Source organism: Kiloniellales bacterium (assembly GCA_030066685.1).
Lineage (GTDB): Bacteria > Pseudomonadota > Alphaproteobacteria > Kiloniellales > JAKSBE01 > JAKSBE01.
This window is the reverse complement of sequence record JASJBF010000034.1, coordinates 1-56,964: the sequence shown is the minus strand read 5'-3', so window position 1 is coordinate 56,964 and position 56,964 is coordinate 1. Positions and strand designations below refer to the sequence as shown.

Annotated in this window: 52 protein-coding genes and 1 pseudogene (1 of these 53 only partly in view); 33 read left to right on the top strand and 20 right to left on the bottom strand. The window is 69.0% G+C overall.

Annotated features, from left to right (window positions below; translation table 11 throughout):
• The 5 genes from QNJ30_19965 to iolD form a co-directional block, all read right to left on the bottom strand.
• Positions 1-828 carry the 5' portion of an ABC transporter permease gene (locus tag QNJ30_19965; GenBank protein ID MDJ0945751.1) on the bottom strand. It extends 195 nt beyond the left edge of the window, so only the first 828 of its 1,023 coding nucleotides appear in the window; it begins with the start codon at positions 826-828; its stop codon lies off the left edge, out of view.
• Complete coding sequence (locus QNJ30_19960; GenBank protein ID MDJ0945750.1) at positions 825-1,565, bottom strand: ATP-binding cassette domain-containing protein; 741 nt, start codon at positions 1,563-1,565, stop codon at positions 825-827. Before QNJ30_19960 ends, QNJ30_19965 begins: the two co-directional genes overlap by 4 nt.
• Positions 1,566-1,703: 138 nt before the next feature.
• Positions 1,704-2,513: an SDR family oxidoreductase gene (locus QNJ30_19955; GenBank protein MDJ0945749.1), complete on the bottom strand. Its 810-nt coding sequence runs from the start codon at positions 2,511-2,513 to the stop codon at positions 1,704-1,706.
• A 3-nt stretch (positions 2,514-2,516) separates the two neighbouring features.
• Positions 2,517-3,416, bottom strand: a complete 900-nt coding sequence (iolE, locus tag QNJ30_19950) for a myo-inosose-2 dehydratase (protein ID MDJ0945748.1) — start codon at positions 3,414-3,416, stop codon at positions 2,517-2,519.
• Positions 3,417-3,418: 2 nt separating this feature from the next.
• Positions 3,419-5,266 (bottom strand): 3D-(3,5/4)-trihydroxycyclohexane-1,2-dione acylhydrolase (decyclizing), encoded by a 1,848-nt coding sequence (iolD, locus tag QNJ30_19945; GenBank protein ID MDJ0945747.1) that lies wholly within the window; start codon positions 5,264-5,266, stop codon positions 3,419-3,421.
• A 152-nt stretch (positions 5,267-5,418) separates the two neighbouring features.
• On the opposite strand from iolD, the gene iolG reads away from it, so the two are divergent.
• The 16 genes and pseudogenes from iolG to QNJ30_19865 all read left to right on the top strand — a co-directional run bounded on the left by iolG (position 5,419) and on the right by QNJ30_19865 (position 24,497).
• Entirely contained in the window at positions 5,419-6,426 is a 1,008-nt protein-coding gene (gene iolG / locus QNJ30_19940; GenBank protein ID MDJ0945746.1) for an inositol 2-dehydrogenase, read from the top strand.
• A gap of 42 nt (positions 6,427-6,468) precedes the next feature.
• The gene (locus tag QNJ30_19935) at positions 6,469-7,287 is read left to right on the top strand and encodes an aldolase/citrate lyase family protein (protein ID MDJ0945745.1); all 819 of its coding nucleotides are present in this window, start codon (positions 6,469-6,471) and stop codon (positions 7,285-7,287) included.
• A gap of 1 nt (position 7,288) precedes the next feature.
• Entirely contained in the window at positions 7,289-8,257 is a 969-nt protein-coding gene (locus tag QNJ30_19930) for a hydroxyacid dehydrogenase (protein MDJ0945744.1), read from the top strand.
• Positions 8,258-8,433: 176 nt separating this feature from the next.
• On the top strand, positions 8,434-8,754 hold the full coding sequence (locus tag QNJ30_19925) for a DUF1127 domain-containing protein (GenBank protein ID MDJ0945743.1): 321 nt from the start codon (positions 8,434-8,436) through the stop codon (positions 8,752-8,754).
• Between the two features lie 225 nt (positions 8,755-8,979).
• Positions 8,980-12,474, top strand: a complete 3,495-nt coding sequence (locus tag QNJ30_19920) for a PAS domain S-box protein (GenBank protein MDJ0945742.1) — start codon at positions 8,980-8,982, stop codon at positions 12,472-12,474.
• Between the two features lie 98 nt (positions 12,475-12,572).
• Positions 12,573-13,310, top strand: coding sequence for a response regulator (locus QNJ30_19915; GenBank protein ID MDJ0945741.1), 738 nt, complete (start codon positions 12,573-12,575; stop codon positions 13,308-13,310).
• A gap of 205 nt (positions 13,311-13,515) precedes the next feature.
• Positions 13,516-13,794: a type II toxin-antitoxin system RelE/ParE family toxin gene (locus tag QNJ30_19910; GenBank protein ID MDJ0945740.1), complete on the top strand. Its 279-nt coding sequence runs from the start codon at positions 13,516-13,518 to the stop codon at positions 13,792-13,794.
• Positions 13,795-13,802: 8 nt separating this feature from the next.
• The gene (locus QNJ30_19905) at positions 13,803-14,117 is read left to right on the top strand and encodes a HigA family addiction module antitoxin (protein MDJ0945739.1); all 315 of its coding nucleotides are present in this window, start codon (positions 13,803-13,805) and stop codon (positions 14,115-14,117) included.
• Positions 14,118-14,483: 366 nt separating this feature from the next.
• Positions 14,484-15,893, top strand: coding sequence for a type I glutamate--ammonia ligase (gene glnA, locus QNJ30_19900; GenBank protein ID MDJ0945738.1), 1,410 nt, complete (start codon positions 14,484-14,486; stop codon positions 15,891-15,893).
• Between the two features lie 235 nt (positions 15,894-16,128).
• Positions 16,129-17,475, top strand: a complete 1,347-nt coding sequence (locus QNJ30_19895; GenBank protein ID MDJ0945737.1) for an ammonium transporter — start codon at positions 16,129-16,131, stop codon at positions 17,473-17,475.
• A 233-nt stretch (positions 17,476-17,708) separates the two neighbouring features.
• Entirely contained in the window at positions 17,709-19,850 is a 2,142-nt protein-coding gene (gene glsA / locus QNJ30_19890) for a glutaminase A (GenBank protein MDJ0945736.1), read from the top strand.
• A 113-nt stretch (positions 19,851-19,963) separates the two neighbouring features.
• Positions 19,964-21,082: an RIP metalloprotease gene (locus QNJ30_19885; protein MDJ0945735.1), complete on the top strand. Its 1,119-nt coding sequence runs from the start codon at positions 19,964-19,966 to the stop codon at positions 21,080-21,082.
• A 63-nt stretch (positions 21,083-21,145) separates the two neighbouring features.
• Positions 21,146-22,138 carry a hypothetical protein gene (locus QNJ30_19880; GenBank protein ID MDJ0945734.1) on the top strand — a complete coding sequence of 331 codons (993 nt, stop codon included), beginning with the start codon at positions 21,146-21,148 and terminating at the stop codon, positions 22,136-22,138.
• 105 nt (positions 22,139-22,243) lie between these two features.
• Positions 22,244-22,555: pseudogene (rplU, locus tag QNJ30_19875) on the top strand (50S ribosomal protein L21).
• Positions 22,556-22,873: 318 nt separating this feature from the next.
• Entirely contained in the window at positions 22,874-23,131 is a 258-nt protein-coding gene (rpmA, locus tag QNJ30_19870; protein MDJ0945733.1) for a 50S ribosomal protein L27, read from the top strand.
• A gap of 373 nt (positions 23,132-23,504) precedes the next feature.
• Positions 23,505-24,497 carry a hypothetical protein gene (locus tag QNJ30_19865; GenBank protein MDJ0945732.1) on the top strand — a complete coding sequence of 331 codons (993 nt, stop codon included), beginning with the start codon at positions 23,505-23,507 and terminating at the stop codon, positions 24,495-24,497.
• Positions 24,498-24,761: 264 nt separating this feature from the next.
• Here QNJ30_19865 and QNJ30_19860 read toward each other — a convergent pair whose 3' ends face one another.
• Positions 24,762-26,123, bottom strand: coding sequence for an SLC13 family permease (locus tag QNJ30_19860; protein MDJ0945731.1), 1,362 nt, complete (start codon positions 26,121-26,123; stop codon positions 24,762-24,764).
• Between the two features lie 209 nt (positions 26,124-26,332).
• A complete protein-coding gene (locus QNJ30_19855; GenBank protein ID MDJ0945730.1) occupies positions 26,333-27,190 on the bottom strand; it encodes a hypothetical protein in 858 nt (285 codons plus the stop codon).
• A gap of 425 nt (positions 27,191-27,615) precedes the next feature.
• Between QNJ30_19855 and obgE the strand changes: the two genes are divergently transcribed.
• The 12 genes from obgE (at position 27,616) to QNJ30_19795 (ending at position 39,020) form a co-directional block, all read left to right on the top strand.
• Positions 27,616-28,647, top strand: coding sequence for a GTPase ObgE (gene obgE, locus QNJ30_19850; GenBank protein ID MDJ0945729.1), 1,032 nt, complete (start codon positions 27,616-27,618; stop codon positions 28,645-28,647).
• Positions 28,644-29,837 carry a glutamate 5-kinase gene (proB, locus tag QNJ30_19845; GenBank protein ID MDJ0945728.1) on the top strand — a complete coding sequence of 398 codons (1,194 nt, stop codon included), beginning with the start codon at positions 28,644-28,646 and terminating at the stop codon, positions 29,835-29,837. Before obgE ends, proB begins: the two co-directional genes overlap by 4 nt.
• On the top strand, positions 29,834-31,117 hold the full coding sequence (locus tag QNJ30_19840; protein ID MDJ0945727.1) for a glutamate-5-semialdehyde dehydrogenase: 1,284 nt from the start codon (positions 29,834-29,836) through the stop codon (positions 31,115-31,117). Before proB ends, QNJ30_19840 begins: the two co-directional genes overlap by 4 nt.
• A gap of 29 nt (positions 31,118-31,146) precedes the next feature.
• A complete protein-coding gene (locus QNJ30_19835; GenBank protein MDJ0945726.1) occupies positions 31,147-31,554 on the top strand; it encodes a GFA family protein in 408 nt (135 codons plus the stop codon).
• Positions 31,555-31,583: 29 nt separating this feature from the next.
• Positions 31,584-32,252 (top strand): nicotinate-nucleotide adenylyltransferase, encoded by a 669-nt coding sequence (locus QNJ30_19830; GenBank protein MDJ0945725.1) that lies wholly within the window; start codon positions 31,584-31,586, stop codon positions 32,250-32,252.
• A gap of 39 nt (positions 32,253-32,291) precedes the next feature.
• Positions 32,292-32,678 (top strand): ribosome silencing factor, encoded by a 387-nt coding sequence (rsfS, locus tag QNJ30_19825; GenBank protein ID MDJ0945724.1) that lies wholly within the window; start codon positions 32,292-32,294, stop codon positions 32,676-32,678.
• Positions 32,679-32,740: 62 nt separating this feature from the next.
• Positions 32,741-33,199, top strand: coding sequence for a 23S rRNA (pseudouridine(1915)-N(3))-methyltransferase RlmH (gene rlmH / locus QNJ30_19820; GenBank protein ID MDJ0945723.1), 459 nt, complete (start codon positions 32,741-32,743; stop codon positions 33,197-33,199).
• Positions 33,200-33,256: 57 nt separating this feature from the next.
• Positions 33,257-34,819, top strand: a complete 1,563-nt coding sequence (gene gpmI / locus QNJ30_19815) for a 2,3-bisphosphoglycerate-independent phosphoglycerate mutase (GenBank protein MDJ0945722.1) — start codon at positions 33,257-33,259, stop codon at positions 34,817-34,819.
• A gap of 5 nt (positions 34,820-34,824) precedes the next feature.
• Positions 34,825-36,123, top strand: a complete 1,299-nt coding sequence (locus tag QNJ30_19810; GenBank protein ID MDJ0945721.1) for a peptidoglycan DD-metalloendopeptidase family protein — start codon at positions 34,825-34,827, stop codon at positions 36,121-36,123.
• Positions 36,123-37,415 carry a S41 family peptidase gene (locus QNJ30_19805; GenBank protein ID MDJ0945720.1) on the top strand — a complete coding sequence of 431 codons (1,293 nt, stop codon included), beginning with the start codon at positions 36,123-36,125 and terminating at the stop codon, positions 37,413-37,415. The genes QNJ30_19810 and QNJ30_19805 overlap by 1 nt, the downstream gene beginning before the upstream one ends.
• Positions 37,416-37,450: 35 nt before the next feature.
• The gene (locus tag QNJ30_19800) at positions 37,451-38,500 is read left to right on the top strand and encodes a divergent polysaccharide deacetylase family protein (protein ID MDJ0945719.1); all 1,050 of its coding nucleotides are present in this window, start codon (positions 37,451-37,453) and stop codon (positions 38,498-38,500) included.
• Between the two features lie 22 nt (positions 38,501-38,522).
• On the top strand, positions 38,523-39,020 hold the full coding sequence (locus QNJ30_19795; protein ID MDJ0945718.1) for an RNA pyrophosphohydrolase: 498 nt from the start codon (positions 38,523-38,525) through the stop codon (positions 39,018-39,020).
• 199 nt (positions 39,021-39,219) lie between these two features.
• Here QNJ30_19795 and QNJ30_19790 read toward each other — a convergent pair whose 3' ends face one another.
• From QNJ30_19790 to QNJ30_19745, 10 genes are all read right to left on the bottom strand, one after another.
• Positions 39,220-39,438 carry a hypothetical protein gene (locus tag QNJ30_19790; GenBank protein MDJ0945717.1) on the bottom strand — a complete coding sequence of 73 codons (219 nt, stop codon included), beginning with the start codon at positions 39,436-39,438 and terminating at the stop codon, positions 39,220-39,222.
• 4 nt (positions 39,439-39,442) lie between these two features.
• A complete protein-coding gene (locus QNJ30_19785; GenBank protein MDJ0945716.1) occupies positions 39,443-39,826 on the bottom strand; it encodes a hypothetical protein in 384 nt (127 codons plus the stop codon).
• Between the two features lie 38 nt (positions 39,827-39,864).
• Positions 39,865-41,577 (bottom strand): gamma-glutamyltransferase, encoded by a 1,713-nt coding sequence (ggt, locus tag QNJ30_19780; protein MDJ0945715.1) that lies wholly within the window; start codon positions 41,575-41,577, stop codon positions 39,865-39,867.
• 80 nt (positions 41,578-41,657) lie between these two features.
• A complete protein-coding gene (locus QNJ30_19775; protein MDJ0945714.1) occupies positions 41,658-42,479 on the bottom strand; it encodes a ferritin-like domain-containing protein in 822 nt (273 codons plus the stop codon).
• A 142-nt stretch (positions 42,480-42,621) separates the two neighbouring features.
• A complete protein-coding gene (locus tag QNJ30_19770) occupies positions 42,622-43,029 on the bottom strand; it encodes a F0F1 ATP synthase subunit epsilon (protein MDJ0945713.1) in 408 nt (135 codons plus the stop codon).
• A gap of 133 nt (positions 43,030-43,162) precedes the next feature.
• Complete coding sequence (atpD, locus tag QNJ30_19765; GenBank protein ID MDJ0945712.1) at positions 43,163-44,584, bottom strand: F0F1 ATP synthase subunit beta; 1,422 nt, start codon at positions 44,582-44,584, stop codon at positions 43,163-43,165.
• Positions 44,585-44,617: 33 nt separating this feature from the next.
• Positions 44,618-45,520: a F0F1 ATP synthase subunit gamma gene (locus tag QNJ30_19760; protein ID MDJ0945711.1), complete on the bottom strand. Its 903-nt coding sequence runs from the start codon at positions 45,518-45,520 to the stop codon at positions 44,618-44,620.
• A gap of 33 nt (positions 45,521-45,553) precedes the next feature.
• Positions 45,554-47,083 carry a F0F1 ATP synthase subunit alpha gene (gene atpA / locus QNJ30_19755; protein MDJ0945710.1) on the bottom strand — a complete coding sequence of 510 codons (1,530 nt, stop codon included), beginning with the start codon at positions 47,081-47,083 and terminating at the stop codon, positions 45,554-45,556.
• Complete coding sequence (locus tag QNJ30_19750) at positions 47,083-47,643, bottom strand: F0F1 ATP synthase subunit delta (GenBank protein MDJ0945709.1); 561 nt, start codon at positions 47,641-47,643, stop codon at positions 47,083-47,085. The genes atpA and QNJ30_19750 overlap by 1 nt, the downstream gene beginning before the upstream one ends.
• Before the next feature lie 185 nt (positions 47,644-47,828).
• A complete protein-coding gene (locus QNJ30_19745; GenBank protein MDJ0945708.1) occupies positions 47,829-48,305 on the bottom strand; it encodes a VOC family protein in 477 nt (158 codons plus the stop codon).
• A 158-nt stretch (positions 48,306-48,463) separates the two neighbouring features.
• Here QNJ30_19745 and QNJ30_19740 point away from each other — a divergent pair, with 158 nt between their 5' ends.
• Positions 48,464-49,513 (top strand): GntG family PLP-dependent aldolase, encoded by a 1,050-nt coding sequence (locus tag QNJ30_19740; GenBank protein MDJ0945707.1) that lies wholly within the window; start codon positions 48,464-48,466, stop codon positions 49,511-49,513.
• A gap of 128 nt (positions 49,514-49,641) precedes the next feature.
• Here the strand turns inward: QNJ30_19740 and QNJ30_19735 are convergent, their stop codons facing one another.
• The gene (locus QNJ30_19735; protein MDJ0945706.1) at positions 49,642-51,894 is read right to left on the bottom strand and encodes a primosomal protein N'; all 2,253 of its coding nucleotides are present in this window, start codon (positions 51,892-51,894) and stop codon (positions 49,642-49,644) included.
• Positions 51,895-51,995: 101 nt separating this feature from the next.
• Here QNJ30_19735 and fsa point away from each other — a divergent pair, with 101 nt between their 5' ends.
• The 3 genes from fsa to QNJ30_19720 are packed head-to-tail and all read left to right on the top strand — an operon-like array spanning position 51,996 to position 54,353.
• Positions 51,996-52,691 carry a fructose-6-phosphate aldolase gene (gene fsa, locus QNJ30_19730; protein MDJ0945705.1) on the top strand — a complete coding sequence of 232 codons (696 nt, stop codon included), beginning with the start codon at positions 51,996-51,998 and terminating at the stop codon, positions 52,689-52,691.
• Positions 52,654-53,412: a DUF484 family protein gene (locus QNJ30_19725; protein MDJ0945704.1), complete on the top strand. Its 759-nt coding sequence runs from the start codon at positions 52,654-52,656 to the stop codon at positions 53,410-53,412. Before fsa ends, QNJ30_19725 begins: the two co-directional genes overlap by 38 nt.
• Positions 53,391-54,353, top strand: coding sequence for a tyrosine recombinase XerC (locus QNJ30_19720; GenBank protein ID MDJ0945703.1), 963 nt, complete (start codon positions 53,391-53,393; stop codon positions 54,351-54,353). The genes QNJ30_19725 and QNJ30_19720 overlap by 22 nt, the downstream gene beginning before the upstream one ends.
• A 372-nt stretch (positions 54,354-54,725) precedes the next feature.
• On the opposite strand, the gene QNJ30_19715 is transcribed toward QNJ30_19720, so the two are convergent.
• On the bottom strand, positions 54,726-55,163 hold the full coding sequence (locus tag QNJ30_19715; protein ID MDJ0945702.1) for a hypothetical protein: 438 nt from the start codon (positions 55,161-55,163) through the stop codon (positions 54,726-54,728).
• A gap of 140 nt (positions 55,164-55,303) precedes the next feature.
• Positions 55,304-56,368, bottom strand: a complete 1,065-nt coding sequence (locus tag QNJ30_19710; GenBank protein ID MDJ0945701.1) for an SDR family oxidoreductase — start codon at positions 56,366-56,368, stop codon at positions 55,304-55,306.
• Between the two features lie 104 nt (positions 56,369-56,472).
• Here QNJ30_19710 and QNJ30_19705 point away from each other — a divergent pair.
• The coding region (locus QNJ30_19705) for an argininosuccinate synthase (GenBank protein MDJ0945700.1) at positions 56,473-56,964 on the top strand (492 nt) is incomplete at its 3' end.

The window sequence follows — 56,964 nt, the reverse complement described above, 5'->3', positions numbered from 1 at the left end:
GGAAGCGGCGATGACGTTGAGCTCGTAGGTCAATCCCAGGGCGTTGGTGACGGAGCCGAACCAGCCGACCATCAGGAAGGCGGCGAGGCCGGCCGTCATGGAGCAGGTCACGTAGACCGAGACCAGCACCCGCTCCACCGGGATGCCCGACAGCTTCGCGGCTTCCGCGTTGCCGCCGACCGCGAAGACCCAGCGTCCCCAGGTCGAATAGCGAAAGGCCAGAAAGAACACGACCGTCAGGATGATCAGGACCCAGACCGGGTTGGGCACGCCGAAGACGCTTTCGCCGCCGATCCACTCGAAGATCTCCTGATCCGGGCCGAACTGGTAGATCATCTTGTTGTTGGAGATCACCATGGCGATCGACCGGGCGATCGCCAGCATGCCGAGGGTCACGACGAAGGGCGCCAGCCTGAGGTAGGCGATCAGGACGCCGTTGACCAGGCCGACCAGCGCCGCCGTGCCCATGCAGGCGAGAAAGCCCAGGCCGATGCCGTAGCCGGCCTGCATGACCAGGCCCGCGACGATGCCCGTCAGGCCCATCAGCGAACCGACCGAAAGGTCGATGCCCGCCGTGACGATCACGGCGGTCATGCCCAGCGCCATGATGCCGAAGAAGGCAAAGTTGCGGGTCACGTTGAAAAAGTTCCGCTCGGTCAGGAATACGTCCGAGACCAGCGACATAACGAAGCCGATGACGAGGATGGCGATGAAGACCCAGAAGGGCTGGGTGCGGAAGACCATCTGCAGGCCCGTCATCTCCTTCTTGGAGGTGATCTCCCGGTCGATCTCGGCGTGGGAAACGGGATCCTGGTTGAGTGTCGTCATGCCGCCTCGATCGCCCCCGTGATGAGTCCGGTGACCTCCTCGGGCGAGGTCTGGCCAATTGCCTTGTCGGAGACCTTGCGGCCGCGGCGCAGGACCGCGACCCGGTCGCAGACGGCGAAGACATCGGGCATGCGGTGGCTGATCAGCACGACCGCGTGGTTGGTCTCCTTCAACCGGCGGATCAGGTCCAGCACCTCCGCCACCTGGCGGACGCTGATCGCTGCGGTCGGCTCGTCCATCAGCACCAGCTTCGGATCGCTCAGCCGGGTCCTCGCGATGGCCACCGCCTGGCGCTGGCCGCCGGACATCTGCCGGACCTGGTCGCGCGGGCGGGTCTCGGACTTCAGCTCCTTGAAGAGCTCGCCGGCGCGCTTGAACATGGCCGCGTGGTCCAGGTAGCGGAAGGGTCCGAAGCCGCGCTTCTCCTCCCGTCCGAGAAAGACGTTCGCCGCCGCAGTCAGGTTGTCGCAGAGCGCCAGGTCCTGGTAGACGACCTCGATGCCCTTCTGGCGCGCCTCCACGGGCTTGCTGAAGCGCACCTGGTCGCCGTCCAGCCGCATCTCGCCCGAACTCGGCGGGAAGTTGCCGGCGATCACCTTGACCAGGGTCGACTTGCCGGCACCGTTGTCGCCCATCAGGCCGACGACCTCGCCGCTGTCGATGGTCAGATCCACCTCGGTCAGCGCCTGGATCGCCCCGAAGTTCTTGGAAATGCTGCGCAGTTCAAGAACGGGCATACCCGTTCGTCCTCCCTTTACGTCGCCCGCGCTTGTTTGCCGCGCGGGTCGGTCACGCCTTCACGATGGCGCTCGCCCAGCCTGCATTCCCTGGAATTCTTGCACGTTTCCCGCCTCCTCACCAAATCCCGCCATCCCCTAGAGCGGCGCCTCGGGCTGGGGCGGCGCTTCGTAGGCGCCCCAGATCGACTGGTCGTAGTCGACCATGGACCCGGTCATCAGCCCGGACTCTTCGCTGACCAGGAAAGCCACCGCCCGGGCCACCTCGTCCGGGTCGATCAGGCGGCCGAAGGGCTGGGCGGCGGCAGCCTTTTCTAGCCAGTCGTCGGCCGCACCGTGGTATTCGCGTTGGATCCGGTCCTCGCCCTCCGAGGCCATCCAGCCGATGTTCAGACCGTTGACCCGGATCCGGTCGCGCATCAGGGCGTAGGCGGTGTTGCGGGTCAGCGTCGCCAGCGCGCCCTTGGAGGCGCAGTAGGCTGCGATGAAGGGCTGGCCGGCCTTGGACGACATGGAGGCGATGTTGACCATCGCTCCCTCCACCCTGTCGCGGCGCATCAGCTTGGCGGCCTCCTGCATCAGGAAGAAGGGCGCGCGCACGTTGACGGCGAACATCCGGTCGAAGAGCTCGGGCGAGGTGTCGAGGATCGTGCCCCGGTCGGTGATGGCCGCCGCATTGACCAGGGCGTCGAGCCGGCCGAAGGCCGCGTCGGCGGCGGCGACGACCTCGCGGCAGTCTTCGACCCGGGCCAGGTCGGCGCGCAGGAAACGCACGTTGCAGCCGGTGTCCGCGGTGATCGCTTCCGCAACGGCGCTGCCCTTCTCGGCGTTGCGTCCGCAGGTGACCAGGCCGGCCGCGCCGCGTTCCGCCAGCAGCCTTGCGATGGCCGCGCCCAGGCCCTGGGTCCCGCCCGTGACCACCGCGATCTTTCCGTCGAACCCACTCATGGCCTACTCCACGATCTGGTAGCCGGCCGCCCCGAGCGCCGCCGTCAGGGCGCGCTGGCCGATCTGGGCATACTCGAAGGGCGGCGCCTGGACGGGATCCTGCTCGGCCTCGACCACGAACCAGCCCTCGTAGCCCACGTCCGCCAGGCGCTGCACGACCGCGCCGAAGTCGATGTCGCCGTCGCCGGGCACGGTGAAGACTCCGCGCAGCACGGCGTCGAGGAAGCTGTCGGACTCCCAGTCCAGGCCGTCCAGGACCTTGCCGCGAATGTCCTTCATGTGGACGTGCAGGATCCGCTCGCCGTGCTTCTTGATCACCGCCAGCCCGTCGCCGCCGGCGAAGCGCAGGTGGCCGCTGTCGAACAGCAGCTGGACGGCCTCGCCGGTCTTGGCCATCAGCAGGTCGACCTCGGGCTCCGTCTCTATCGCCGTGCCCATGTGGTGGTGAAAGGCCAGCGGCACGCCCTGCTCGGCACAGAACTCGGCGAAGGCCGTCAGCCGGCGGCCGTAGTCGGCGATCTCGTCGTCGGACAGGCGCCGACGGCCGCGCAAGGGCACGTCGCGTTTGTTCTGGATCGTGCCGGCGGTCTCGCCGTAGACGATGCAGGCGGCGCCCAGGTCGCGGAAGAGCTCGAGCTGCGCCCAGGCCTGGTCCTTCTCCGCCGCCAGCTCCTGGTCCAGCAGCGTGCCCGAGTACCAGCCAGAGGCGAGCTTCAGGCCGTGTTCCCGCAGGATCGGGCCCAGCTCGGCGCTGGTCTTGGGGAACTTGCCGCCGGTTTCCACGCCCGAGAAGCCGGCCGCCCGGCTTTCGCTGAGACAGGTCTCCAACGGCGTGTCCCCGCCCAGCTCGGGCAGGTCGTCGTTGGACCAGGCGATGGGGGCGATGGCGAGCCGCGCCTGCATGCTCAGACACCGACCCGCTGCTTGCCGCGGCCGGCCACGTGATCGGCGCGCGCCTGTTGTACTTCCTTGCGCTCGCTGGTCTCGGGCACGCCGACGTCCCACCAGGCGTCGCCCGGCGTCCAGTCGAAGCCGTCGGTGACGATCGAGATGACCGTGGTGCGGTCGTTGCCCTTGGCCCAGTCGAGGGCCTGCTCCAGGTCCGCGATGCTTTCCACCTTGCGCGCCAGGGCGCCCATGGATTCCGCGTGCTTGACGAAGTCCACGGCGAAGGGCGCCTTGACCCGGCAGTCCTTGATCAGGTTGTTGAAGGAGGCGCCGCCCTTGAAGTTCTGCAGCCGGTTGATGACCGCGAAGCCGCCGTTGTCGCAGACCACGACGATCATCTTGTGGCCGGTCAGGACCGTGGAATAGATGTCCGAGTTCATCATCAGGTAGGAGCCATCGCCGGTCAGGACGAGGGTGTCGCGGCTGTCGTCGGCCATGGCCGCGCCCCAGCCGCCGGCGATCTCGTAGCCCATGCAGGAGAACCCGAACTCGCAGTCGAAGGTGCCCGGAGACTTGACCTTCCAACCCTTGCTGACCTCGCCCGGCAGGCCGCCGGCCGCGGCCACCATCAGGTCGCGCGCGCCGGCCTTGCGATTGACCGCGCCGACCACCTGGGCGTAGGTCGGCACCGGCGCGTTGGTCGGCGCCTGGCGGTCGTCGAGCAGGGCGTTCCAGGCCGCGAAGGCGTCGCGGCCCTTCTGCATCCAACCGGCGTCGGCCGACCAGTCGCCCAGCGCCGCGCCCAGCTCCTCCAGGGTCTCCAGGGCGTCGCCGACCACCGGCAGGGCCCGGTGCTTGACCGCGTCGAAGCGCGCCGCGTTGATCGAGACGAAGCGGGCATCGGGCCGGAAGGCGCTCCAGGAGCCGGTCGTGAAGTCCTGCAGCCGGGTGCCGATGGCCAGCACCACGTCGGCCTCCTCGGCCAGGGCGTTGGCGGAGGCGGAGCCGATCACGCCCATCGGGCCGACATGAGCCGGGTCGTCGTGGACCAGGCTGCCCTTGCCGGCGATGGTCTCGGCGACCGGCAGGCCGTGCACGGCGGCGAAGGCGGTCAGACGCGCTTCGGCGCCGGAATAGCGCAGGCCGCCGCCGGCGATGACCAGCGGCTTCTTCGCGCCGCGCAGGATCTCGGCCGCCTCGGCCACCCGCTCGCGGTCCGGCCGCGGCCGCGGCACCTTGTGAACCCGGGTCTCGAAGAAGGCGGCGGGATAGTCGAAGGCGATCTCCTGGGTGTCCTGGCAGAGCCCGATGAAGGCCGGCCCGCAGTCGGCCGGATCGAGCATCACGGCGACCGCCTGGGGCAGCGAGGCGATGATCTGTTCCGGATGGGTGATCCGGTCCCAGTAGCGGGTGACCGGCTTGAAGGCGTCGTTCACCGACACGGTGGGGTTGCCGAAGTGCTCGACCTGCTGCAGCACCGGGTCGGGGCGCCGGTTGGCGAAGACGTCGCCCGAGAGGAGCAGCACCGGCAGGCGGTTCGACATGGCCACCCCCGCCGCCGTCACCATGTTGGTGGCGCCCGGTCCGATCGAGGAGGTCGCGACCATCAGCTGGCGCCGCTTCTTGGCCTTGGCATAGGCGATCGCCGCCAGGGTCATGGACTGCTCGTTCTGGCCGCGCCAGGTTGGTAGCCGGTCCTGCACGGCCTCCAGAGCCTCCGCCAGGCAGGTGACGTTGCCGTGGCCGAAGATGCCGAAGACGCCCGCGAAGAGCGGCACCCGCTGGCCGTCGATCTCGGTCTCTTGCGCGCAGAGGTAGCGGACCACGGCTTGCGCCATGGTCAGTCTGATCGTGTCCGTCCTCATCCTGCTCGCCCCGTCTTTCCTTGATGTTTCTTGGCCCCGAAGGGCCAGAGAATGATAATTGACAGCCTTCGAATTTTGAAATGATCTCTGCAAGTTGTGACACGGAGATGAGGGATGTCAGAGGTCGGGATCTCGGGTGAGGGCTTGGACAAATGGTAAACTTGGCGGTTCTGGGCTGCGGGCGGATCGGTGCCATGCACGCCCGCAACATCGCGCGCCACGAGACGGCGCGCCTGAGCGCCGTTTTCGACGTCCACCGACCCGCGGCCGAGGCCGTCGCGGCGGAGCTGGACGTCGCCGCCGCCGACTCCCTTGAGGACCTGCTGGCCAGCGGCGGGATCGACGCGGTGCTGATCGCCACGGCCACGGACACCCACGCCGACCTGATCGAGGCCGCGGCCAAGGCCGGCAAGGCGATCCTTTGCGAGAAGCCGATCGACATCAACATCGAGCGGGTGAACCGCTGCGCCGCGGCCATCGCGGACTACGACGTGCCGATCCAGATCGGCTTCAACCGCCGCTTCGACCCCGGCCACCGCGCCGCGCGGGCGGCCGTGCGGGCCGGGGAGATCGGCGACCTGCACCAGGTGATCATCACCTCGCGCGACCCCGAGATCCCGCCGCGGGCCTACCTGGAAGCGGCCGGCGGCCTGCTGCGCGACATGACCATCCACGACTTCGACCTGGCGCGCTACATGCTCGACGACGAGCCTGAGGAGGTCTTCGCCGTCGCCGGCGCGCTCATCGACCCGGAACTGGGCGCCGAGCTGGACGAGGTCGATACGGCCATGATCATCCTGCGCTGCGCCGACGGGAAGATGTGCCACATCAACGGCTCCCGCACGGCGGTCTACGGCTACGACCAGCGGGTCGAGCTCTTGGGCCGCAAGGGCATGATCCAGTCGAACAACCGCAAGCCGCACGAGATGCGCCGCTTCGGCGCCGAGACGGTGGAGTCGGCGGCGCCCTATCTCTTTTTCTTCATCGAGCGCTATCAGGAGAGCTTCAACGCCGAGATCGACTCCTTCGTCGAAGCGGTCCGGGCGGGGCGGCCGCCGCAGGTCGGTTTCGAGGACGGCCGCCGGGCGCTCCTGCTGGCCGAGGCCGCCTACAAGTCGGTCGCGGAAAAACGCCTGGTCCGGGTCGACGAGGTCGGCTGAGCAATCGCTCGGAGCGACGGGCACAAAGTGAAAGGGCAGCGCATGACACCGAACGCCATCAAGCGCATCTGGGCCGAGGGCCGCCCGGTGGTCAACGGCTGGCTGTCGATCGCCAGCCCCTTCTCCGCCGAGATCATGGCCGCGGCCGGCTACGACAGCCTGACGGTCGACATCCAGCACGGCGTGGTCGACTACCAGGCCGCTGTGGGCATGCTGCAGGCCCTGGGCGCGCGCGGCACCACGCCCCTGGTGCGGGTGCCCTGGCTGGATCCGGGCGCGATCATGAAGGCGCTGGACGCGGGCGCCTACGGCATCATCTGCCCCATGGTCAACTCGGGCGCCGACGCGGCGCGGCTGGTCTCTTACATGCGCTATCCGCCCTTGGGCACGCGGTCCTTTGGCCCGACCCGGGCCAACTTCTCCGCCGGGGCCAACTACGGGGGAGAGTCCAACGACGAGGTTCTCTGCTTCGCCATGGTCGAGACGGCCGAGGCCATGGCGAACCTGGAGGAGATCGTCGCCACCCCCGGCCTAGACGCGGTCTATGTCGGGCCCGCCGACCTGACCTTGGGGCTCACCGAGGGCCGCCTGGCGCCCGGCTTCGACCGCGAGGAACCGGAGATGATCGAGGCCATCCAGAAGATCGCCCAGGCCTGCAAGACGGCCGGAATCCGCGCCGGCCTGCACTGCGGCAGCCCGGACTATGCGGCCCGGGCGATCGGCTGGGGCTATGACCTAGTCACCCTGTCCAACGACGTCCGGCTGCTGGCCGGTGCCTGCGCCGCCCAGGTAGCGCAGATGCGCGAGCGCCTGGGCGAGACGGCCGCGCCGGCGGAAAGCGGTGCCAAACCGGGCTATTGAAATGCCGCATGTCCTGATCGCCGGTAAGATTCACCCCGACGGCCTGGCCCTGCTCGAGGGCGCGGCCGGTGTCACCTCCGACTACATCGAGTCCATCGGCGAGACCGCCTACCTGGACCGCCTGCCGGACGCCGACGCGCTGCTGCTGCGCACCCAGCCCCTGACCGCCGAGATCCTGGCCACCGCGCCGCGCCTGAAGATCGTCTCGCGCCACGGCGTGGGCTACGACGCGATCGACGTGGCCGCGCTGACGGCCCGCGGCATTCCGCTGACCGTGGTCGGCGACGTCAATGCGCAGTCGGTAGCGGAGCAGACCCTGACCCTGATGCTGGCCGCAGCTAAGCGCCTGATCCGCGCCGACCGGGCGACGCGCGCCGGCAACTGGACCTATCGGGAGGCGTTGGAACCCTGCGAGCTGAACGGCAAGACCCTTCTGGTCGTCGGCTTCGGGCGCATCGGCCGGCGGGTCACGCGTCTCTGCCAGGCCTTCGAGATGCGGGTCCTGGTCCACGATCCCTTTGTCCCGGCGGAAGACATCGCGGCGGCGGGCGCCACGCCGGCCGTCGATCTGGCCGATGGCTTGAAGCGGGCCCAGTTCCTGACCCTGCACCTGCCCAAGACCGGCGACGCGCCGCTGATCGGCGCGGCGGAGCTGGCGCTGCTGCCGGAGGAGGCGATCCTGATCAACACCGCCCGCGGCACCCTGGTCGACGAGGCGGCCCTCCTGGCGGCCGTCGGCTCCGGGCGCCTGGCCGCCGCCGGCCTCGACGTCTTCAAGGCCGAGCCGCCGCCGGCGGAAACGCCGGTCCTGGCCGAGGACCGCCTAGTGCTGACGCCCCACGCCGCCGGCCTGTCGCGGGAGAGCGCATCACGCATGTCCGTCGCGGCCATGCATAACATCCTCGATTTCTTCGAAGGGCGCCTGGACGGCCGGCTGGTCGTCAACGCCGCTGACCTCGGCCTGGCCTGACGCAGGCGGTCCCATCGCGGCCGGGAAGCCGGCCGAGCGCCTGAAACAACTGTTACAAAAAAGCCGACCGCGCGTTATCACCCCGAAACACCCGGTCCCTAAATCCCTCGAACAGCGGCGCAGGCCCGGACCCGGAGGTCCCGGCCGGCGCCGCGATTTGAGAAGGAGCCTCTACCATGTCGTACCTACCCGAGGACCGACTGATCGGCCGTCGCCTCGCCTTGAGGCCGGCGAGCGGGCGCCACTCGGAGCCCTCCAACCCCTTGAGCTACGTGGCGGACGACATCCTATCCGCCGTCGCCTACGGGCACAGGCATCTACACCGCCTGCTCGACGCCGCCCTGGCCTGGCGGCGGGTCAACCGGACGATCGACGAGTTGTCCCGCCTGGACGACCACGTCCTCAAGGACATTGGGGTCAACCGGTCCGAGATCGCGGGCCTGGCCCATGATCTCGAGGCGCGCCGCCGGCAGCTGCCGCCCTACTGGGACCGCTGAGCGGCGATGACCGATCCGACCCGAACCTGCCGCGCACGGCGCCTGGCATCGAAGCCGATGTTCGGGCGCCGGCGCACGACCGCTCGAAGCCGTCCGGCCCGTCACAGCGGATTGTCTTGCCTCGCCGCACAACCTGGGCTAGACCGAATTCGCCTCCCGATTGCCGATCTCCCGTGACACACGCTGCCCCGCCGCACCGGGGCGGGGCGATGTGGAGGTTCCGATATGCAGATGGTCGAACCCGCCAAGAGCCGAGACCTTCCGGACGACGGCCCGGAGGAAGGAGAGATCCCCGCCGCGGTCCTTGACTTCGCGGTCACCCGCTCGCCGGTCGTTTTCTACGCCGGCCGTCTGGAGGAGGGTCTCGAGGTCTCCTTCGTCAGCGACAGCGTCGAGGCGATCACCGGCCACCCGGCCGGCGCCTTCCTGACGGATCCCGGCTTCGCCGAGGCGCAAATCCATCCCGACGACCGGCCGCGCTACCGCGAGGCGATCCTCAGCCTGCGCAACCGGGGCCGGGCAGCCTTGGAATACCGCTTCCGGGATCGCGACGGCGGCTATCGATGGGTCCGCGACGAGCTCGGCCGCGAGAATGGCAAGGGCGCCGGTTTCGTCGGCTGCATGACCCCGATCGGACGGGAGAAGCAGGCCGAGCGGCGGCTTGAGGACGCCAAGGTCCTGCGGGCGGCGATCCTCGATGCCGCCCTGGACGCCATCATCGTGGCCGACGAGGCCGGCAAGATCGTCGAGTTCAACCCGGTCGCCGAGCGGACCTTCGGCCGAGAGCGCGACGACGTGATCGGCGAGTCCCTGGTCGCCCTGATCATGCCCGAGGCAAAGCGGGAATGGCAGCGCGACGCCGCGAAGCACTTCGGTGAGATCGGCGAGGCCTGGGTCCAGAGCGGCCTGGTCGAGACCGAGGCCCTGCGCGACGACGGCAGCCGCTTTCCGATCGAGATGCAGGTGCGCGAGGTCCCCCTGGAGACCACCCGGCTCTTCGTGGCCGAACTCTGGGACATCACCGAGCGCGTCGATTCCCGGCTGGAGCGCCGGATCCTCTCGGAGGAGCGGCAGAGGTTGTCCCAACTGCTGCACGACGCGGTCGAGAGCATCCCCAACGGCATTGGCATCTACGACGCCGCCGGGCGCCTCGTCCTCTGCAACACCGCCTACGCCGAACTCTACGAACGCGATCCCCTGGCGATGATCGCGACCTCGATGCGCGATAACCACCGCCTCGCATTGGCACAGATGAAGTCCTGGGCCGGCGCGGCGGTCGACAACACGGAAGAGGGTGTGGCGCGGGCCCTGGACCGCATTCTGGACCCAGAGGACGGGCCGATCGAAGCGCAGCGCCTCAACGGCGACTGGGTCCAGATCACCAGCCATCCGACCGGCGACGGCGGCCGGGTCTTCGTGCGCAGCGACATCACCAAGCTGAAGCAGGCCGAGGAGTCCCTGCGGCGCAGCGAGGCGCAGTTCCGCGCGATCGTCGAGGGCAGCCCCATGCCGGTCCGGGTCGCCGACCTGGAGACCTGGCAGATCCTCTACGAGAGCCCGGCGGCGACCACCCTGGTCGGCCATTCCTGGCCGGCGGTCGAGCCGCGCTGCACCAGCGACGACTACGTCGACGCGGCGGATCGCGAGCGCCTGGTCGAGATCCTCAAGACGGACGGCCGGGTCGACGGCTACGAGACGCGCCTCAGGCGCGCCGACGGCACGGTCTTCTGGGCCGCTCTGTCCTCGCGGGTCATCGTCTACCAGGACCAGAGGGTCTGCGTCACCAGCCTGGTCGATCTGACCGAGCGCAAGGAGCGGGAGGCCGAGCTGCGCCGGGCGCGCGAGGTCCTGGAGGATGCCATCGAGTCCCTGTCGGAGGGCTTCGCGCTCTACGACGAGGACGACCGCCTGGTGATGTGCAACACCCGCTACCGCGAGTTCAACGAGGCCTGCGCCGACGTCCTGCGTCCGGGCCTGGCCTGGGAGGACCTGATCCGCATCGGCGCCGAGCGCGGGCAGTACGTCGCCGCGGACGGCGGAGTCGACCGATGGCTCGAGGAACAGAAGGCGCAGCGGGACAACGAAAAGAACGACAAGGTCTTCCAGCAGTCGGACGGCCGCTGGTTCCGCAGCTCGACGCGCAGGACCCGCCAGGGCGGCTGCGTCGGCGTGCGCAGGGACGTCACCGCCCAGAAGGAGGCCGAGCTCGCGCTGCTGGAAAGCGAGGCCCTGATCCGCAAGGTGGTCGAAGCCTGCCCGCTGCCGATCATCATGGCCACCGCCGAGGAGGGCGAGATCCTCTACGAGAGCCCGGCCTTCCAGGCGCTGCTCGGCCGCGACGGCGCGGAGTCGATGCAGGCCCGCGCGCAGTCCTTCTACACCAACCCGCAGGACCGTCAGGACTACATCGCGCGTCTGCGGCGCAGCGGCCAGGTCGAGATCTTCGAGGCCGAGCTGGCCCGGACCGACGGCTCGACCTTCTGGGCCGAGCTCTCGGGCCGCCTGATCGACTACAAGGGCGAGAAGGTCGTGGTCTGCTGTCCGGTGGACCTGACCGAGCGGCGCGCCGTCGAGGCCGAGATCGCGCAGAACCGCGATGCCCTGCACCAGAGCGAGAAGCTGGGCGCCCTCGGCTCGCTGCTGGCCGGCGTGGCCCACGAGCTGAACAATCCCTTGTCGGTCGTGGTCGGCCAGGCGCTGCTGATGAAGGAGACCGCGCGCGACCCCAAGATCGCCGCGCGGGCGGCCAAGATCGGCAAGGCGGCTGACCGTTGCTCGCGGATCGTCAAGACCTTCCTGGCCATGGCCCGGCAGCAGGCCTCGGAACGAACCGCCGTCGACGTCACCGAGATCGTCGAGTCGACCCTCGAGGTCACCGGCTACTCGCTGCGCACCTCGGGCATCGACGTCACCCTCGAGCTCGCGCCCGACCTGCCGCCGGTCTGGGCCGACGCCGATCAGCTGAACCAGGTCGTCACCAACCTGATCGTCAACGCCCAGCAGGCCATGTCGGCCACGGACGGCCCGCGGCGCCTGGTGATCGCCTCGTCCTGCGACCGCCGGCGGGGCCTGGTGAGGCTCTCGCTGCGGGATTCCGGGCCCGGCATCCCGCCGGAGATCCGCTCGCGCATCTTCGAGCCCTTCTTCACCACCAAGGAGGTCGGCGCCGGGACCGGGATCGGCCTGGCGGTCTGCCACCGCATCGTCGAGTCCCTGCACGGCGAGATCACGGTGGACAGCAAGCCGGGCGCCGGCGCCGTGTTCACCCTGTCCCTGCCCGTCGCCCCGGCGCAGGAGTCGCCCCTGCCGGAGCGCCGCGCCAGGAGACTCCGCAGCCGCTCCTGCCGGGTGCTGGTGATCGACGACGAGAAGGATGTCACCCGGATGCTGAGCGACATCCTGGTCGCCGAAGGCCACGAGGTCCGCACCGCCGAGTCCGGCCAGCGGGCGCTGGAGCTGCTGTCCCGCCACGGCTTCGACGTGATCCTCAGCGATCTGCGGATGCCGAACATGGACGGCCCCCGGCTCTTCGCCAAGCTGATGGAGCTCAGCCCCTCGCTGCTGCGGCGGGTCGCCTTCATCACCGGCGATACCTTCAGCCCGAAGGTCAGCGAGTTCCTGAAGGAAAGCGGGCGGCCCTACGTGCAGAAGCCCTTCGCGCCCCTGGAGGTGCATGAGCTCATCGACAAGGTGCTCGCCGAAACGGAGGGCGGGACCTGAACCACATGACAAGTCTCGCGGCGCGCGCGCCGCAGCCAACAGCTGGAACGAGGTGCCCCCGGACCGACCGACAGCGACTTGAAGAAGGACGTGACCCGATGGATCGCCGCATCCACATCCTCGTCGTCGACGACGAGCCCGAGATCCGAGACATGCTTCAGGAGTACCTGACGCTGCGGGGCTTCGACGTCTCCACCGCGGAGGACGGCAGTGCCCTGCGCCGCGCGATCGAGGAGACCCGGGTCGACCTTGTGCTTCTCGACATCTCCATGCCGGGCGAGGACGGGCTGTCCCTGGCCCGCTTCCTGCGCGACAAGACCGCGGTCGGCATCATCATGCTGACCGCGGCGGGCGAAGTGGTCGACCGGGTCGTCGGTCTGGAGGTCGGGGCCGACGACTACCTGGCCAAACCGGTCGACCTGCGCGAGCTGCTGGCCCGGGTCAAGGCCGTCGCCCGGCGGCTGCACGGCCGGGGCGAGGCCCGGCCGGAGGCGGCGCCGCGGCCGCCCAACGAGGTGCCCTTCGGCAACTGCCGGCTCAACCTCGACTCTCACAAGCTCTTCGACGCCGAGGGCCGGGAGATCCCGCTGACCAGCATGGAGTACGACCTGCTCAAGGCCTTCGCCGAGCACCCCAACCGGGTCCTCAGCCGGGACCAGCTGCTCGACATGGCGCACCACCGGAGCTGGGAGCCCTTCGACCGCAGCATCGACATCCGCATCGTCCGGATCCGCCGCAAGATCGAGGAGGACCCGGGGAAGCCGCAGATCATCAAGACGGTCCGCGGCGCCGGCTACATCTACAGCCCCCGCAAGCTGATGGCCTGGCACGTCTGATTGCCTCCCAGTCGGACCGGCACCGTTCAGAGAGATCGTGCTTCACTCCTCGACAAGCCTGGACAGAGACGGCTCGGCATCACGGGCATAGCCGGAAGCTGCTCACCATCACCGTTCCGACCCTGTTGCTGCCGTCGACCCGACAGAACCTGGACTGTATAGTTTTTATGCTTGACGTAAAGCATATAAGAAATACATTTGCTGCATGATCAGGAGCTTCAAGGACCGACGCACCGAGGCCTTCTGGAACGGTCAGGATGTCCGCCAGTTCAGGCCTTTCGCGTCGGTCGCCAGGCGGAAGCTCGATATGGTCAACGCCGCCTACGAGATCGAAGACCTTCGCGCGCCGCCCGGAAACCGCCTTGAGGCCCTGGCCGGGGATCGGGCCGGCCAATGGTCGATCCGGATCAACAGGCAGTGGCGCGTGTGCTTCGAGTGGGCGGAGCACGACGCCTACAATGTCGGAATCGTCGACTACCATTGAGGTTGAACATGCTCAGGACGCCAGACAACAGGATCACGACGCACCCCGGCGAAGTTCTCAAGGAGGAGTTCCTTGTGCCGCTCGGCATGAGCGCCAACAAGCTCGCCCAGGCCATCGGCGTGCCGGCGAACCGTGTGACGACCATTCTGCACGGCAGGCGGAACGTCACCCCCGACACGGCGCTGCGGCTTGCCCGGTTCTTCGGCACCACGCCCGAGTTCTGGATGAACCTCCAGGCCTCGCACGATCTGTCCAAGGCGAAGATCGAAAGCGCTGCAGATATCAACAAGACCGTAAGGCCGATGATGGCGAAGACCGTATAGGCCTTCTTCAGCCGCAGGAGACACAAGCGGCCAGGATCTTGATCCTTTATCCGAGAACCCAGCAACCATTGAGTACGGGCACGTCGATGGACGCTGCGGCCTTCAAGAGCTCCGAATTCGACGGCAACGGCTTCAAAATGCACGGGCTTCAGGCCAGTACGCGCCCGGGATGCGGACTGCCATCCCCCTGCAGCCGCGGTTAGCGTCCCCTGTTTCGGAAAGGCCGGCCCCGCAGGATACAAAGGAAACCCTTTTCCGGGCCGCGCGACATCCTCCGGAAAAACTCGCCGCCTAAGTCTCGACAGCAAGCGCGGGGTTCGACCCCGTGGTCGCCGCGTTCGACCTGTCAGACAAAGGAAGCACGAGATGTCAAAGCCCGAGAAGATTCTCCAGATGATCAAGGCGAAGGGGATCCGCTACGTCGACTACCGCTTCACCGACCCCCGCGGCAAGTGGCAGCACCTGGCCATCTGCGCCGAGGCCGTGGACGAGGAGGCGCTGAAGGTCGGGGTTATGTTCGACGGCTCCTCGATCGCCGGCTGGAAGGCGATCAACGAGTCCGACATGCTGCTCAAGCCCGACCTGTCCACCGCGGTCCTCGATCCGATCTCAGCCCAGCCGCAGCTGATCCTGATCTGCGACGTCCTGGAGCCCGGGACCGGCCAGGCCTACGGCCGCGATCCCCGCTCCACGGCGCGCAAGGCCGAGGCCTACCTGCGCGCGCTGGGCGTCGGCGACCGCGCCGTCTTCGGACCGGAGGCCGAGTTCTTCGTCTTCGACGACGTCCGCTACGGCAACGACATGAACCACAGCTTCTTCCGCTTCTCCTCGGAAGAGGGCCCCTATGTCTCGGGCGAGGCCTTCGACAGCGGCAACCGGGGCCACCGGCCGACCATCAAGGGCGGCTACTTCCCGGTCCCGCCGGTGGATTCCGGCGCCGACTTGCGCGCCGAGATGGTCGACACCATGCTGGCCATGGGCTTGACCATCGAGAAGCACCACCACGAGGTCGCCCCCTCGCAGCACGAGCTCGGGCTGCGCTACGACACCCTGGTGCGCTGTGCCGACAACCTCCAGATCTACAAGTACTGCGTCCAAAACGTCGCCCATACCCACGGCAAGTCGGCGACCTTCATGCCCAAGCCGGTGGCCGCGGACAATGGCTCGGGCATGCACACGCACCAGTCGATCTGGCACAACGGGACGCCGGTCTTCGCCGGCAACGACTACGCCGGCCTTTCGGAGAACGCGCTGCACTACATCGGCGGCATCATCCGCCACGCGCGGACCCTGAACGCCTTCACCAACCCGACCACCAACAGCTACAAGCGGTTGGTGCCGGGCTTCGAGGCGCCGGTGCTGCTGGCCTATTCGGCGCGCAACCGCTCGGCCTCCTGCCGCATCCCCTACGGCTCGAGCCCGAGCTCGCGGCGCATCGAGGTGCGCTTTCCCGACGCGACCGCCAATCCCTACCTGGCCTTCGCGGCCATGCTCATGGCCGGCCTGGACGGGATCAGGAACAAGATCGATCCCGGCGATCCGATGGACAAGAACCTCTACGACCTGCCGCCCGAGGATCTGGCCGGCGTGCCGACGGTCTGCGGCTCGCTGCGCCAGGCGGTCACGGCCCTGGAGAAGGACCACGACTTCCTGCTCGAGGGCGATGTCTTCAACCGGGACCAGATCGCGGCCTACAGCGAGCTCAAGTGGGACGAGATCCTGACCTTCGAGCAGGCCCCGCATCCGGTCGAGTTCCAGATGTACTACAGCGCCTGACCGCAGCTGCCTTCGGATAGACCCGCTGCACCCGGACCCGCCGGCCTCTCCGCCGGCGGGTCCTCTTCGTTGCCTTACCGCCGCCGGCGGCGTGATCGGCGTTTACAATTGAAACCCTTCTCTTGCGGCGGGACATCGTCCTGAAATCCCCGGCCCCTAGGTAAGGCAGACGGCGCAGCGGGGCCAAACTCCGGCCAGCCCTGCGCAGTTCACCTTTGTCTATTGGAGCAATTCGATGTCTTGCAAACTACGCCGCCCGCAGGGGCACCGCGGGCTCGGCCTGGGTGGCGGTCTCATGGCCGGGCTCGCCCTGGTCGCCGTTTCGACGCCAGCCCAGGCCGCGGTCTCGGAGGAAACGGCCTACGTGTTCAACACCCTGTCCTTCCTGGTGCACGGCTTCCTCGTACTCTGGATGGCGGCCGGCTTCGCCATGCTGGAGTCGGGCCTGGTCCGGACCAAGAGCGTGACCACGATCCTGCTGAAGAACATCGCCCTCTTCTCGATCGCCGGGATCGCCTTCTACCTGGTCGGCTACAATTTGATGTACCAGGGCGTCGACGGCGGATTCCTGGGCTCGCTCGCGGTCTGGCAGGCCGACGACACGGCCGCCCTGGCCGGCGACTACAGCGCCGGCTACGCCGCCGCCTCGGACTGGTTCTTCCAGATGGTCTTCGTCGCCACGGCCGCCTCGATCGTCTCCGGCGCCCTGGCCGAGCGGGTCAAGCTCTGGCCCTTCCTCGGCTTCGTGGTCGTGCTGACCGCCGTGATCTACCCGATCCAGGGCGCCTGGCACTGGGGCGGAGGCTGGCTGGCCGAGCTCGGCTTCGTCGACTTCGCCGGCTCGACCCTGGTCCACTCGGTCGGCGGCTGGGCCGCGCTCTGCGGCGCGATCATCGTCGGCGCGCGGCGCGGGCGCTACGGCCCCGACGGCAAGGTGATGCCCATGCCGGGCTCCTCGCTGCCGCTGGCGACCCTGGGGACCTTCATCCTCTGGCTCGGCTGGCTCGGCTTCAACGGCGGCTCGCAGCTCGCCCTGGGCTCGGCCGCGGACGCCGTCGCCGTCTCCAACATCTACGTCAACACCACCATGGCCTCGGCCTGCGGCGTGATGGCGGCGATGGGCCTGAACCAGCTGACTACCGGACGGGTCGACCTGACCATGGCGCTCAACGGCGCCCTGGCCGGCCTCGTCAGCATCACCGCCGGCCCGGATACCGCGAGCGTCGGCGCCGCCTGCCTGATCGGCGCGGTCGGCGGCGGCCTGGTCGTGGCCTGCACGCCGCTGCTCGACCGCTTCCGGATCGACGACGTGGTGGGCGCGATCCCGGTCCATCTCGTGGCCGGCATCTGGGGCACCCTGGCGGTGACCTTCACCAATCCGGACGCCAGCCTGGCGACACAGGCCCTGGGCATCGCCGCGGTCGGGGTCTTCGTCTCGAGCCTCAGCACCCTGGTCTGGCTCGCCCTCAAGGTGACCGTGCGGCTGCGCCTGACCGAGGTCGGCGAGGCCCTCGGCGTCGACGAGGTGGAGACCGGCATGCGGGCCTATCCCGAATTCTCGGCGGCGCCCTCGAACTCCTGAAAGCCCTTCGAGGCGCCGAGGCGACGGGAAAACGTCGCCGCCGGAACGCCCTCCCCCTCCCGCGGGGGAGGGCGCCTTCCGTTGCATCGAGCGGCGAACTTCGCGGCTGACACAACTGCAACACTAAAGTCCAAGCCGAGACATCGCCCTGAAACGGCGGTCCCCTAAATCGCTAGGCAAGACGTGAAGCGCCGCCGTGCGGCCCTTCCAGGCCACTCTTTCGGAGATTTGCCATGTCCACGCGCAAGAACCCCCGTCAGAGCGAGAGGTCCGGGCGCAGCACCAAGGCGCCGCGCAAGTCCGGCTCGCTTTCGATCGTCGCCGCGGCTTCGCAGAGCGCCGGCGCGGCCCAGGGCCTCGATCAGCGGGAGGTCCGCCTATTCAAGTCGCTGGACCTGGACAACGACGACCGGGTGCTGTGCAGCGACCTGGAGAAGATGCTGGTCCAGGTCGGCCTGAGCCCGGACGACCTGCGGCTGCGCGAGAGCATGCTGGCCCTCGAGGCCCATCGGCGGGAGCAGGACGCACAGCGCGAGGAGGCGCCGGAACCGGCGATCCCCCAGGAGAGCTTCTGCACCGCGATCCGCCACAACATCCTGCTGATCGAACGCGCGCTGCAGGGCCAGATGGTGATCCCGGACTTCACCGACTTCTGCCGGGAGATCGAGCGGATCCACGCCGCAACGGCGGCAAACCGCAGCGGCAAGGCCGCCGACTACATCCCGCAGCTCGACCTGAAGGGGCCCGAGCTCGACCGCTTCGGCGTCGGCATCTGCACGGTCGACGGCCAGCGTGCCGCCTTCGGCGACTCCGGGACCTTCTTTTCGCTGCAGTCGACCTGCAAGCCGATCAACTACTGCCTGGCGCTGGAGGAGCACGGCGCGGCCGAGGTCCATGCCTACATCGGCCACGAGCCGAGCGGCGCCTGCTTCAACGAGCTGACCCTCGACAAGCAAAACCGGCCGCACAATCCCATGATCAACGCCGGCGCGATCATGAGCAGCGCCCTGATCAGCCTGCGGGAGAAGCGCCGCCTGGCCGGACAGGGCGGGCTCGACGCCCGGGGCTGGGCGGGCGCCCGCTTCGACGCCGTCATGGCCTGCTGGCAGGCGCTCTGCGGCGGCGAGAAGCCGCGCTTCTCCACGCCGGTTTACCTCTCGGAGCGGCAGACCGCCGACCGCAACTTCGCGCTGGCCTACTTCATGCGCGAAAAGGACGCCTTTCCGGAAGACGCAGAGCTGCAGGACGTGCTCGACTTCTACTTCCAGTGCTGCGCCATCGAGATGAACGCGGAGATGATGTCGGTCGTGGCCGCGACCCTGGCCAACGGCGGGATCTGCCCGATCAGCGGCGTCCGCGTCTTCCGGACCGAGACCGTGCAGCGCTGCCTGGCGATGATGTCCTCCTGCGGCATGTACGACTTCTCCGGCGAGTTCGCCTTCACCATCGGCCTGCCGGCCAAGAGCGGGGTCTGCGGCGGGATCATGATCGTGATTCCCAACGTCATGGGGCTCTGCACGTGGTCGCCGCGCCTGGACGCCCACGGCAACAGCGTGCGCGGCGTCGAGTTCTGCCGCCGCCTGGTCGAGACCTTCAACTTCCACAACTACGACACCCTGACCGACGCCTCGGCCAAGAAGGACCCGCGGATCAGCGGCACGCGCCGCCAGGCGACCCGGGTCAACGAGCTGATCTGGGCGGCCAGCAAGGGCGACCTGGGCGCGATCCAGGACCAGCTCCTGCGCGGCGCCGAGCTGGGCTGCGCCGACTACGACCTGCGCACGCCGCTGCACCTGGCGGCGGCGGAGAACCAGGCCGAGGTGGTCGGCTTCTACGTCCGGGAGCAGGCGCGCAGCCCCGCTGGCGTCGACCTCAGCCCGAAGGACCGCTGGGGCGGCACGCCGCTGGACGACGCCTATCTGCAGGGCCATCGCGAGGTCATCGCGCTGCTGGAAGGCGCCGGCGCCCGCCGCGGCGCGCCGAGCCTGCCCGGCAACGCCGACCTGCCGCCGCTGGCCCAGCGCCTGCAGGCCGAGGCCAGCACCACGGCCGAGCTGATCTGGGCCGCCAGCGCCGGCGACCTGACCACGATCTGCCGCTTGGTCGCCAAGGGCGTGCCGCTCGACATCGCCGACTACGACCTGCGCACGCCGCTGCACCTGGCGGCGGCGGAAGGCCACCTGAAGGTCGTCGAATACTTCATCGCCCAGGGGATCGCGCTCGAGCCGCGGGACCGCTGGGGCAACACGCCCCTGGACGACGCGCTGCGTCACGGCCGGGACGCGGTCGCCGAGCGTCTGCGGGGGACCTGCGAGCGGCGCCGGAGCGACGCGCCCGGCAATAGCGAGGGCCGGACGGCGATGGCGTCACGCTGACGCTCGGCGCGACGGCGCAAGGCGTTAACCTCTCCGCGATAGGTTCCGGGGCTGTAGTACCAAGGAGCGCCTGCCGTCCGGCCCCTGCCGACCCGCGAGCCGAGCCCGCCGTCATGTGGAGCATCATCAGCCTGAGCCTCCTGCTGCTCGCCGCCTGGAGCTTGCTGCTCTCCCTGGTGGTCGTTGCGCACAACCTGGGCCACTACCTGGCGGCGCGCCTGCTCGGGCTCGGCGTCGAGGTCTTCCGCGTCGGCCTGGGACCGATCTTGCTGCAGCGACGCGACCGCCGCGGGACGCAGTGGCAGCTTGGCTGGATCCCGCTCTTCGGCCATCTGCGGCTGGCCGGCGAGGGCGCGGGGGCGCCGGCAGTCCAGGGTCTGGCCTGGCGGGAGCTGAGGCGACCGCAGCGGATCCTGCTCGCCCTGGGCGGTGCCGGCGGTAACCTCGCCTTGGCGGTCCTGCTGCTCTACGTCTTCTTCCTCGGCTTCGCGCCCGCCGGCGGAGGGTCAGCGCCGGGCGAGCAGGGTCCGCAGAGCGCCGCCGCCAGCCTGCAGACCGGCAAGGACCTCCGGCCCGGCCTGGCCACGCTGCGGCCCGGGCCAGGATCCGCGCTGGTGCTGTCCCTGGACGAGACCTGGCGTCTGGTGCGGCACCCCTTCCGCGTGCTGATCGGGGGCTGGCCGCAGGCCTGCAGGACCGACGGCGCGGCCGGACCCAGCGTCTGCCTGGCCGAGGCGGCCTGCCGGGCCGCCGCCGCGGTCCCCAACCCCTGCATCCGGCCGACCTTGACCAACCGCCTGTTCTATCCTCTGGCCGAGATCCTGCCCGGCTTCGAGCGGGACACCGTGGCGGCGAAGTCGATCTACGGCTTCGCGCTGCTGTCGCTGGCCTTCGCCGGCCTGTCGCTGCTGCCCCTGCCCGGCTTCGACGGCGGGCGGCTGATCGCCGCGGTCACCGGCCGGGGCCCGGGACGGGGGGCGGAGACGCGCGCCCCGCTGGTCGTCACCTCGGCCCTGCTCTTCGGCCTGACCGGCCTGCCGATCCTCCTCGGCAGCGCGCAGAACCCGTGGCTGCTGCTCCTGCTGGTGATCATCCTGGCAGTGCTGGCCGGCAACCTCTGGACCCTTCGCCGCGGCCTGGCGCGGCGCGGCCGCCTCGACGTCACCTTCCTGCCCTGGGGAATCCTGATCACCGCGATGTTCCTGGTCATCGCGCTGGCGGCGCCGCTCTGACCGGCCGTCGCGGCGCGGCAAGAGCGCTGTGAAAGCGCCGCCGGTGGTGCTATCTGTGATGGCATGACCGGGCGCCGTCACCACAAACTGCCGCCGATTCCCGAGCGCCACGTGCAGGGCCCGGGCTGCCTGCTGGACGCCGAGGGCGCCCGGCTCAACGCCCTGCTGGCCGGGGCGACCCGGACCTACCCCGGGTTCGTGGTCCGCTTCGGCGACCGGGTCTCGCGCCGCTGGCTGGAGCGGAGCGGCAACCCCTACCTGGAGGAGATCGAGACAGTCGCCCGCCGGCTGGGCCGGCCCGGGGCCTATTTCCTGAACCTCAGCTACGAGTGGAGCTGCACCTGCGCCGTCGGGCCCGGTGCCGACGGCGCGCAGGGCCGCCTGCTACGGGTCCTGGACTGGCCCTTCGAGGGCCTGGGCCGCAACCTGGTGGCGGCCCGGCAGCGCGGCCCGGCGGGCGAGTGGATCAACCTGACCTGGCCCGGCTTCACCGGCTCGATCCAGGGCCTGGCGCCGGGGCGCTTCGCCGCCGCCTTCAACCAGGCCCCGCAGCGCCGGCGCTCGGCCTCGATGATCTTCGACTGGGGCCTCGACCGGGTCGGGGTCTGGCGCGCCTCCGGGCTGCCGCCGGCGCACCTGCTGCGTCAGGTCTTCGACCAGGCGCGGGACTACGCCGAGGCGCGCAGGCGCCTGAGCGAGGCGCCCCTGGCCATGCCGGCGATCTTCTCCCTGGCCGGGCCGGAACCCGACCAGGGCTGCGTGATCGAGCGCCTGGAGCACAAGGCCTTCGTGCACGAGGGCCCGCAGGTGGCGGCCAACCACTGGCTGGGGCCGCGGCCCCGGGCCCGATCGCGGGGCGAGGACAGCGAGGGCCGGGCCGCCCTGATGGCCCGCCAGGCACCGGCCGCCGGGCACGACCTGGCGTGGCTGAAGCCGCCGATCCTGAACCCCACGACCCGCCTGGCCATGGTCGCCGAGCCGGCCAGCGGCCGCATCCTCGCCCAGGGCTTCGAGGCCGACGGCCCGGCCACGGCGGTGACGGCGATTTCCGCCTGAAGCCCCGTTGACACAAGGCTTTCCGCGCGTATAGTGCGCCGGTCGCGGGAGGCCGGAAGGCCTATTCCGCCCGAAATTTCGTGAAATTGGTCAAAGAATACGGTCATGTTCGCAGTCATCAAGACAGGCGGCAAGCAGTACAAAGTCGCCCCCGGAGACACCCTCTTCGTCGAGAAGCTGCCCGGCGAGGCCGGCGAGATCGTCGCCCTTGACCAGGTTCTCATGCTGGGCGACGACAAGGGCACCACGGTCGGCACGCCGCTGGTCGAGGGTGCGACGGTGGCCGCCGAGGTGCTGCGCCAGGACCGCCACGCCAAGATCGTCGTCTTCAAGAAGAAGCGCCGCAAGAACTACCGCCGGACCCACGGCCATCGCCAGGAGACCACGGTCCTGCAGGTCACCGAGATCCTGACCGGCGGCAAGAAGCCGAGCGGCAAGCTGGCGGCCAAGGCGCCGGCGAAAGCCAAGGCGCCCGCCAAAGCCAAGGACGAGGCGGCCGAGGCACCGGCCAAGAAGGCGCCCGCGAAGAAGGCCGAGGCGCCTAAGACCGAGCCCAAGAAGGCGGCGCCGAAGAAGGCCGCCGCCAAGAAGCCCGCGGCCAAGGCGCCCGCCAAGAAGACCGAAGCCAAGAAGGCCGCGCCGAAGAAGGCCGCGGCCGGCGGCGCCAAGAAAGCGCCGGCCAAGAAGGCAGCCGCGAAGAAGCCGGCCGCCAAGAAAGACAAGGAGTAACCTCCTATGGCACACAAAAAGGCAGGCGGCAGCTCGCGCAACGGCCGCGATTCGGCCGGACGGCGCCTGGGCGTGAAGAAGTTCGGCGGCCAGATCGTCGTCCCCGGCAACATCATCGTGCGGCAGCGCGGCACCAAGTTCCATCCGGGCGACAACGTCGGCATCGGCAAGGACCACACCATCTTCGCCCTGACCGGCGGCCAGGTGAAGTTCCACCGCTCGACCGGCGGGCGGACCTACGTCTCGGTGGTCGGCCAGGACTGATACGGCGCCAGACGCCGACCGTTTTCGAGGGGGGCGCCCGGGCGCTCCCCTTCGTCGTTTCCGGGACAAACAAGACGGTCGGCAGCGCGGTCATTTCGCTCGCGATGACGGGCACGGCGGTGCCCGCCGCGTCGAAGCCGAGGTGGCGGCCGGCGGCAGCGCTGGTTCCTATCTGGGTTCCTCAAAGACGATCCCAAAGGACCGAGATCGACGGTCCCGCTCTGCATCGAGCGGCAGCGCCCTGGGATTCCTTTCCAATCGCGGCGGCAAACAACTCGCATATTGATGCCCTTTGACAGGGCTCTGAGCTCCAGCGCAAAATACTCTCATAGGTCTTACGCTCTTGCCGTTTCCGCGTTAAATGGGGGCGCAAATGATAGAGTTCATTACTAGCCACCCGCTCCTCACTCTGGGGATCGCCGGCGCAATCATTACCACACTCGTGTCAATCAGCAAGCGCGTTTGGGGAAGCATGCCAGCGCGCTACACAGTAATGTTGGCGCTGATTGGCTGCGCAATCTTGATCGGTCAGCAAGTCATGAATTTCAATGAGAAACAGAACGAGGCTCGCCGCAAGGCGACCAAAGAGCAGATTGAGGAGGAGATGCAGACGACCCGTACTGAGATCATCAGGAAAATCGAAGCAACCGTCACCTCCACGAAAGTCACAGTGGATTCAATAGCTGAAAGCCTCGAGAACAAGACATTTGATGACGTCGGCGTCTCGCTTGTTACAGTGCGCAGTTCAGGCATGGGGGAGTTCAACGAACTGGCCGCCTTCGCCAAGGGCTCGCCTGAAATGTGGGTTACTTATGCAGACTGGCTGGCAGCCATTGACGGCGAGGAGGCGAAGCCCAGTCTGTCGCTCACCTTTAACGCTGGCAATTCCTATGACGTGGGACTGCTCCTTGCCTACTTGCTTACGAGCGAGCGCACACGGTCAGCCATCGAGAATGTTATTCCGGATCAGCAGGCTTGGGGGGCATTTCCGGACGACTCCTTCATCGAAGAGTTCGGGCTAAATGTCGAGGGTGTGGATTGGGTGCTTTTCTTCGACCGGACTCCGGAGAAATTAATTGCCTATGCTGACGCTACGGAATTCATCAGGGAGCTGGCCGTCTACCAAGCGCACGGTCTGGGCCCCAATATTTCGGCGCTTCTCAATCAACAAACGTCGGAGATTGCGCAGATGTTAAGGAAGCGCTTTGCATCGATCCGAACGGACGTGTTCAGCGATTCGGGCCCTCCGGAGGTCGTCCGTGATATGATCACGCGCCGCTTGTCGGTCGCAGCCGTCGTCGACAATGCCAACCGCTACGTGGTTCGCTTGGAGAACGCCATAAAACTAGCCGCCGCGTCCGAATAGCGACGGAGTCAGCAGACTTATCTATTTCATCTGGCTTGCCTGAGCAGTCGTTTGAAAGGGCGGCAGGTCGAAGCGCAGGCCCGCGGCCGGCGCCAGCCGCGGATCGCCCGGGCGTTTCCTCTGGTCGTTTCCTAGAGCATGATCGTGTCACACCGACGTGGTATGACACGTGAGTCATGCTCTAACTTGTTAAAATAGATTAAGATTCACGGCTCAGATTGATTCAGTCTGAGCAACCAAGCTTATTGTCCGAATGGACAAAAACTATCCCAGCACCAGCAGCACGTAGGCGACGGCCAGCAGCAGCTGGGCGGTGGCGAAAGGCAGGGCCAGCTTGACGAAGCCGGCGAAGGACAGCCCCAGCTTGTTCTTGTGGATGATGGTGACAGCGACCAGGGTCGAGGCCGAGCCGATCGGCGTCAGGTTGCCGCCCAGGTTGGCGCCGAAGACCACCGACCACCAGTAGGGAGAATCCGCCGGCAGGTCCATGCCGCCCAGGATCTTGGCCAGCATCGCAGCCAGGGGGATGTTGTCGGTGACCGAGCTGGCGGCCGCCGCGGCGACCAGCAGGGTGCCGGGACCGGCCAGCTCACCGAGCTCCAGGATCGGAACCAGGCCCTCGCCGATCAGGTGCAGCACCCCGGCGTGCTCCATCATGTTGATCACGATGAAGAGGCAGCCGAAGAAGCCGAGCAGGTCCCAGTCGATGCCCTGGTAGAAGCGGTCGGCGGTCGCCTTGTAGCGCAGCAGGGCGATCACCGCGAAGGCCAGGGCGACGTAGCCGAGGCCCAGTTCCTCGATCACCGGCAGCACCGAGGCGCTGGCGATGGTGGCGATGAACAGCAGGGTCATGACCGCGCCGAACCAGAAGAAGCCGGCGGATTCGATGCCGTCGTTCTCGTCGAAACCGGCGACCAGCTTTTCCGCCTGGGCCTTCTCTTCGGCGGTCTTGAGGCGCGCGACGCCGAAGAGGCGGGCGCCGAGCCAGAGGGTCAGCACCGTCGCCAGCACGACGTAGGGGCTGGAGGCCAGAAAGAAGTCGAGAAAGCTGATCCCGGCGGCGTTGCCGACGATGATGTTGGGCACCGAGGAGACCAGGGTCAGCAGGCCGCCGACGTTGGTCAGCAGGCCCTCGACCATCAGGAAGCCGAGCAGCTTGCCGCCCTGGCCCAGGCGGGCGAGGGACACCCCGCTGAGGGTCCCGACGATGATCATCGCGGTCACGTTGTTGAGCACCGCCGAGAAGACCACGGTCATGACCCCGTAGAAGCAGAGCAGGACCAGGGGATCGCCCCTGGAGGCCTTGGTCAGGCGGATCGCGATCCAGGTGAAAAGCCCGGACTTGCTGGTCACGTCGACGAAGATCGAGGAGCCCAGGATGATCGCGATGACCTCCCAGTCGACGCCGGGGATGTAGAGCGGCAGATGGACCGGCAGGCCGAGGATCTGCACCGTCTCCGGATGGACCAGATCCAGAAAGACCGCGAGGAAGAGGCAGACCGTGGCGAAGACCCCGGCGATGACCGACTTCTTGGCGTGGATCTTCTCCTCCAGCGCCAGGCTGAGGATCATCGCCACCAGCAGGGCGGCGAAGAGCAGGGTGATCGAAAGCGGGACCTGGTGCATGACGGGTGCGGTGGAGTTTAGTCGGTGCGGGAGGGCCGCAAGGCAAGCAGGCGTTTGTCGCCGGAGCCCGTAACTTTCTCCTCTGTCATGCCCGGACTTGATCCGGGCATCCATGGTGCAGGCGGCACAATGGATCGCCGGGTCGAGCCCGGGGATGACAGCGGGTAGGTTGCGGGCCAAAGAGCGAACATGGCGGTTGAGTCCACCCCCTACAGCATCAGCAGGGGGATCTGGCGGAGCTCGACGGCCAGGGGGTAGGCCAGGCCGTGCATGGCGAGCTGGTCCTCATCCTTGGTGTAGAGCACCAGCAGGTCGACCTCGTGATCGCGGATCAGCGTCTCGTACTCGACCAGGCGGTCGCCCATGGTGACGATCTCCTCGATCCGCACGTCCAGGCCCTCGGCCTCGATGACCGCGCGGCAGGAGCGGATGAAGTCGTGCGGCTCCTTCAGCAGCTGGGCGGCGATGGTCTCGCGGGCGACCTCGGTCTCCAGCGCCGGGATCCGCGAGATCACGTCCATGTAGCGCTCGAAGTGCTGGGTGCATTCGACGTGGGTCAGCCAGCAGGTCCCGCCCGGCCGGGTGAAGGCCAGGGCAGCGTTGACCAGCCGGCTCTCGCCGGCCAGGTGGTCGGTGATCGCCATGACCCGGTCGGTGTTGCGAACGCTGTGCGGCAGGCCGCGCTCGGCGTCGGGGTGTGGCAGGACCAGGACCGGCGTCTTGGTGGCCTGGGTCAGGACGTCCAGGTGCTCGCCCAGGCTGAAGGGCCAGCGCCAGGCCTCGGAGTGCAGATGCCGGTAGGTCACGATCAGGTCCGGGCGCCGGGCCTCGACCAGCTCGAGCAGCTGATGGACATCGCCGAAGGCGCCGCCCGGAACCGCGGTCCAGCGAGTCTCGGGCGCGTCGACCGCCCCGAGATAGTCCCGGACCCGGCCGAGTAGCGCCTCGGCCGCCGCCTCGCCCAGGTCGGTGACCAGCAAGACCTGGCCCAGGGTCACCGCCCGGTAGGCGAAGACCGGCTTGTCGGCGGACTTGAAGACGGATTCGAAGGTGTCGAGCTTGGTCATCGCGGGCCACTCTGTCGTGCCTTGGTTAACAGCCTCTATATCTGGATTCGCGGTGCCGCCGCGATGACGGGAAGGCCAAAAAAGGGGTCAGAGTCATTTTTCGTGTCGACCGAGACAAAGCCGTGATGCCGCGGCCTGTCGAAAAATGACTCTGACCCCTTTTCGGCTGGCGGCCGCGTTGACAGGCGCCGGCCTCCCGCTATAGTGCCGCGGCCCCGGCGGAAAGGGCGGGTTTTCGCGATGGACACAGGGATTTCGAAGCTGACGGCGGCGCCGGCGAGCGGCGATCCCGGCTGCTCGGGGCCCTTCCCCTCGCCCTAGACCGCCCCGAACCGCCGGACCGCGTGGTATTGGGGAAACGGCGGCGTTTCCCCTTTTTCGTTTCACACACTTCCCTTTGCCGCCGCGAAGCGAGGACCGAGCCCGTGAAGTTTCTGGACGAAGCCAAGATCTTCGTGAAGAGCGGCGACGGCGGCGCGGGCTGCGTGTCCTTCCGGCGCGAGAAGTACATCGAGTTCGGCGGCCCCAACGGCGGCGACGGCGGGCGCGGCGGCGACGTCTGGGTCGAGGCGGTGGCCGGCCTGAACACCCTGATCGACTTCCGCTACCGCCAGCACTTCAAGGCCAAGCGCGGCCAGCACGGCATGGGCAAGGACCGCACCGGCGCCAGCGCGCCGGCTATCGTGATCAAGGTCCCGGTCGGCACCCAGATCCTGGCCGACGACAAGGAGAGCCTGGTCGCCGACATGACCGAGGTCGGCCAGCGGGTCCTGCTGGCCAAGGGCGGCGACGGCGGCTTCGGCAACGCCCACTTCAAGTCGGCCACAAACCGGGCGCCCCGGCGCGCCGACCCGGGCCATCCGGGCGAGGAGTTCTACGTCTGGCTGCGCCTCAAGCTGCTGGCCGACGCCGGGCTGCTGGGCCTGCCCAACGCCGGCAAGTCGACCTTCCTGGCCGCGGTGTCGCGGGCCCGGCCCAAGATCGCCGACTATCCCTTCACCACCCTGCACCCGCAGCTCGGCGTGGTCGGCTTCCGCGACCGGGAGTTCGTCCTGGCCGACATCCCCGGCCTGATCGAGGGCGCGCACGCGGGCACCGGCCTGGGCGACCGCTTCCTCGGCCACCTGGAGCGTTGCGGCGTGCTGCTGCACCTGGTCGACGGCAGCCAGGAGGACGTCGGCGGCGCCTACCGCACCGTGCGCCGGGAGCTCGAGGCCTACGCCCAGGGCCTGGAGGACAAGACCGAGATCGTGGCCCTCAACAAGGTCGACCTGCTGACGCCCGAGGATCGAAAAGCCCGCGCGGCCGCGCTCGCCGAGGCCAGCGGCCGGCCGGTGCGGCTCTGCTCCGGCGCGACCGGCGAGGGGGTCGACGCCATCCTCAAGGAGCTGGTGCCTCACCTGCCGCCGCCGCGCGACGAAGTGCCCGAGGCCGCCCGCGCGGCTTGGCAGCCATGACCGCGGAGCTTCAGCGCGCCGCGGGTGTGGCGGCGGGTCTGGCCGGCGCCAAGCGGGTGGTGGTCAAGATCGGCTCTATCCTGCTGGTCGAGCAGGACAGCGGCGCGATCCACCGCGCCTGGCTGGATGCCCTGGCCGACGACGTCGCCGCGCTGCGCGGGGCCGGCACCGAGGTCATCCTGGTGTCCTCCGGCGCCATCGCCGTCGGCCGCCACCACCTCGACCTGCGGCGCCGGGGCCTGAAGCTGGAGGAGCAGCAGGCCGCCGCCGCGACCGGGCAGGTCCGCCTGGCCCACGCCTACCAGGAGACCCTGGCCCGGCACGGCATCTCGGTGGCCCAGATCCTTTTGACCCTGGACGACACAGAGGAGCGTCGGCGCCACCTCAACGCCCGGGCGACCCTGGCAACACTGCTGCGCCTCGGCGTCATCCCAGTGATCAACGAGAACGACACCGTGGCGACCACCGAGATCCGCTTCGGCGACAACGACCGCCTGGCGGCGCGGGTCGCGGCCATGATGAACGCGGACGTGCTGGTCCTGCTGTCGGACATCGACGGCCTCTACACCGCCGACCCGCGCAAAGACCGGACGGCGGCCTTCGTCCCCGTGGTCCCGGAGATCACCCGGGAGATCGAAGCCATGGCCGGCGAGGCGCCGCCCGGCTATTCCTCCGGCGGGATGATCACCAAGCTGGCCGCGGCCCGCATCGCGGTCGCCGCCGGCTGCCGCATGGCCATCGCCGACGGCCGGCGCCTAAATCCGCTGGCCGCCCTGGCCGAGGGCGCCCGCTGCACCTGGTTCCTGTCCAAGCTGGAGCCCTTGACCGCGCGCAAGCGCTGGATCGCCGGGGCCCTGAAGCCGGTCGGCACGGTCACGCTGGACGCCGGCGCGGTGCGCGCCCTGGCCGCCGGCAAGAGCCTGCTGCCGGCCGGGGTCACCGCGATCGAGGGCCGCTTCGAGCGCGGCGACGCGGTCCTGCTGCGCGGGCCCGACGGCGCCGAGCTGGGCCGCGGCCTGATCGCCTATTCGGCCGCCGATGCGGCCCGGATCCGCGGCCACAAGAGCGGTGAAATAGAGGCCATTCTGGGCTACCTTGGCCGCGAGGAGCTGATCCACCGGGACGATCTGGTGCTGACCGTGGCGGGCGGCGAGGCCCGGAGGAAAGAGCCGGAGGGAGGGACGGAATGAACGCCGAAGCCGCGGTCCTGCGCGAGGACCTGCAGAGCGAGATGGAGGCAATCGGCGTCGCCGCCAAGGCCGCGGCGGCGGAGCTGGCGATCGCGACCACGGCGACCAAGAACGCCGCGCTGGCGGCGGCCGCCGCCGCGCTGCGCGCCGATAGCGAAAAGATTCTCGAGGCCAACGCCCGCGACATGGCGGCCGGGCGCGACAAGGGCCTGACCCCGGCGCTGCTCGACAGGCTGGAGCTGACCCCCGAGCGGATCGAGGCCATGGCCAAGGGGCTGGAGGACATCGCCCGCCTGCCCGACCCGGTCGGCCGGACCCTGGCCGAGTGGGAACGGCCCAACGGCCTGAAGATCGCCCGGGTCGCGGTGCCCCTGGGCGTGGTCGGCATCATCTACGAGAGCCGGCCCAACGTCACCGCCGACGCCGGCGGCCTCTGCCTCAAGTCCGGAAACGCCGCCATCCTGCGCGGCGGCTCGGAATCCTTCCATTCCGCCTCGGCGATCCTGGACGGATTGCAGCGCGGCCTGGCGGAAGCCGGCCTGCCCGCGGCGGCGATCCAGCGCGTGCCGACCAGCGACCGCGCCGCGGTCGGCATGCTGCTGCGCATGAGCGACTATCTCGACATCGTCGTGCCGCGCGGCGGCAAGGGCCTGATCGAGCGGGTCCAGCAGGAAAGCCGGGTCCCGGTCCTGGCCCATCTGGAAGGGCTCTGCCACACCTACGTCGACGGCGCGGCGGAGCTCGAGATGGCCCGCCGCATCGCGGTCAACGCCAAGCTGCGCCGGACCGGGATCTGCGGCGCCACCGAGACCCTGCTGGTCGACCGCCGGGCGGCAGAGACCCACCTCGGGCCGATCCTCGACGACCTGATCGCCGGCGGCTGCGAAATCCGCGGCGACGAGGCGGTCTGCGCCCGCGAGCCCCGCGCCCTGCCGGCCAAGCCCATCGACTGGGACACCGAGTACCTGGCGCCGATCCTCTCGGTGAAGATGGTCGACGGCGTGGGCGGCGCGATCGAGCACATCGCCCGCCACGGCTCCCACCACACCGACGCCATCGTCACCGAGGACGAGTCGGCGGTCGCGCGCTTCTTCGCCGAGGTCGATTCGGCGATCCTGCTGCACAACGCCTCGACCCAGTATGCCGACGGCGGCGAGTTCGGCATGGGTGCGGAGATCGGAATCGCGACCGGCAAGCTGCACGCCCGTGGCCCGGTCGGCCTGGAGCAGCTGACCAGCTACAAGTACCTGGTCCGCGGCGAAGGCCAGGTCCGGCCCTGAACGCCGTGGCCGCAGGACAAGCGGGGCCGGTGACCGGCGGTTGCCTCTGCGGCGCGGTCCGCTTCCGGCTCGGCGAGCGCCCGGAGTGGGCCTCCTACTGCCACTGCAGGGATTGCCGCAGGGCGACCGGCGCTCCGCTGGCGGCCTTCGTCGGCGCCGCCACGGCCGTAGTCAGCTTCGAGGGCGAGACAGAACCGGCGCAGCATGGTTCTTCGCCGGGCGTCCGGCGGAGCTTCTGCCCGCGCTGCGGCAGCCCGATCGCCTACCAGGACGAGCGGCTGCCCGGCATGATCTATTTCTTCCTCGGCGCCCTGGACGAGCCGGAGGCCTTCCCGCCCCGTCACCATGCCTTCGAGTCGCAAAGGCTGCCCTGGCTCCACCTCGATGATGGCTTGCCGCGCCATGACCGCTTCTCGGCGATCCGCGACGACTCCTGAGCCGTGCACACGCATTCGGCGACCCAGCGATGACGAAGGCGACTCCTGATCGCAAAATCTCGTCGGGGAACCTGGCTCGGGCCCTGGGCGGATTCCTGCCGCCGCCGGGCTACAGGGCCGGCCTGCTTGGCGGCTCCTTCAACCCGGCCCACGAGGGCCATCGGATGATCAGCCTGGTGGCTTTGAAGCGCCTTGGCCTGGACGAGGTCTGGTGGCTGGTATCGCCTCAGAACCCGCTGAAGCCCGCCGAAGGCATGGCGGACCTCGCGCAGCGGCTCGATTCGGCGCGGCGAATCGCCGATCATCCTCGAATCCGGGTCACAGCGCTGGAGTCGGCCCTGGGAACGCAGTATACGGCCGAGACTCTGCGCGCCTTGACCTGCCGATTACCAAGAGTTTCCTTCGTTTGGGTGATGGGCGCCGACAATCTTCAGCAGATTCCGGCCTGGAAAGACTGGATGCAAATATTTCATTTACTCCCCGTTGCGATCCTGGATCGCCCCTCCTATGCTTTGGGGGCGCTAGCCGGATTGGCGGCGCGGCGCTTTTCCCGGTGGCGCAAGCCGGAACGCGCAGCCCGCCGCCTGCCGGAGATGGAGCCGCCGGCCTGGGTTTTTCTTCACGGCCCGTTATCGACCCAGTCGGCGACCCGCATCAGGGCGGCGCGGATCTCGCGGTCCGCGGGCCTGTGGCGATGAATGGGAAGGGAGACTGCGGTCATAGTCACGAGCGAAGCCTTGGAGACCCGAAGGCTTAAAGACGGGTCGCTTTCTGGCGACGGCCTGCTCGGCCTCGTCAAGACCTCTCTCGAAGACGACAAGGCCGAAGACATTGTCGTCATCGACCTCTCCGGCAAAACCAGCTTTGCGGATTCCATGGTCATTGCGAGCGGCCGCTCGCAACGCCACGTCGGCGCCATGGCCGAGCATCTCCGCGAGAGGCTCAAGCATGCCGGGGTCAAGGCGCCCTCGGTGGAAGGCGCGGAGCGCTGCGACTGGGTCCTGATCGACGGAGGGGACGTGATCATCCACCTCTTCCGACCCGAGGTGCGGTCCTTCTACAACCTCGAGAAGATGTGGGGCATGGACCTGCCGGAGCCCGAGCGCAGCAGCGCCGGCCTTTGAGCCCGGCCGGCCCCGGTGGCCCGCGTCGGGTTCCGGGCGCGGACTGGGGCTGAGGCGGGTCGGTGCGGATCACCATCGCCGCCGTCGGCCGCCTGCGGGCCGGCCCGATGCAGGATCTGCTGTCCGACTACTTGCGCCGCCTGACCTGGCCCCACGACGTTAAGGAAGTCGAAGAACGGCGCCAGCTGCCGCCGGACGCGCTGAAGCGCCGGGAAGGTGAGCTGCTGCTCCAAAGCCTGCCCAAGCCGGCCAGGATCATCGCCCTCGACGGCGGGGGTAAGTCTCTGACCAGTGAGGCTTTTGCCCGAACGATCCAGGACTATCGGGAGGCCGGAACCGGGGATCTCGCCTTCGTGATCGGAGGGGCCGAGGGACTGTCCGACGAGGTGCTGGCGGCCGCCGATCGGCGCCTCGCCTTCGGTGCCATGACTTGGCCACATCTTCTTGCCAGGGTGATGCTGGCCGAACAGCTCTACCGCGCGCAATCGATCCTTACCGGTCATCCCTATCACCGGGCCTGAAGAGGCTGTCCCGCGGCGCAAAGATCGCCTATATACAGCCAAAAGCGTAGGACCTAGATGACCCCAGATGCCAGACCCCGCCCCGTCGTCCTCTGTATCCTCGACGGCTGGGGCCACGCTGACGCCAGCGAAGACAACGCGATCCGACTGGCCCGGACGCCGACGCTGGACCGGCTCTACGCGTCCTGCCCCCAGGCCCTGATCGACGCCTCGGAGCACGAGGTCGGGCTGCCCGAAGGGCAAATGGGCAACTCCGAGGTCGGCCACATGAACATCGGCGCCGGCCGGATCGTCCTTCAGGACCTGCCGCGCATCGACCAGGCGGTCCGCAGCGGCGAGATCGAGGCGAACCCGGCGCTGTGCGGTTTCATCGAGAAGCTCAAGGCCTCTGGCGGAACGGCCCAGGTGATGGGCCTGATCTCGCCCGGCGGCGTGCACGCCCACCAGGACCAGATCGCCGCGCTCTGCCGGATCCTGGCGGCGGCCGGCGTCCCGGTGAAGCTCCACGCCTTCCTCGACGGCCGCGACACGCCGCCGTCGAGCGCCCGGGGCTACCTCGCGGACTTCCAGGCCGCGGCCCCGGAGGCGGAGGTCGCCACGGTGAGCGGGCGCTACTACGCCATGGACCGGGACAAGCGCTGGGACCGGGTCGCGCGCGCCTATCGCGCCCTGGTCATGGGAGACGGGGTCGTGGCCGCCGATGCCCTCGCCGCCGTCGAGGCCAGCTACGCCAAGGCGGTCACCGACGAGTTCGTCGAGCCCGCGGTGATCGGCGGCTATCCGGGCATGCGCGACGGCGACGGCGTGCTGATGGCCAACTTCCGCGCCGATCGGGCGCGGGAGATCCTGGCCGCCCTGCTCGACCCCGCCTTCGACGGCTTCCACAGGGAGCGCGTGGTCCGCTTCGCCGCGGCGGCGGGCATGGTCGAGTATTCCGAGGCCCACAATCGCTGGCTTGCCACCCTGTTTCCCGCCGCCGAGATCGGCGACACGCTGGGCGAGGTCGTCGCCAAGGCGGGCCTGAAGCAGCTGCGGATCGCCGAGACCGAGAAGTACGCCCACGTGACCTTCTTCCTCAACGGCGGCCGGGAAGAGGTCTTCGACGGGGAAGAGCGGATCTTGATCCCCTCGCCCAAGGTTGCCACCTACGATCTCAAGCCCGAGATGTCGGCCTTCGAGGTGACGGAGGCCCTGGTCGAGGCGATCGAGTCCGGGACGTTCGACCTGATCGTGGTCAACTACGCCAACGGCGACATGGTCGGCCATACCGGCAATCTGGCGGCAGCGATCCAGGCGGTCGAGGCGGTAGACAACTGCCTCGAGGCGCTGGACGCCGCGGTCGAGTGCGCTGGCGGCTGCTTGCTGATCACCGCGGATCACGGCAACGCCGAAAGGATGAAGGATTCGGAAACCGGTGAGCGTCACACTGCCCATACCATGAACAGGGTCCCGATACTGCTGGCCGGTGCGGGAAGCGGCGCAGAGCGCCTAGCCGACGGCCGCCTGGCCGACATCGCACCGACGGTCCTCGCCCTTATGGGCCTGCCGCAGCCGGCCGCCATGACCGGGCAGAGCCTGCTGCGCGGTTCGGCGGCGCAAGCGGAAGCGGCGGCGGAGTAGCCGGCTTGGTCGGCGTCCCCCAGGTCGAGCGCAAGCCCGGTTTCCCCAGAGGGAAGCGCCGGAGGTTCCGCGCCGGCACGGGTCTCGCGGCCCTGATGCTTGCCGGCGGCGCTTTGAGCGCCGGGCCGGTGGCCGCGCAGCAGGAGAACGACGAGGAGAGCGCGCGCCTGCGCCAGATCGAGCAGGAGCTGGAGGCGGAGCGCAACCGCGCCAAGGAACTGGGCGAAAAGGCCAATTCGCTCGAAGCCGAGGTCGGCGACTTGCACAAGGAGCTGGTCGACAAGGGCCGCAGCGCCCAGACCCTGGAGGATCAGCTCTCGGCGGTCGAGACCACCCTGGCCCGGCTGCAGGCGGACGAGCAGCTGAACCTGCGCGACCTGGAGGGCCGCCACGACCAAATGGTCCGAACCCTGAGCGCGCTGCAGCGGATCGCCCTGCAGCCGCCGGAACTGGCCTTCGCCGTGCCCGGCCGGCCGCTGGACGCGGTACGCAGCGCCATGCTGCTGAAGGTCGCGGTCGCCGAGATCGACGAGCGTGCCGAAGTCCTGCGCAACCAGCTCGACGAGCTGCGCAGCCTGCGCAGCGAGATCGCCCTGCGCCGCGAGGAGCTCAAGAAGGTCGCCCGCGAGCTCGAGGCCGAGACCGTATCCCTGGCGGCGCTGACCAAGCGCAAGGAAGAGTTCTACCAGAAGGCCAGCCGCGAGCTCGACGAAACGCTTCAGCGCGCGGCCAAGCGAGCCGCCGAGGCCGAGAACTTGCGCGGGCTGGTCGAGCGGCTGGAGCAGGAGTCGCTGGCGCGCGCGCAGGCGGCCAGGCAGGACGAGGACTCCGGCGCCGCGCCGGAGCCGTCGACCATCGCCGCCCTGGCCAAGCCGCTCGACATCCGGCCCTTCCCCTCGGTCCAGTCGAGCCTGGTGATGCCGGCGCGCGGACGCTTGACCCTGCGCTACGGCGAGCGCAGCGACGGCAATCCGGGCGCGACCTCCAAGGGGATCATGGTTTCGACCCGGGCGGGGGCGCAGGTCGTCGCCCCCTACGACGGCAGGATCGTCTATTCCGGGGAATTTCGAGGCTACGGCCAGTTATTGATCATCGAACACGGCGGGCGGTATCATAGCCTGCTGGCTGGGGTCGAGCGCCTAAACGCGGCGGTCGGCCAATGGGTGCTTGCCGGTGAACCGGTCGGCGTCATGGGACGCCCGCAGAACGGCAAGCCAGAACTCTATTACGAACTGCGACGGACCGGGCAGCCGATCAACCCGCTTCCATGGCTCGCCAACATCGACGACAAGGTGCAAGGCTAATGCGTGAGTTCCGATTTGCGGCGCTGGGCGCCGTCCTGATGCTCGTTATCACCCCGGCCGCCTCCCTTTGGGCCGAGTCCGACCGTTCCGAAACCTATCGTCAGCTCAAGCTCTTCGGAGACGTCTTCGAGAGGGTCCGCGCGGACTACGTCGAAGAGGTCTCGGACGAGGACCTCATCGAGTCGGCGATCCGGGGCATGCTCGCCGCGCTCGACCCGCATTCCAGCTACCTGGACGAAAAGAGCTTCGGCGACATGCAGGTGCAGACCCGGGGCGAGTTCGGCGGCCTGGGCATCGAGGTGACCCTGGACGAGAACGGCCTGGTCAAGGTGGTCTCGCCGATCGACGACACCCCGGCCTTCAAGGCCGGGATCCAGGCAGGCGACTACATCACCCACCTGGACGGCGAGGCCGTGCTCGGCCTGACCCTGCCCCAGGCGGTCGAGCGGATGCGGGGCCCGGTCAACACCGATATCGTTCTGACGGTCCGCCGCGAAGGCCGCGACGCCTTCGACGTGACCATCACCCGCGACATCATCACCATCCAGTCGGTTCGCGGCCGCGTCGAGGGCGACGTCGGCTACGTGCGCATCACCACCTTCAACGAGCAGACCAAACCGGGGCTGGAACAGGCGATCGAGAGGGCCAAGAAGGAACTGGGCAACGATCTCATCGGCTACGTGATCGATCTGCGAAACAACCCGGGCGGCCTGCTCGACCAGGCGATCGCGGTCTCGGACGCCTTCCTTGACAAGGGCGAGATCGTCTCGACCCGGGGTCGCGACACCGAGGAGGGGCAGCGCTTCAACTCCCGCCCCGGCGACCTGGCGGAGGGTCTTCCGATCGTCGTGCTGATCAACTCCGGCTCCGCCTCGGCCTCGGAGATCGTGGCCGGCGCCCTGCAGGATCACCGGCGCGCGATCGTCCTGGGCACCGCCTCCTTCGGCAAGGGCTCCGTTCAGACCATCATCCCGATGCCGGGCCACGGGGCCATGCGCCTGACCACCTCGCGCTACTACACGCCCTCCGGGCGCTCGATCCAGGCCAAGGGGATCGAGCCGGACATCGAGGTCAAGCAGGCGCGCATCGAGGACATCGAGAGCCGCCGGCGCAGCCGCGAGGCAGACCTGCGCGGCGCGCTCGACACCCCCGAAGGCGAGGAGCGGCCGGACGGCGGCGAGACCAGCGCGAACGAGACCGGCGAGACGGAGCCGCCGCAGGACTACCAGCTGACCAGAGCCCTGGATCTGCTGCGCGGCCTGCGCCTGTTCAGCGAACGCGTCGTCAACTGAGGGTGCGGCGGTCGTGAGGGCCGCCGAGACGACCCATGGCCCGGCTGCAGGATGACGCTCCGCCAGGCGGCAAAGGCGGCCTCGCGGCCCTGATCGCCGCGTGGATCGTGCTCTTCGCCCTGGTCGGTGCCGGCTTTGCCTGGGTCTTCTACCTCCATCCGGAGGCCCGGCGCGATCACCGGGCCGAGCAGGCCGAGGAGAAGGACGCGCCGGCGCCGGGCGTGCCGAGACCGGCTGCGGGCGAGACCGCAGCCGGGGCCCCGCCCGCAGCGCCGCCGGCGCCCCGGGCCGAAGCCGAGCCTTCACCCGAAGAGCTGAAAAAGCGCCTTCAGAAGCAAGGCAGCGGCAAGGGGCCGCCGACCTGGCGCCGCTTCGCCGCGGCCTTCGACCGCAAGGATCCGCGGCCACGGATCGCCATCGTGATCACCGGGCTCGGCCTGGACGGCGCGGCGACCCAGCGCGCGGTGCAGAGCCTGCCGGCAGCGGTCACATTGTCCTTCACGCCCTACGCCAGCGACCTGAACCGCTGGATCGCGGTGGCCCGGGTCGACGGCCACGAAGTCATGCTGGACCTGCCGATGGAGCCGCTCGACTTTCCCCGCAGCGATCCCGGCCCTCTGGCGCTGATGACCGGCGCCGGCGACCGCGAGAACCTCGAGAGGCTGAACGACATCCTCGGGCGCGGCTCGAACTACATCGGCGTGGCCGCCGCGCTGGGGTCGCGCTTCGCCGCGTCCGAGCCCGACATGCGGATCCTGCTGCGCGCGCTCAAGACCAAGGGGCTGATCTACCTGGACAACGCCAGCGCCAGGGACAGCATCGCGGCCGAGCTCGCAGCGTCGCTGGGCACCGCCTGGGTGGTCAACGATCGTCTGCTCGACGACAACCAGGCGAGCGACGCGGTGATACGGGCGCGGCTGGCCGAGGTCGAGAGCCTGGCCCTGGCCCGCGGTCAGGCGGTCGCGATCGCCAGGCCCTATCCGCAGGCGGTCGAGCAACTCGCGCGCTGGGCGCGTGACCTCGGCGCGCGCGGCTTCGCCCTGGCCCCGGTCTCCGCCCTGGTGCCGCAGCCGGGCCCGGCTTGAGCGGGATGGCGGGGCGATCGGCATGACCGGCTCGAGCGATGAACCGGGCCACCCCTACGCCCGGCTGCCCTACCGTCCGGGCGTCGGCATCCTTCTGCTGAACGCCGCCGGCGAGGTCTTCGTCGGGCGGCGTATCGACACAGCCGCGGAGGCCTGGCAGATGCCGCAGGGCGGGATCGACAAGGGCGAGGCCCCGCGGGCCGCCGCGCTGCGCGAGATGGCGGAGGAGATCGGCACCGACAAGGCGGCGTTCCTGGCCGAAAGCCGGGGCTGGCTGAGCTACGACCTGCCACCGGACCTGGTGCCCAAGGTCTGGAAGGGCCGCTACCGCGGTCAGCGGCAGAAGTGGTTCGCGCTGCGTTTCCTGGGCCGGGACAGCGACATCGATCTCGACACGCAGGAGCCGGAGTTCCTGTCCTGGCGCTGGGTGCCCGCCGGCCAGCTGACCGAGCTGATCGTGCCCTTCAAGCGCGGCCTCTACCGCGAGGTCCTGGCCGAGTTCGCCGGGCTGCTGCGCTGAGGTTATACCAAGGGGCGTTGAACTGCTCCAGTTCCTTGAGCGGGATCTCCCCGCCCGGGATGGTCAACTCGGTGCGGAAGCGCAGGCCGCCTTCGGCCACCTCCGGCCGGCGCTGGAATCTGCCATAAGGTGATTCGAAATCGACGACGGCGCCCTTGTGGCTGAACCGACGTCCCGCGGGCAGGATGAACAGGGTCTCCTAGGCATAGTTCAGACCGGGGAAGCGGGCGGCGTGGTGCTTGTTCTGGACCTGCGAGGTCTGGACCTCGTAGACCAGCCAGGACTGCGGCTCGCGACAGAGCTCCAGCTTCTCGGCGTCGAAGGCCTTGGGATAGCTGGTCGTGGAGCTGATCACCACCGGGTCGTGGACGGAGCGCAGGCCGGAGATCTCAAACTCGGGCTCGACCTTGTCGCTCACGTTGTCACGATACTCGGTGACCGCCCAGCGCCGGCGGCTCGCGGTTCTCGGCCCTGGTCACCCGGAGCTTTAAGCGGTCGCGCGGCACGCCGGCCTGGGGAAAGACCAGCGAGGAGACCGGCAGCGGCCAATCCCGGGTCCGCCGCTCGACCCGGCCGACGAGGACCGCGATCGCGCCTTCCTCTAGCGCGGCGAAAGGCACCACGGCAGGGAAGACGTTGAGCTGGCGCTGCAGCAGAAACCAGGGCAGGCCGAAACCGGCGGTCACCAGGAGGACAGCCGCAAAGCCCCGGAGACCGTGGTCGTCGAAGGCAAGCCAGACGGCAAGGCAGAAAAGCGGAACATTCGCCACCGCCAGGATCACCATGACCCAAACCGGCGGTCCCACCCTCCGCCCCTGCCGTGAGTTCAGGGCGGCGAAGGCCGTCAATAACCCAGCGTGAGGGCGCCGGGCCGGCGCGGGTCCGAGGCCCCGGTCCAGCCGCCCTCGATGCGCAGCAGGGACTGCGTCGACCCCATGGCGTTCTTGACCACCACGCGGTGCCCCTTCCGGGCCAGCAGGCTCAGAGAATCGGGGCTGAGGCCCGGCTCGACGCGCAGTTCGTCGGGTAGCCATTGGTGATGGATGCGCGGCGCGGCTGAGGCCGCGGCCACGTTCATTCCGTGGTCGACGGTATTGAGGATGATCTGCAGGACCGTGGTGATGATCCGGCTGCCGCCGGGACTGCCGGTCACCAGCCAGGGCTTGCCGTCCTTGAAGACCAGGGTCGGGGTCATCGAGCTCAAGGGCCGCTTGCCGGGCTCGATCGCGTTGGCCTCGCCGCCGATCAGCCCGTAGGCGTTGGGCGTACCGGGCTTGGCCGAGAAGTCGTCCATCTCGTTGTTCAGCAAGATTCCGGTGCCCTTGGCGACGATGCCGCTGCCGTAGCTGAAGTTGATGGTATAGGTGTTGGAGACCACGTTGCCGAAGCGGTCGGCGACCGAGAAGTGGGTGGTCTCGTTGCTCTCGTAGGGCGCCGGGTCCCCTGGCCCGATCTCGGCCGCGGCGAGGGCGCGCGCCTGGTCGATCCGCTGCCTGAGGCGGCTGGCGTAGGCCTTGGAGGTCAGGCCGCGCTGCGGCACGGCCCAGAAGTCCGGATCGCCGAGGTGCTGGCTGCGGTCGGCATAGGCCAGCTTCATCGCCTCGGCCATGACGTGGAGCGTCGCCGCGGAGCCCGCGCCCATCTCAGCCAGCGGATAGGATTCCAGCAGGTTGAGGATCTGGACCAGGTGGATGCCGCCCGAGGAGGGCGGCGGCATGGAGGCGATCTCGTAACCCCGGTAGCGGCCGGTCACCGGCGCGCGCCAGGCCACGTCGTAAGCGGCCAGATCGGCTTCGGTGATCAGGCCTCCGTTGGCATTCATGTCGGCGGCGATCCGCCGGCCGATCTCGCCCGTGTAGAAGGCCTCCGGACCTTTGAGGGCGATCTCCTTGAGGCTCCAGGCCAGGTCCGCCTGGACCAGGCGTTCGCCGGCGCGGTAGGGGCTGCCGTCGGCCTTGAAGAAGATGCGCGCGGTCTCAGGCCAGGCCTTCATCCGGTCGGCCCGCGCGGCCAGGCCCTCGGCCAGGAACGGCGAGACGGTCACGCCCTCCTCGGCGAGCCGGATCGCCGGCGCCAGGATTTCGGCCAGGGTCAGGCGGCCGAAGCGCGCCTGGGCCGCGGCGAGGCCGGCGACCGTTCCGGGCACCCCGGCGGAGAGATAGCTGAAGCGCGCCCGCTGGTTGTCGACCTCGCCGTCCGGGCCGAGAAAGAGGTCCCGACCGGCCGCCGCCGGCGCCTCCTCGCGATAGTCCAGCGCCAGGGTCTCGCCGGACTCGGCCATGTGGATCAGCATGAAGCCGCCGCCGCCCAGGTTGCCGGCGCGCGGCAGGGTGACCGCCAGGGCGAAGCCGACGGCCACCGCGGCATCGACGGCATTGCCGCCGCGCTTCAGGACCTCCAGGCCGATCCGGGTCGCCGTCGCCTCCTGCGACGCGACCATCCCCTGGGTCCCGACGACGGGGTGGAAGATGTCCTGCGGCGAAAGGATGGCCTGTTCGGCCGAGAGCCGTCCGGGCAGCAGCAGGACCAGAAGGCAGAGCGAGGCTAGGCGGCGCATGGCGATGCTGCGTTCCTGGGTTGAATAGAACTAGGAAAGCCTAAAGCCTGGCCGGCAACAGCGGCAAGTCCGAGCTTGCTTCAGGCGGCCAGGGCCTGCGCGGTCCTCGCCCCGCGGCGGCGGATCAGGCGATAGGCCAGGCGCGACACCCAGGGCGCCCAGGCCGCCTGGGGATTGAGGCCGGCCGCCTTGAGGGTCATGGTGACCACCCGGTCGACGTGCTTCGGCCGATAGTGCTGGAAGGCGATGCCGTGCATAAAGTCGCTCGAGCGCTGCCGGTCGTAGATCTCGCCCGCCCCCCCGTTGGCGGCGAAATGCGCATAGGCGATCTCGTCGTCCTCGGATTCGCGGATTCGGCTGAGGGCCACCGCGACACGGCGCAGGCGGCCGATGCCCTCATGTTCCAGGTAGCGCATCAGCGCCTTGTAGAACATCCGGTAGTGCCTCAGCTCGTCGGCGGCGATCCGCTTGCAGATCTCCTTCAGCACCGGCTCTCTGCAGGCCTCGGACATGGCGGCATAGTAGGAACTGGTCCCGACCTCGACGATGCAGCGGGCGACTAGCTCGCCCGAGCGCGAGCCTCGGATGGACTGCGTCGCCTCGACATCCGGCCGGAACCCGGCGATGAAGCGGTCGAAGGCGCTCTCGAAGTCGAAGCCGGGATCGGCGAGCGTCGCCCATTGGCCCAGCGCCCGGCCGTGCTGCACCTCTTCCGCCGCCCAGGCACGGGCTTCGTCCTGGAAGGCCAGATCGTCGTGAAAGACGTTGCAGAGATAGGTCGCGTAGTCGCTGCCGTTGTGCTCGACCAGACTGACCCCCTTCATGATCTGGAGGATGTGCGGATCGACCTTTTCGGCCTCGAAGCGATCCCAGGGGATATCGTCAAGCGTCCAGTGTTTCATGACCGATTCGGCAGTGGGCTTCGCATTTTCGATGAGATTGGATCGCAATCGCTCTCCGGCAAGCGCTAAAGCTTGCCATCGCTCCCGGATTCGCGCAAAGCCTCTACCCGCCAAAGATGCGCTGCCGCGGCACCCGGCCGGATCAGCCGGCGGCGGCTTCCAGAAGCGCCTCGGCGACCGCGATCTGGCGCTCGGCCGCGCGCCGCTCGTCGTCGTTGGCAGCGTCGGCCAGCTCTTCGCGCGCCGCCTGAAGCTCGACTTCGGTCTGGGCGCGGTCAATGTCGCGGACCGAGATCGCCCGTTCGGCCAGGACGGTGCAGCGCTCGGGCGTCACCTCGGCGAAGCCGCCGGCGACGAAGATCCGCTCGGTGACCTGGCCGGCATCGTGGACGGTGATGACACCGGTCTTCACGCTCGAGACCAGGGGAGCATGCCGCGGCAGGACGCCGAAGTCGCCCTCTGCGCCGGGGACGACCACCATGTCGGCCTCCACCGAGAGCAGAAGCCGCTCCGGCGACACCAGTTCGAACGCAACCTTGCCCTCGGCCATGGCGGGGGCCTCCCTGTGGCTAGAGCGGGATGACATGAAGCCGACCCAGCTTCATGTCTGAATCCCGCTCTCTTTCAAAAGTCTAGAGCACGATTCAGACAAGAGGTCGATCCGACCTCATGTCATTGTTGCTCTACGCGGCTTCGGCCGCCATCTTCTGCGCCTTCGCCACCGCGTCGTCGATGGTGCCGACCATGTAGAAGGCCGCTTCCGGCAGGTGGTCGTACTCGCCGGCGACAATGCCCTTGAACCCGCGGATGGTGTCCTCAAGCGCGACGAAGACACCGGGGCTGCCGGTGAAGACCTCGGCCACGTGGAAGGGCTGTGACAGGAAGCGCTGAATCTTGCGCGCCCGGGCGACGGTCAGCTTGTCCTCTTCCGAGAGCTCGTCCATGCCCAGGATGGCGATGATGTCCTGCAGCGCCTTGTAGCTCTGCAGGACCCGCTGAACCTCGCGCGCGACGTTGTAGTGGTCCTCGCCGATGACCCGGGGATCGAGGATGCGGCTGGTCGAGTCCAGCGGATCGACGGCCGGATAGATGCCGAGCTCGGCGATCTGGCGCGACAGGACGGTGGTGGCGTCCAGGTGCGAGAAGGAGGTCGCTGGCGCCGGATCGGTCAGGTCGTCCGCGGGCACGTAGATCGCCTGGACCGAGGTGATCGAGCCCTTCTTCGTGGTCGTGATCCGCTCCTGCAGGGTGCCCATGTCGGTCGCCAAGGTCGGCTGGTAGCCGACCGCGGAGGGAATCCGGCCGAGCAGCGCCGAGACCTCGGAGCCGGCCTGAGTGAAGCGGAAAATGTTGTCGACGAAGAACAGGACGTCCTGGCCTTCCTCGTCGCGGAAGTACTCGGCCAGGGTCAGACCGGTCAGGCCGACCCGGGCGCGGGCCCCCGGCGGCTCGTTCATCTGGCCGTAGACCAGCGCCGCCTTGGAGTCACCCTCGAGCTGGATGACGCCGGACTCCATCATCTCGTGATAGAGGTCGTTGCCCTCGCGGGTCCGCTCGCCGACCCCGGCGAAGACCGAATAGCCGCCGTGACCCTTGGCGATGTTGTTGATCAGCTCCATGATGATCACGGTCTTGCCGACCCCGGCGCCGCCGAAGAGGCCGATCTTGCCGCCCTTCTGGTAGGGCTCCAGCAGGTCGACAACCTTGATCCCCGTGGTCAGCATCTCGGCTTCGGTCGACTGGTCGACGTAGTCCGGCGCGGAGCGGTGGATCGGGTAGGTCATCTTGGTCTCGACCGGGCCGCGCTGATCGATCGGCTCGCCGATGACGTTGATGATCCGGCCCAGGGTCTCCGGGCCGACCGGCACGTTGATCGGCGCCCCGGTGTCGGTGACCTCGGCGCCGCGAACCAGACCTTCGGTGGAGTCCATGGCGATGGTCCGCACCGTGTTTTCGCCCAGGTGCTGGGCAACCTCGAGGACCAGCCGGTTACCCTGGTTTTCGGTCTCCAGCGCGTTCATGATCGCCGGCAGGTCGCCTTCGAACTGGACGTCGACCACGGCCCCCATGACCTGCGTGATGCTGCCGACAACGTTCTTGGCCATTGCGTGCCTTCTCCTCTGTCTCGGCGGCGGCCTCTAGAGGGCCTCAGCGCCGGATACGATTTCGATCAGTTCCTTGGTGATGCCGGCCTGACGCGCCCGGTTGTACTGCAGGGTCAGGGCGCCGATCATCTCGCCGGCGTTGCGGGTCGCGCTGTCCATTGCGGTCATGCGCGCGCCGTGCTCGCTGGCGTTGTTCTCCAGAAGCGCCTTGAAGACCTGGATCGAAAGGTTGAGCGGAAGGAGCTCGTCCAGGATCTCCTGCTCCTCGGGCTCGTATTCGTAGACCGCACCGCCGGCGGCGGCGCTGGACCCGGCCGGCGCCTCGCCCTCCTCGGCCTCGGGCAGCGCGAAGGGGATCAGCTGCTGCGGCGTTACGATCTGGGTGATTGCGGACTTGAAGCGGGCGTAGATGATCGTGCAGACGTCGAACTCCCCGGCCTCGAAGAGCTGGGTGATGCGGCCGGCGATCATCTTGGCGGCGTCGAAGTTGACGTTCGGCTTTGTCACATTCTCCAGGGTCTCGAGGATCAGCCGGTCATAGCTGCGGCGCAGCTGGTCGCGGCCCTTGCGGCCGACGCAGAGGATCTTGACGGTCTTCCCAGCTTCGACCAGGTCGTCGATGCGCCGCCGGGCCTCGCGTGCGATGTTTGCGTTGAAGCCGCCGCAAAGGCCGCGGTCGGCGGTCGCGACCACCAGGAGATGGACCTCGTCCTTGCCGCTGCCGGCCAACAGGGGCGGCGCGCCTGGCCGCTCCGCCGCGCCCTCGGCCAGGGAGGCCAGCATGCGCTCCATGCGCTCGGCATAGGGGCGTGAGGCCTCGGCCTGCTCCTGGGCCCTGCGCAGCTTGGCTGCAGCCACCATCTTCATGGCCGAGGTGATCTTTTGCGTCGACTTGACGCTGCCAATGCGAACTCTGAGGTCCTTGAGGCTCGGCATGGGAGGCTCGCTCGCCTTTGGTCGTGCGGTCGGTTACGCGAAGGTCTTGGCGAAGGTGTCCATGAAGGCCTTGAGCTTCTCCTCCGTGGCGTCGCTGATCGCCTTCTCGCTGCGGATCGCTTCCAGCATGTCGCCGCCCTTGTCGCGCACCTCGGAGAGCAGCTGCTGCTCGAAGCGGGTCACGTCGTTCAGGCCGATCCCATCCAGGTAGCCGCGGACGCCGGCGAAGATCACCACCACCTGCTCCTCGACGGTCAGCGGCGAGTACTGCGACTGCTTCAGCAGCTCGGTCAGCCGCGCGCCGCGCGCCAGCAGGCGCTGGGTCGAGGCGTCGAGATCCGAGGCGAACTGGGCGAAGGCCTCCATCTCGCGGAACTGGGCCAGCTCCAGCTTGATGGTGCCGGCGACCTGCTTCATGGCCTTGATCTGGGCCGCCGAGCCGACGCGGGAGACCGAGAGCCCGACGTTCACCGCAGGGCGGATGCCGCGGTAGAACAGGGCCGTCTCGAGGAAGATCTGGCCGTCGGTGATCGAGATGACGTTGGTCGGGATGTAGGCCGAGACGTCGCCGGCCTGGGTCTCGATGACCGGCAGCGCGGTCAGGGAACCGGCGCCCTGGTCGTCATTCATCTTGGCCGCCCGCTCCAGCAGCCGGGAATGCAGGTAGAAGACGTCGCCGGGAAAGGCCTCGCGGCCCGGCGGGCGGCGCAGCAGCAGCGACATCTGGCGGTAGGCGACGGCCTGCTTGGACAGGTCGTCGTAGAAGATCACCGCATGCATGCCGTTGTCGCGGAAGTACTCGCCCATGACGCAGGCAGTGTAGGGCGCGAGGTACTGCAGCGGCGCCGGCTCGGACGCCGTGGCGGCGATCACGATGGAGTACTCCAGCGCGCCGTTATCCTCCAGGGTCTTGACCAGCTGCGCCACCGAGGAGCGCTTCTGCCCGACCGCGACGTAGATGCAGTAGAGCTTCTGCGACTCGTCGCCGCTGGCGTTGATCGACTTCTGGTTCAGGATGGTGTCGACGATGATCGCGGTCTTGCCGGTCTGGCGGTCGCCGATGATCAGCTCGCGCTGGCCGCGGCCAATGGGAATCAGGCTGTCGATCGCCTTGAGGCCGGTCTGCATCGGCTCGTGCACCGACTTGCGCGGGATGATGCCCGGCGCTTTGACCTCGACCTGCTGGCGCTCGGCGCCTTCGATCGGACCCTTGCCGTCGATCGGATTGCCGAGGGCGTCGACCACGCGGCCGAGCAACGCCTTGCCGACCGGCGCGTCGACGATGCGCCCGGTGCGCTTGACCGTGTCGCCTTCCTTAATGTCGCGGTCGTCGCCGAAGATCACGATGCCGACGTTGTCGACCTCGAGATTCAGCGCCATACCGCTGATCTCGCCGGGGAACTCGACCAGCTCGCCCGCCTGCACGTTGTCGAGGCCGTAGACGCGGGCCACGCCGTCGCCGACCGAGAGGACCTGACCGACCTCCGCGACATCGGCCTCGGTGCCGAAGTTATCGATCTGCTCCTTCAGAATGGCCGAGATTTCGGCGGCGCGGATGTCCATCACCCGATCCCTTTCATGGCAAACTCGAGCTTACGAAGTTTGGATTTCAGCGAGCCGTCGATCATGCGGCTGCCGACCCTCACGATCAGGCCGCCGATCAGGCTTTCGTCGACCCTGAGGTCCATCTGGACCTTGTCGCCATATTCCCTGCGCAGGACCTTGTCGAGCGCGCTCCGCTGCGTGTCGCTGAGCGGTGCGGCCGAGGTCACCTCGGCGGTGACTTCGCCGCGGCGCCTGGCCAGCTCGGCCAGGAAGGCGTCGATCATCTGCGGCAGCGCGAAGAGGCGCCGGTTCTGGGCGACCGTCAGGACGAAGCGCCGTGCCAGATCGCCGGCGCCGGACTTGTCCAGGATCGCGGTCAGCGCCTGGCCCTGCTGCTCGCGCGAAAAGAGCGGGCTCCGGATCAGCCGCTGCAGGTCCTCGCTGTCGCCGAGGATCTCGCGCAGGCCGCGCAGGTCTGCCGCGACCGGGTCAAGTTCCTTCTTGTCGTCGGCCAGTTCGAACAAGGCCGCCGCGTAGCGGCCGGCGAGGCCGCTGGCGCTGGTGCTGTCGGCTGCCAAACCCGATGCCCCCTTGTGGTGACCCGCAGCCTTTCAGTGGGGCTGCTCTCCCGTGTGTGCCTTGAATTTGCTGTTTGATCGCCGCTTTTCAAGGCGGGCGTGTGGTATCACAGCCCCAGGGGGCGCGCAAGACGACTTGCGCCGCCTTGCAGCCCGGGAATTCAAGGTGGAATCGAAGTCGGGAATCAGCCCTCGGCGGGCCCCGGCATCATCTTCTTCAAGCCCTCCTGCATTTCCTCCAGAGGGACGTCGCGGATGTGCTGCGCCATGGCCCAATCGTGGCCGAAGGGACAGCGCAGCTTGCCGTAGCGGTCGCCCCAAAACATGTCCTCCGGCGGCATGATGGCTTCGGCACCGGCTTCGACCGCCACCTTGTACGCGGCGTCGATATCCCGGACGTGCAGATGGATGGTGACCGAGGTGCCACCGACCTTCACCGGCGAAAAGCTGCCCCATTGCGGAAACTCGTCGGCGAGGAAGATCACGCCGTTGCCGTGGCGCAGCTCGGCATGGACGATGCTGCCGCCGTCCGGGCTCTCCATGCGCATGACCTCCTCCATACCGAAGGCCCGCTTGTAGAATTCCAGCGCATCGGCCGCGCCCTCGACCACCAGATGCGGGATCACGCTCGCGGTCGTGCCCGCCTGCGAGTCGTCGGTCATGGTTCTCGCTCCCTGTCCGTCGTTTCATCCAAGAGAACAATACAAGAACACACCCTGCCGGGAGTCAAGGCGGGCACAGGTCTGTCATGAAGATTTCACGCTTGCGCCCTTTCGGCCTTTCGCCTCTGATCCCAGCCACGGCAGATCAGGAGGGCCGAATGCGCGAGATCGAGGTCGACCTCTACAGCGACACCCAGACCCGGCCGACGCCGGCAATGCGCAAAGCCATCGCCGAGGCTGAGGTCGGCGACGAGCAGCGCGGCGAGGACCCGACCGTCAACCGCCTGCAGGAGACGGTCGCCGAGCTGCTTGGCAAGGAGGCCGCGGTCTTCCTGCCGTCGGGCACCATGTGCAACGAGATCGCCTACCGGGTGCACGGCCGCCCGGGGCAGGAGATCATCCTCGACCAGACCGCCCACGCCATCCACTACGAGGCCGGCGGCCCGGCCGCGCTCTGCGGCCTGATGACCCGGCCGCTGGCGGGCGCGCGGGGCATCTTCACGGCGGCGCAGGTCGAGGCGGCGCTGCGACCCAAGGACAGCCGCCACGAGCCGCAGTCGGCCATCGTCTCGATCGAACAGACCAGCAATCAGGGCGGCGGCAGCGTCTGGCCCCTGGCGCAGATCCGCGAGGTCGCGGCCAAGGCGAAGGAGCACGGCCTCGCGGTCCACATGGACGGCGCGCGCCTGATGAACGCCGTGGTCGCCTCGGGCGTCCCCGCGCGCGACTACGCCGCACCCTGCGACTCGGTCTGGATCGATCTCTCCAAGGGCCTGGGCTGTCCGGTCGGGGCCGTCCTTGCCGGCGATGCCGACTTCATCGAGGCGGCCTTCCGCAGCAAGCACCTCTTCGGCGGCGCGATGCGCCAGGCCGGAATCATCGCCGCCGCCGGCGTCCACGCCCTGGCGCACCACGTCGAGCGACTGGCCGAGGACCATGCCAAGGCGCGCCGCCTGGCTCAGGGCCTGGCGCAGATCAAGGGCATCTCGATCGACCCGGCGAGCGTCGAGACCAACCTGGTCTTCTTCGAGGTCGAGGAGAGCACCGGCCTGACCGCCCCGGAGCTCTCCCAGCGCCTGGAGGAGGGCCACGGCGTGCGCATCGGCGATGCCGACCAGCGCCGCCTGCGCGCCGTCACCCACCTCGACGTCCCCGAGGACGGCGTCGACACGGCCCTGGCGGCCGTGCGCGCGGTGCTGGCGGACTAACCGACCCGACTCGCTGTCATGCCCGGACTTGATCCGGGCATCCATGCTGCGGGCGGCACGATGGATCCCCAGGTCGAGCCCGGGGAGGACAGCGGTGTGGATGCGGATCGAAGCGACATGTCCGGCATTCACAAAAAGCTGTAGGGATCGACGTCGATCTTGAGGCGCAGGCTGCCCGGCAGCTTGACCTGGGCGGTCCAGGCGCGGAGCAGGTCCTGGAGCTTCACCTCGCGGCGGGCGCGGACCAGGAAGCGGCGGCGGTGCAGGCCGCGCAGGATGGCGAGGGGCGCCGGGGCCGGGCCCAGGACCTGGAGGCCCTGGTTTTGCGGCGCGCAGCGGGCGAGGTCGCGCGCCGCGCCGTCGACCGGCTCCGGGTCGGGGCCGGAGAGGATGAGGGCGGCCAGGCGGGTGAAGGGCGGCATGCCGGCCTGGCGCCGCTGCTCGGCCTCGACCTCCAGGAAGCGGTCGCGGTCGCCGGAGACCAGGGCCTGCATCACCGGATGCTCGGGCTGGGTGGTCTGCAGCAGGACGCGGCCGGGGCGCTCGGCCCGGCCGGCGCGGCCGGCGACCTGGTGCAGCAGCTGGAAGGTGCGCTCCCCGGCGCGCAGGTCCCCGCCCATCAGGCCGAGATCGGCGTCGACCACGCCGACCAGGGTCAGATAGGGGAAGTGGTGGCCCTTGGCGACCACCTGGGTGCCGATCAGGAGGTCGAGCTCGCGGTCGCGGACCTGGCGCAGCAGCTCGGCCGCCGCCGCCGGGCCGGTCAGGGTGTCGCTGGACAAGAGCGCGGTCCGGGCCTCGGGGTAGAGCGCGGCGACCTCCTCGGCCAGGCGCTCGACCCCCGGGCCGCAGGCGGCCAGGGAGTCCTCGGCCTGGCAGGCCGGGCAGTGCCGGGGCAGCGCCAGGACGTGGCCGCAGTGATGGCACTGCAGGCGCCCGGCCAGGCGGTGCTCGACCAGCCAGGCGGTGCAGTTGGGACAATCGAGCCGGTGGCCGCAGGCGCGGCAGAGGGTCAGCGGCGCGTAGCCCCGGCGGTTCAGGAACAGCAGGGCCTGCTCCCCGGCCGCCAGGGCCTCGCGCACGCCCTGGCGCAGGGCTTCGGACAGCCAGCTCTGGCCCAGGCCCTGGATCCGAGGCGGCCGGTCCCGGCGCAGGTCGACCAGGGTGACCTCGGGCAGGCCGGCGGCGCCGTGGCGCTCGGGCAGGCGCAGCTCTTCGTAGCGGCCGCGCTCGACGTTGACCACGGTCTCGAGCGAGGGGGTCGCCGAGACCAGGACCACGGGATGTTCGCCCAGTTGGCCGCGGACCACCGCCATGTCGCGGGCCTGGTAGACGACGCCGTCCTCCTGCTTGAAGGCGGGATCGTGCTCCTCGTCGACCACGATCAGGCCGAGATCGGGATAAGGCAGAAAGAGCGCCGAGCGGGCGCCAACCACCACCGGCGCCTGGCCCCGGGCCACCGAGCGCCAAGTCAGGCGGCGCTCGGCCGCGGTCAGGTCGGAGTGCCAGACCGCCGGCAGCACGCCGAAGCGCGCCTTGAAGCGCTCCAGCCAGACGGCCGAGAGCGCGATCTCGGGCAGCAGCACCAGGACCTGGCGGCCGGCGCGCAGGGCCTCGGCCAGGGCCTCCAGGTAGACCTCGGTCTTGCCGGCGCCGGTGACGCCGTCGAGCAGGGTCACCGAGAAGCCGCCGGCCGCGACCTTGGCGCGCAGCGACGCAGCGGCCTCGGACTGGCCGGCGGTCAAGTCGGGGCCGGGCCGCTCCGGATCGGGGTGCTCGAAGGGCGGGGGCGGTGGCAGCTCGACGGACTCCAGGGCCCCGGCCTCCAGCAGGCCCTTGACCACCGAGACCGAGACCCCGGCGGCGCGCGCAACCTCGGTCGCGGGCCGGGCCGGACCCGCGGCCAGCTCGGCCAGGACCCGGCGCCGCGCCGGGGTCAGGCGGAGGCCCAGGGACACGGGATCCGCCGCCGGGCGCACGGCCTGGATCGGCCGTGGCGGCAGGAAGGCGTCGCGCACGCTGAGGCAGAGCTTGAGGACCGCGCCGGGGGGCGTCACCGTGTAATCCGCCATCCATTCGACGAAGCGCCGCTCCGCCTCGGACAGGGGCGGCAGGTCGAGGCTGCCGATCACCGCCTTGAGCTTGTCCGCCGGCACCGAATCGGCGCCGGCCGGGTCGTCCCAGACGACTCCGACGACCTCGCGGTTGCCGAGCGGCGCCCGCACGATTCGGCCGGGCACGAGCGTCTCGCCGGGCGGCGCGAGGTAGTCGTAGGTTCCTGCGAGGGGCAGCGGCAGAAGCACGGAAAGCCGTGCCCTTTCCGGGCCTTGCTGCAGGCCGGGCAGGACGGCGGCGGCGGAACTGGCGTGGTGCTCGGGCATCGGCTACACTCTAGCCAAGTGAGCGCGCGCCGGCCAATCCGGCCGCGATTGCCCCGTCCGGGCGGCCGGCAGGCGTCCGATCGGCACTTTCGGGAGGCTGGATGCAGTTCTTCATCGACACCGCCGACGTGGCCGAGATCCGCGATCTCGCAGCGACCGGACTGGTCGACGGCGTGACCACGAACCCCTCGCTGGTCGCGAAATCCGGCCGGGACTTCTTCGAGGTGCTGGCGGAGATCTGCGCGCTGGTGCCGGGCCCGGTCAGCGCCGAGGTCACCGCCACCGAGCATCAGGCCATGCTCGCCGAAGGCCGCCGACTGGCCCAGGTCGCCGACAACGTCGTGATCAAGGTGCCGCTGACCCCGGAGGGCCTGAAGGCCTGCCGCGCCTTCACCGACGAGGGCACCAAGGTCAACGTCACGCTCTGCTTTTCGCCCGCCCAGGCGCTGCTGGCCGCCAAGGCCGGGGCGCGCTACATCTCGCCCTTCATCGGCCGCCTCGACGACATTTCCGTCGACGGCCTGCAGCTGATCGCCGACATCGTGGAGATCTACGATGCCTATCCGGCGATCGGCACCGAAGTCCTGGTGGCCTCGGTGCGCCATCCGCTGCACGTGGTCGAATCGGCGAAGCTGGGCGCCCACGTCGCCACCATTCCGCCGGCCGTCCTGCGCGCGATGTTCAAGCACCCCTTGACAGACAAGGGTCTGGCGGCCTTTCTCGACGACTGGGCCAAGACCGGCCAGAAAATACTGAGCGATGACAATGCCGCGGAACCGGAGCGACGCAGCGCCTGAATCCCCCGCCGAGAAGCGGGCGGCCGGGCCGACGGAGTCCGAGGTCGCCGCCTACCTGCGGGCGCACCCGGACTTCCTCGAGCGCAACGGCGACCTGATCGAGATCCTGACCCCGCCGAGCCCCAACGCGGAGCCGCCGGTGCGCGGTCGCGGCGCCGTGGTCGACCTGCAGAACTACATGCTGGAGCGCCTGCGCAAGGAGCTCGACGGCCTGCGCGACACGATCGACGACATGGTCGTCAACAGCCGCGCCAACTTGAACCACCAGATCCGAATTCACCAGGCGGTGCTGGCCCTTGTCGCCGCCGGCTCCTTCGAGCACCTGATCGAGACGGTGACTACCGACCTGGCGATCGTGCTCGACCTCGACGTGGTCACGCTCTGCGTCGAGCCGGCCGAGGGCAGCCTGCCGCCGCGGCGCATCTCCGGCCTGCAGCAGCTCGCCCCCGGCACGATCGGCACGCTGCTGGGCGACAAGCGCTCGGTCCTTCTGCGCCCCGAGGTCGCCGGCGACCCGGAGATCTTCGGCGCGGCCGCCGGCCTGGTCCGCTCCGACGCGCTGATCCGCCTGGACATCGCGCCGGCAGCGCCGCCGACACTGATCGCCTTCGGCTCGCGCCAGCCCGACCACTTCCACCCGGGCCAGGGCACCGAGCTCCTGAACTTCCTCGCCCGGGTGCTGGAGATCACCATCCGCGCATGGCTGGACCTGCCGGCCTGACCGACTTGGAGGCGGCCTGCGCCGCCGACCTGCGCGCCGCCGTCGCCGACTGGGTGGCTTGGCTCGCGCAGCAGAAGCGGGCCTCGCCGCACACCCTCGCGGCCTATCGGCGGGACCTTGCCGACTTCCTCGGCTTTCTCGCCAAGCACCTGGGCGGGCGCCCCGACCTCGGCGACCTGGCGCGGCTGCGGCCGGCCGACTTCCGGGCCTGGCTCAGCGCGCGGGCGAGGGCCGGGCTGGGCCGCCGCTCCCAGGCCCGGGCACTCTCGGTGCTGCGCGGATTCTTCCGCTGGCTGCAGCGCGAAGGCCTGGTCGAGAACCCGGCCGTCGGCAGCCTGCGCGCGCCGCGCCCGCCGGCAAGCCTGCCCCGGGCGCTGACCCCGGAGGAGGCGGCGCGCAGCCTGGAGACGGTCACTGAGCTCAGCGACGAGGACTGGATCGGCAAGCGCGACCTGGCGGTCCTCATGCTGCTCTACGGCTGCGGCCTGCGGATCGGCGAGGCGCTCTCCCTGACCGCCGCCGAGGCACCGCGGCCGCGCCAGGAGGCCCTGACCGTGCGCGGCAAGGGCCGCAAGGAGCGCAGCCTGCCGCTGCTGCCGGCGGTGATCGAGGCGGTCCAGGCCTATCTCGCCGCCTGTCCCTACCCACTGCGTCCCGAGGGGCCGCTGTTCCTCGGCCAGCGCGGCGGCGCGCTCGGCCCGCGGCGGATCCAGGAGAAGGTCCGGGAGCTGCGCGTCCTGCTTGGCCTGCCGGAGGACGCGACGCCGCACGCCCTGCGCCATTCCTTCGCCACCCACCTGCTCGGGGCCGGCGGCGACCTGCGCGCGATCCAGGAGCTGCTCGGCCACGCCTCGCTCTCGACCACCCAGCGCTACACCGCGGTCGACGGCGCGCGCCTGCTCGGTGTCTACGACGCCGCCCACCCCCGGGCGCGGGGCTAGGCCCGACCTTTCCACCCTATCGAGCCGGCCAAGGCCAAGGTCGGTCGAGTCCTGGGGATTTGTGCCCCGACTAGATCAAACTGCGCTCAATTGGTATCAATTGAGCGCAGATAATTTGATCTATTCCATATAGATAGAGCAGCTTATCTGCGTTCGAAAGAACGCAGGCTGCTCTAGGCAGGAAATCAGGAACCTGTTCCCATATCTTTGGGAAGACTGCACTCCTGCGTCGTGGAGGCACCGGCGGCGGGCCGTGCGCGCAGTCACCCGGCAGCCGAGAAGGCGGTCGAGGTCTCCGACGCCGAGCATCGCTATTCGGTGACCGGGAAGTTCCAGGGCTTCGAGTTCGGCGAGCTTCGAAGCGACGCCCCGTCAGTCGCGTTCGGCTTCTTGGGGTTTCGGCTCCGGATCGGGGGCTTTCTCGGTCGCGATCTGCCGGACCTTGTCCCGGGAGTCGTAGGTGATCTTCGTGATGTAGGTCTCGCCCTGAACCGCCTCGATCGGCGTTCCCACCAGTTCCCACAAGCCCAGGGTGAGGACGTCAGCGACCCCGTGCGCGACCGCTCGGCCCGCGCTTGGCTCGTCGCCGATCTCGTATTCGTAGGTGTCGATGCGCTCGCCGTTGCGCCCGGCCTCGGTCTTGATCGGGGCGCCCAGGTGGAGCTCGACCTCGCCGCGCGTGGCCCCGACTCTGATCACGCTCAGGTCGGGGTTTTCATCGCCGCTGAGAGCCATGCCGACCGAACAGCCGGGCGTGGCCCCGAGGACCAGCAGCGCCAGCGCGGCGGCCGGCATGAAAGCGTTTCTCATGGATTGCGATCCCTCTTCTTGCCTCGGATGGCCAGCCAGCAACCAGGGTTAGAAGTAGGGGCAGAAGGGTTAAGAAGGCATTTCCGCGACGTGAGCGAGTGCGGGTCCGGCCGTGTCGGCGGGCCGAGCCTCGCGTCGCCTCACGGGATGACCCGGGCTTCCCGGAACTCGGCGAAGAGGCGCAGGAACATCTCCTCGCTGTCCAGGACCTCGGGAAAGCCGGCCTGGCGGATCTTGGTGGTGCTGCTCATGACGTCGTAGTCGCAGCCCAGGCAGTAGTCGCCGAAGGGCCAGGCGGCGAGGCTCTCGAAGCTGTTGGGCTGCAGGCCGTGCCGGCGGACGATCTCGTCCCAGACCGGGGCCTTGTCGGCCATGGTCTCGGTCAGGCGCTGGGTCTCGATCGGCCCGGGCTCCATCCCAAAGAAGTCGGCCAGGCGCGGCCAGAGGTTCTGCCAGCGGAAGAAGTCGCCGTTGGTCAGGTTGAAGGCTTGGTCCGCGGCGGCCTCGGCGGTCGCCGCCCAGACCTGGCCGCGCGCCAGCAGGCCGGCGTCGGCGACCTGGTAGAGCGCCCGGAAGGCCCCCTCCTTGCCGGGATAGGCGAAGGACAGGCCCAGGTGCTTGCGGATCGCCGCGTAGACCCCGATCAGGGTCATGAGGTTCATCGCCGAGCCGAGCGAGAAGCCGCAGACCGTCTGCGGCCGCAGGCTGCACCAGGACCAGGGCCGCGCCGCGGCCAGGTCCCGCAGGAAGTCCTCCTGGTCGTGGTAGAACATCGGCGGTGGGCAGCGCGGATCGTCCTCCTTGGCCGGGGTCTTGAAGGGCCCGAGGTGGGAGCCGTACCACTTGGTGCCCTCGACCAGCACCACCCGCTGCAGATCTCTTGCCGCCGGGTCCAGGGCCTCGAGGCAGTTGCGCAGCAGCGCAAGGTTGGGCGCGACTTGGGCCGCCTGGTCGGGCGCGTTCACGAAGGCCGCGTAGAAGACGTGGGTGACCTCGGCGAGGCTGCCCAGCTTGGCCACGGCGTCGTCGGGATCCAGCAGGTCGACCGCCAGGTAGCGCGACCAGGCCGAGTGGCTCTCGACCGGCGGCCGGCGCGAGATGCCGATCGCGTGCCAGTCCGGCAGGCCGTCGAGGTGCTGCATGAGGCCGCGTCCGATGACTCCTGTCGCGCCGACCACCAGCGCCGTCTTGATCGCCTCCGCCATGAGCCTCCGCGCCTCCCTCGATGCCATGACCCGGCTTGCCCGGCCGGGCGCTTTTCCTATACTCGCGCGGCTTCGTCCTCGGGGGAAAGGGGCTTGGAGGGGTTATGAGCGAGATCAAGAAGGTCGTGCTGGCCTATTCGGGAGGATTGGACACCTCGGTCATCCTGAAATGGCTGCGGGAGACCTACGGCTGCGAGGTGGTCACCTTCACCGCCGACCTCGGCCAGGGCGAGGAGGTCGAGCCGGCGCGCAAGAAGGCCGAGCTGCTGGGTATCCGGCCGGAGAGCATCTTCATCGAGGACCTGCGCGAGGACTTCGTGCGCGACTACGTCTTCCCGATGTTCCGGGCCAACGCGGTCTACGAGGGGGTCTACCTGCTCGGCACCTCGATCGCCCGGCCGCTGATCGCCAAGCGCCAGATCGAGATCGCCGCCGAGACCGGCGCCGACGCCGTGGCCCATGGCGCCACCGGCAAGGGCAACGACCAGGTCCGCTTCGAGCTCGGCTACTACGCCCTCAACCCCGACATCAAGGTGATCTCGCCCTGGCGCGAGTGGGACCTGAACAGCCGCCAGGCCCTGATCGACTTCGCCGAG

Bases quoted from the DNA above. Each gene is read 5' to 3' on its own strand.
- QNJ30_19840 (MDJ0945727.1), top strand. From the start codon at position 29,834: ATGAACGCCGAAGCCGCGGTCCTGCGCGAGGACCTGCAGAGCGAGATG.
- QNJ30_19715 (MDJ0945702.1), bottom strand. From the start codon at position 55,163: ATGAGAAACGCTTTCATGCCGGCCGCCGCGCTGGCGCTGCTGGTCCTC.
- QNJ30_19935 (MDJ0945745.1), top strand. From the start codon at position 6,469: ATGACACCGAACGCCATCAAGCGCATCTGGGCCGAGGGCCGCCCGGTG.
- QNJ30_19775 (MDJ0945714.1), bottom strand. From the start codon at position 42,479: ATGAAACACTGGACGCTTGACGATATCCCCTGGGATCGCTTCGAGGCC.
- QNJ30_19795 (MDJ0945718.1), top strand. From the start codon at position 38,523: ATGACCGGCTCGAGCGATGAACCGGGCCACCCCTACGCCCGGCTGCCC.
- QNJ30_19905 (MDJ0945739.1), top strand. From the start codon at position 13,803: ATGCTCAGGACGCCAGACAACAGGATCACGACGCACCCCGGCGAAGTT.
- proB (MDJ0945728.1), top strand. From the start codon at position 28,644: ATGACCGCGGAGCTTCAGCGCGCCGCGGGTGTGGCGGCGGGTCTGGCC.
- QNJ30_19920 (MDJ0945742.1), top strand. From the start codon at position 8,980: ATGCAGATGGTCGAACCCGCCAAGAGCCGAGACCTTCCGGACGACGGC.
- QNJ30_19915 (MDJ0945741.1), top strand. From the start codon at position 12,573: ATGGATCGCCGCATCCACATCCTCGTCGTCGACGACGAGCCCGAGATC.
- QNJ30_19960 (MDJ0945750.1), bottom strand. From the start codon at position 1,565: ATGCCCGTTCTTGAACTGCGCAGCATTTCCAAGAACTTCGGGGCGATC.
- QNJ30_19925 (MDJ0945743.1), top strand. From the start codon at position 8,434: ATGTCGTACCTACCCGAGGACCGACTGATCGGCCGTCGCCTCGCCTTG.
- QNJ30_19895 (MDJ0945737.1), top strand. From the start codon at position 16,129: ATGTCTTGCAAACTACGCCGCCCGCAGGGGCACCGCGGGCTCGGCCTG.
- QNJ30_19770 (MDJ0945713.1), bottom strand. From the start codon at position 43,029: ATGGCCGAGGGCAAGGTTGCGTTCGAACTGGTGTCGCCGGAGCGGCTT.
- iolE (MDJ0945748.1), bottom strand. From the start codon at position 3,416: ATGCAGGCGCGGCTCGCCATCGCCCCCATCGCCTGGTCCAACGACGAC.
- QNJ30_19955 (MDJ0945749.1), bottom strand. From the start codon at position 2,513: ATGAGTGGGTTCGACGGAAAGATCGCGGTGGTCACGGGCGGGACCCAG.
- QNJ30_19855 (MDJ0945730.1), bottom strand. From the start codon at position 27,190: ATGACCAAGCTCGACACCTTCGAATCCGTCTTCAAGTCCGCCGACAAG.
- QNJ30_19880 (MDJ0945734.1), top strand. From the start codon at position 21,146: ATGACCGGGCGCCGTCACCACAAACTGCCGCCGATTCCCGAGCGCCAC.
- QNJ30_19830 (MDJ0945725.1), top strand. From the start codon at position 31,584: ATGACGAAGGCGACTCCTGATCGCAAAATCTCGTCGGGGAACCTGGCT.
- glsA (MDJ0945736.1), top strand. From the start codon at position 17,709: ATGTCCACGCGCAAGAACCCCCGTCAGAGCGAGAGGTCCGGGCGCAGC.
- glnA (MDJ0945738.1), top strand. From the start codon at position 14,484: ATGTCAAAGCCCGAGAAGATTCTCCAGATGATCAAGGCGAAGGGGATC.
- QNJ30_19930 (MDJ0945744.1), top strand. From the start codon at position 7,289: ATGCCGCATGTCCTGATCGCCGGTAAGATTCACCCCGACGGCCTGGCC.
- rpmA (MDJ0945733.1), top strand. From the start codon at position 22,874: ATGGCACACAAAAAGGCAGGCGGCAGCTCGCGCAACGGCCGCGATTCG.
- iolD (MDJ0945747.1), bottom strand. From the start codon at position 5,266: ATGAGGACGGACACGATCAGACTGACCATGGCGCAAGCCGTGGTCCGC.
- QNJ30_19865 (MDJ0945732.1), top strand. From the start codon at position 23,505: ATGATAGAGTTCATTACTAGCCACCCGCTCCTCACTCTGGGGATCGCC.
- QNJ30_19805 (MDJ0945720.1), top strand. From the start codon at position 36,123: ATGCGTGAGTTCCGATTTGCGGCGCTGGGCGCCGTCCTGATGCTCGTT.
- QNJ30_19710 (MDJ0945701.1), bottom strand. From the start codon at position 56,368: ATGGCGGAGGCGATCAAGACGGCGCTGGTGGTCGGCGCGACAGGAGTC.
- QNJ30_19745 (MDJ0945708.1), bottom strand. From the start codon at position 48,305: ATGACCGACGACTCGCAGGCGGGCACGACCGCGAGCGTGATCCCGCAT.
- QNJ30_19860 (MDJ0945731.1), bottom strand. From the start codon at position 26,123: ATGCACCAGGTCCCGCTTTCGATCACCCTGCTCTTCGCCGCCCTGCTG.
- QNJ30_19725 (MDJ0945704.1), top strand. From the start codon at position 52,654: ATGACAATGCCGCGGAACCGGAGCGACGCAGCGCCTGAATCCCCCGCC.
- gpmI (MDJ0945722.1), top strand. From the start codon at position 33,257: ATGACCCCAGATGCCAGACCCCGCCCCGTCGTCCTCTGTATCCTCGAC.
- QNJ30_19740 (MDJ0945707.1), top strand. From the start codon at position 48,464: ATGCGCGAGATCGAGGTCGACCTCTACAGCGACACCCAGACCCGGCCG.
- ggt (MDJ0945715.1), bottom strand. From the start codon at position 41,577: ATGCGCCGCCTAGCCTCGCTCTGCCTTCTGGTCCTGCTGCTGCCCGGA.
- atpD (MDJ0945712.1), bottom strand. From the start codon at position 44,584: ATGGCCAAGAACGTTGTCGGCAGCATCACGCAGGTCATGGGGGCCGTG.
- iolG (MDJ0945746.1), top strand. From the start codon at position 5,419: ATGGTAAACTTGGCGGTTCTGGGCTGCGGGCGGATCGGTGCCATGCAC.
- QNJ30_19760 (MDJ0945711.1), bottom strand. From the start codon at position 45,520: ATGCCGAGCCTCAAGGACCTCAGAGTTCGCATTGGCAGCGTCAAGTCG.
- QNJ30_19735 (MDJ0945706.1), bottom strand. From the start codon at position 51,894: ATGCCCGAGCACCACGCCAGTTCCGCCGCCGCCGTCCTGCCCGGCCTG.
- fsa (MDJ0945705.1), top strand. From the start codon at position 51,996: ATGCAGTTCTTCATCGACACCGCCGACGTGGCCGAGATCCGCGATCTC.
- QNJ30_19720 (MDJ0945703.1), top strand. From the start codon at position 53,391: ATGGCTGGACCTGCCGGCCTGACCGACTTGGAGGCGGCCTGCGCCGCC.
- QNJ30_19800 (MDJ0945719.1), top strand. From the start codon at position 37,451: ATGGCCCGGCTGCAGGATGACGCTCCGCCAGGCGGCAAAGGCGGCCTC.
- atpA (MDJ0945710.1), bottom strand. From the start codon at position 47,083: ATGGACATCCGCGCCGCCGAAATCTCGGCCATTCTGAAGGAGCAGATC.
- QNJ30_19885 (MDJ0945735.1), top strand. From the start codon at position 19,964: ATGTGGAGCATCATCAGCCTGAGCCTCCTGCTGCTCGCCGCCTGGAGC.
- QNJ30_19910 (MDJ0945740.1), top strand. From the start codon at position 13,516: ATGATCAGGAGCTTCAAGGACCGACGCACCGAGGCCTTCTGGAACGGT.